The organism is Synechococcus sp. H55.8 (genome assembly GCF_047462375.1).
Classification (GTDB): domain Bacteria; phylum Cyanobacteriota; class Cyanobacteriia; order Thermostichales; family Thermostichaceae; genus Thermostichus.
This window is the reverse complement of sequence record NZ_JANSJC010000021.1, coordinates 1-56,906: the sequence shown is the minus strand read 5'-3', so window position 1 is coordinate 56,906 and position 56,906 is coordinate 1. Positions and strand designations below refer to the sequence as shown.

50 protein-coding genes are annotated in these 56,906 nt (G+C 60.4%); 21 read left to right on the top strand and 29 right to left on the bottom strand.

From position 1 onward, the window contains the following. Window positions 1-77 precede the first annotated feature (77 nt). From NW862_RS09740 to NW862_RS09730, 3 genes are all read right to left on the bottom strand, one after another. Window positions 78-1,367 carry a M16 family metallopeptidase gene (locus tag NW862_RS09740; protein WP_414337136.1) on the bottom strand — a complete coding sequence of 430 codons (1,290 nt, stop codon included), beginning with the start codon at window positions 1,365-1,367 and terminating at the stop codon, window positions 78-80. Window positions 1,368-1,428: 61 nt separating this feature from the next. Next, the gene (locus NW862_RS09735; RefSeq protein ID WP_414427131.1) at window positions 1,429-2,733 is read right to left on the bottom strand and encodes a M16 family metallopeptidase; all 1,305 of its coding nucleotides are present in this window, start codon (window positions 2,731-2,733) and stop codon (window positions 1,429-1,431) included. A gap of 84 nt (window positions 2,734-2,817) precedes the next feature. Further along, on the bottom strand, window positions 2,818-4,032 hold the full coding sequence (locus NW862_RS09730) for a site-2 protease family protein (protein WP_414335773.1): 1,215 nt from the start codon (window positions 4,030-4,032) through the stop codon (window positions 2,818-2,820). Between the two features lie 318 nt (window positions 4,033-4,350). On the opposite strand from NW862_RS09730, the gene nrdJ reads away from it, so the two are divergent. From nrdJ to pheS, 3 genes are all read left to right on the top strand, one after another. After that, on the top strand, window positions 4,351-7,941 hold the full coding sequence (nrdJ, locus tag NW862_RS09725) for a ribonucleoside-triphosphate reductase, adenosylcobalamin-dependent (protein WP_414427130.1): 3,591 nt from the start codon (window positions 4,351-4,353) through the stop codon (window positions 7,939-7,941). 120 nt (window positions 7,942-8,061) lie between these two features. Then, a complete protein-coding gene (locus NW862_RS09720) occupies window positions 8,062-9,345 on the top strand; it encodes an RNA-guided endonuclease InsQ/TnpB family protein (protein ID WP_414427129.1) in 1,284 nt (427 codons plus the stop codon). Window positions 9,346-9,458: 113 nt separating this feature from the next. Next, entirely contained in the window at window positions 9,459-10,460 is a 1,002-nt protein-coding gene (gene pheS / locus NW862_RS09715; RefSeq protein ID WP_414335728.1) for a phenylalanine--tRNA ligase subunit alpha, read from the top strand. Window positions 10,461-10,672: 212 nt separating this feature from the next. Here pheS and NW862_RS09710 read toward each other — a convergent pair whose 3' ends face one another. The 13 genes from NW862_RS09710 to NW862_RS09650 form a co-directional block, all read right to left on the bottom strand. Continuing rightward, the gene (locus tag NW862_RS09710) at window positions 10,673-10,969 is read right to left on the bottom strand and encodes a PipX family protein (protein ID WP_414335729.1); all 297 of its coding nucleotides are present in this window, start codon (window positions 10,967-10,969) and stop codon (window positions 10,673-10,675) included. Window positions 10,970-11,166: 197 nt separating this feature from the next. After that, window positions 11,167-11,742, bottom strand: coding sequence for a TIGR04376 family protein (locus NW862_RS09705; protein WP_414427128.1), 576 nt, complete (start codon window positions 11,740-11,742; stop codon window positions 11,167-11,169). Window positions 11,743-11,824: 82 nt separating this feature from the next. Then, a complete protein-coding gene (locus NW862_RS09700; protein ID WP_414335732.1) occupies window positions 11,825-12,580 on the bottom strand; it encodes an ABC transporter ATP-binding protein in 756 nt (251 codons plus the stop codon). Between the two features lie 65 nt (window positions 12,581-12,645). Next, window positions 12,646-14,421, bottom strand: coding sequence for an MBL fold metallo-hydrolase (locus NW862_RS09695; protein WP_414335734.1), 1,776 nt, complete (start codon window positions 14,419-14,421; stop codon window positions 12,646-12,648). Window positions 14,422-14,648: 227 nt separating this feature from the next. Continuing rightward, entirely contained in the window at window positions 14,649-16,130 is a 1,482-nt protein-coding gene (locus tag NW862_RS09690) for a cellulose synthase (protein ID WP_414427127.1), read from the bottom strand. Window positions 16,131-16,237: 107 nt separating this feature from the next. Then, a complete protein-coding gene (gene rpmA, locus NW862_RS09685; protein WP_414335737.1) occupies window positions 16,238-16,507 on the bottom strand; it encodes a 50S ribosomal protein L27 in 270 nt (89 codons plus the stop codon). A 59-nt stretch (window positions 16,508-16,566) separates the two neighbouring features. After that, complete coding sequence (rplU, locus tag NW862_RS09680; RefSeq protein WP_414335739.1) at window positions 16,567-16,974, bottom strand: 50S ribosomal protein L21; 408 nt, start codon at window positions 16,972-16,974, stop codon at window positions 16,567-16,569. Between the two features lie 251 nt (window positions 16,975-17,225). Further along, window positions 17,226-17,975, bottom strand: a complete 750-nt coding sequence (locus tag NW862_RS09675; RefSeq protein WP_414337143.1) for a photosystem reaction center subunit H — start codon at window positions 17,973-17,975, stop codon at window positions 17,226-17,228. Window positions 17,976-18,046: 71 nt separating this feature from the next. Then, a complete protein-coding gene (locus NW862_RS09670; protein WP_414336116.1) occupies window positions 18,047-18,328 on the bottom strand; it encodes a chaperone modulator CbpM in 282 nt (93 codons plus the stop codon). After that, on the bottom strand, window positions 18,325-19,257 hold the full coding sequence (locus NW862_RS09665) for a DnaJ C-terminal domain-containing protein (protein ID WP_414336118.1): 933 nt from the start codon (window positions 19,255-19,257) through the stop codon (window positions 18,325-18,327). The genes NW862_RS09670 and NW862_RS09665 overlap by 4 nt, the downstream gene beginning before the upstream one ends. A 127-nt stretch (window positions 19,258-19,384) precedes the next feature. Next, the gene (locus tag NW862_RS09660; protein ID WP_414336120.1) at window positions 19,385-20,146 is read right to left on the bottom strand and encodes a ChaB family protein; all 762 of its coding nucleotides are present in this window, start codon (window positions 20,144-20,146) and stop codon (window positions 19,385-19,387) included. Window positions 20,147-20,385: 239 nt separating this feature from the next. Continuing rightward, complete coding sequence (locus tag NW862_RS09655) at window positions 20,386-21,234, bottom strand: M28 family peptidase (protein ID WP_414427126.1); 849 nt, start codon at window positions 21,232-21,234, stop codon at window positions 20,386-20,388. Continuing rightward, the gene (locus tag NW862_RS09650; RefSeq protein ID WP_414347488.1) at window positions 21,231-22,007 is read right to left on the bottom strand and encodes an HAD family hydrolase; all 777 of its coding nucleotides are present in this window, start codon (window positions 22,005-22,007) and stop codon (window positions 21,231-21,233) included. Before NW862_RS09650 ends, NW862_RS09655 begins: the two co-directional genes overlap by 4 nt. 144 nt (window positions 22,008-22,151) lie before the next feature. Here NW862_RS09650 and lpdA point away from each other — a divergent pair, with 144 nt between their 5' ends. The 3 genes from lpdA (at window position 22,152) to NW862_RS09635 (ending at window position 25,651) form a co-directional block, all read left to right on the top strand. Next, window positions 22,152-23,534, top strand: a complete 1,383-nt coding sequence (lpdA, locus tag NW862_RS09645) for a dihydrolipoyl dehydrogenase (RefSeq protein WP_414333768.1) — start codon at window positions 22,152-22,154, stop codon at window positions 23,532-23,534. 99 nt (window positions 23,535-23,633) lie between these two features. Next, a complete protein-coding gene (locus NW862_RS09640; protein ID WP_414333770.1) occupies window positions 23,634-24,941 on the top strand; it encodes a class I SAM-dependent methyltransferase in 1,308 nt (435 codons plus the stop codon). 65 nt (window positions 24,942-25,006) lie between these two features. Then, complete coding sequence (locus NW862_RS09635; protein WP_414333772.1) at window positions 25,007-25,651, top strand: DUF305 domain-containing protein; 645 nt, start codon at window positions 25,007-25,009, stop codon at window positions 25,649-25,651. Between the two features lie 188 nt (window positions 25,652-25,839). Here NW862_RS09635 and NW862_RS09630 read toward each other — a convergent pair whose 3' ends face one another. Then, window positions 25,840-26,040, bottom strand: a complete 201-nt coding sequence (locus NW862_RS09630) for a hypothetical protein (protein WP_414333773.1) — start codon at window positions 26,038-26,040, stop codon at window positions 25,840-25,842. A 458-nt stretch (window positions 26,041-26,498) separates the two neighbouring features. Between NW862_RS09630 and NW862_RS09625 the strand changes: the two genes are divergently transcribed. The 5 genes from NW862_RS09625 to NW862_RS09605 all read left to right on the top strand — a co-directional run bounded on the left by NW862_RS09625 (window position 26,499) and on the right by NW862_RS09605 (window position 32,600). Further along, on the top strand, window positions 26,499-28,268 hold the full coding sequence (locus tag NW862_RS09625; protein WP_414347480.1) for a dipeptide ABC transporter ATP-binding protein: 1,770 nt from the start codon (window positions 26,499-26,501) through the stop codon (window positions 28,266-28,268). Window positions 28,269-28,416: 148 nt separating this feature from the next. Next, on the top strand, window positions 28,417-29,169 hold the full coding sequence (locus NW862_RS09620) for a response regulator transcription factor (RefSeq protein WP_414333777.1): 753 nt from the start codon (window positions 28,417-28,419) through the stop codon (window positions 29,167-29,169). 70 nt (window positions 29,170-29,239) lie between these two features. After that, complete coding sequence (locus NW862_RS09615) at window positions 29,240-31,348, top strand: TIGR00300 family protein (protein ID WP_414333779.1); 2,109 nt, start codon at window positions 29,240-29,242, stop codon at window positions 31,346-31,348. 85 nt (window positions 31,349-31,433) lie between these two features. Further along, complete coding sequence (locus tag NW862_RS09610) at window positions 31,434-31,787, top strand: hypothetical protein (protein ID WP_414333781.1); 354 nt, start codon at window positions 31,434-31,436, stop codon at window positions 31,785-31,787. A gap of 30 nt (window positions 31,788-31,817) precedes the next feature. Continuing rightward, entirely contained in the window at window positions 31,818-32,600 is a 783-nt protein-coding gene (locus tag NW862_RS09605) for an S-adenosyl-l-methionine hydroxide adenosyltransferase family protein (protein ID WP_414333782.1), read from the top strand. A gap of 41 nt (window positions 32,601-32,641) precedes the next feature. Here NW862_RS09605 and NW862_RS09600 read toward each other — a convergent pair whose 3' ends face one another. After that, a complete protein-coding gene (locus tag NW862_RS09600) occupies window positions 32,642-33,088 on the bottom strand; it encodes an Hsp20/alpha crystallin family protein (RefSeq protein WP_414333784.1) in 447 nt (148 codons plus the stop codon). Window positions 33,089-33,389: 301 nt separating this feature from the next. Between NW862_RS09600 and NW862_RS09595 the strand changes: the two genes are divergently transcribed. Together NW862_RS09595 and NW862_RS09590 are read left to right on the top strand one after the other, a co-directional pair. Then, window positions 33,390-33,656: a 2Fe-2S iron-sulfur cluster-binding protein gene (locus NW862_RS09595; protein WP_414333785.1), complete on the top strand. Its 267-nt coding sequence runs from the start codon at window positions 33,390-33,392 to the stop codon at window positions 33,654-33,656. A 203-nt stretch (window positions 33,657-33,859) separates the two neighbouring features. Further along, the gene (locus tag NW862_RS09590; RefSeq protein WP_414347468.1) at window positions 33,860-37,984 is read left to right on the top strand and encodes a hypothetical protein; all 4,125 of its coding nucleotides are present in this window, start codon (window positions 33,860-33,862) and stop codon (window positions 37,982-37,984) included. 13 nt (window positions 37,985-37,997) lie between these two features. On the opposite strand, the gene NW862_RS09585 is transcribed toward NW862_RS09590, so the two are convergent. From NW862_RS09585 to ffh, 3 genes are read right to left on the bottom strand one after another with little or no spacing between them, the layout of a single operon-like run. Then, complete coding sequence (locus NW862_RS09585) at window positions 37,998-39,059, bottom strand: histidinol-phosphate transaminase (RefSeq protein ID WP_414333788.1); 1,062 nt, start codon at window positions 39,057-39,059, stop codon at window positions 37,998-38,000. Window positions 39,060-39,107: 48 nt separating this feature from the next. Beyond that, entirely contained in the window at window positions 39,108-39,566 is a 459-nt protein-coding gene (locus tag NW862_RS09580) for a tRNA (cytidine(34)-2'-O)-methyltransferase (RefSeq protein WP_414333789.1), read from the bottom strand. 8 nt (window positions 39,567-39,574) lie between these two features. Next, complete coding sequence (ffh, locus tag NW862_RS09575) at window positions 39,575-41,032, bottom strand: signal recognition particle protein (RefSeq protein WP_414333791.1); 1,458 nt, start codon at window positions 41,030-41,032, stop codon at window positions 39,575-39,577. A 158-nt stretch (window positions 41,033-41,190) separates the two neighbouring features. Between ffh and NW862_RS09570 the strand changes: the two genes are divergently transcribed. The 3 genes from NW862_RS09570 to NW862_RS09560 all read left to right on the top strand — a co-directional run bounded on the left by NW862_RS09570 (window position 41,191) and on the right by NW862_RS09560 (window position 44,499). Continuing rightward, window positions 41,191-42,651, top strand: a complete 1,461-nt coding sequence (locus NW862_RS09570; protein ID WP_414333793.1) for a carotenoid oxygenase family protein — start codon at window positions 41,191-41,193, stop codon at window positions 42,649-42,651. A 593-nt stretch (window positions 42,652-43,244) separates the two neighbouring features. After that, window positions 43,245-44,123, top strand: coding sequence for a hypothetical protein (locus NW862_RS09565; RefSeq protein WP_414347462.1), 879 nt, complete (start codon window positions 43,245-43,247; stop codon window positions 44,121-44,123). A 91-nt stretch (window positions 44,124-44,214) separates the two neighbouring features. Beyond that, window positions 44,215-44,499, top strand: coding sequence for a hypothetical protein (locus NW862_RS09560; RefSeq protein WP_414333797.1), 285 nt, complete (start codon window positions 44,215-44,217; stop codon window positions 44,497-44,499). Between the two features lie 192 nt (window positions 44,500-44,691). Here NW862_RS09560 and NW862_RS09555 read toward each other — a convergent pair whose 3' ends face one another. The 4 genes from NW862_RS09555 to NW862_RS09540 form a co-directional block, all read right to left on the bottom strand. Further along, complete coding sequence (locus NW862_RS09555) at window positions 44,692-45,486, bottom strand: transporter substrate-binding domain-containing protein (RefSeq protein WP_414427125.1); 795 nt, start codon at window positions 45,484-45,486, stop codon at window positions 44,692-44,694. A gap of 5 nt (window positions 45,487-45,491) precedes the next feature. Continuing rightward, window positions 45,492-45,848, bottom strand: coding sequence for a 50S ribosomal protein L20 (gene rplT, locus NW862_RS09550; protein ID WP_414333801.1), 357 nt, complete (start codon window positions 45,846-45,848; stop codon window positions 45,492-45,494). Window positions 45,849-45,971: 123 nt separating this feature from the next. Further along, entirely contained in the window at window positions 45,972-46,172 is a 201-nt protein-coding gene (rpmI, locus tag NW862_RS09545) for a 50S ribosomal protein L35 (RefSeq protein ID WP_414333811.1), read from the bottom strand. Window positions 46,173-46,289: 117 nt separating this feature from the next. Then, window positions 46,290-47,516 carry a class I SAM-dependent methyltransferase gene (locus tag NW862_RS09540; protein WP_414364593.1) on the bottom strand — a complete coding sequence of 409 codons (1,227 nt, stop codon included), beginning with the start codon at window positions 47,514-47,516 and terminating at the stop codon, window positions 46,290-46,292. Window positions 47,517-47,587: 71 nt separating this feature from the next. Between NW862_RS09540 and glcD the strand changes: the two genes are divergently transcribed. Continuing rightward, the gene (glcD, locus tag NW862_RS09535; RefSeq protein WP_414333805.1) at window positions 47,588-49,078 is read left to right on the top strand and encodes a glycolate oxidase subunit GlcD; all 1,491 of its coding nucleotides are present in this window, start codon (window positions 47,588-47,590) and stop codon (window positions 49,076-49,078) included. Here the strand turns inward: glcD and NW862_RS09530 are convergent. The 3 genes from NW862_RS09530 to NW862_RS09520 form a co-directional block, all read right to left on the bottom strand. Continuing rightward, window positions 49,075-50,946, bottom strand: a complete 1,872-nt coding sequence (locus NW862_RS09530; RefSeq protein ID WP_414427124.1) for an AAA family ATPase — start codon at window positions 50,944-50,946, stop codon at window positions 49,075-49,077. The two genes, glcD and NW862_RS09530, sit on opposite strands and share 4 nt — an antisense overlap. Window positions 50,947-51,068: 122 nt before the next feature. Further along, window positions 51,069-51,758: a hydrogenase nickel incorporation protein HypB gene (gene hypB / locus NW862_RS09525; RefSeq protein ID WP_414333809.1), complete on the bottom strand. Its 690-nt coding sequence runs from the start codon at window positions 51,756-51,758 to the stop codon at window positions 51,069-51,071. Window positions 51,759-51,801: 43 nt separating this feature from the next. Beyond that, complete coding sequence (locus NW862_RS09520) at window positions 51,802-52,374, bottom strand: phycobiliprotein lyase (RefSeq protein ID WP_414347451.1); 573 nt, start codon at window positions 52,372-52,374, stop codon at window positions 51,802-51,804. A gap of 413 nt (window positions 52,375-52,787) precedes the next feature. On the opposite strand from NW862_RS09520, the gene NW862_RS09515 reads away from it, so the two are divergent. Together NW862_RS09515 and NW862_RS09510 are read left to right on the top strand one after the other, a co-directional pair. Next, window positions 52,788-53,069: a hypothetical protein gene (locus NW862_RS09515; RefSeq protein WP_414335973.1), complete on the top strand. Its 282-nt coding sequence runs from the start codon at window positions 52,788-52,790 to the stop codon at window positions 53,067-53,069. A gap of 184 nt (window positions 53,070-53,253) precedes the next feature. Continuing rightward, window positions 53,254-54,384, top strand: a complete 1,131-nt coding sequence (locus tag NW862_RS09510) for a murein hydrolase activator EnvC family protein (protein WP_414347448.1) — start codon at window positions 53,254-53,256, stop codon at window positions 54,382-54,384. Here NW862_RS09510 and NW862_RS09505 read toward each other — a convergent pair. Then, entirely contained in the window at window positions 54,375-55,025 is a 651-nt protein-coding gene (locus NW862_RS09505) for an ABC transporter ATP-binding protein (RefSeq protein WP_414335977.1), read from the bottom strand. The two genes, NW862_RS09510 and NW862_RS09505, sit on opposite strands and share 10 nt — an antisense overlap. 166 nt (window positions 55,026-55,191) lie before the next feature. Between NW862_RS09505 and NW862_RS09500 the strand changes: the two genes are divergently transcribed. Together NW862_RS09500 and NW862_RS09495 are read left to right on the top strand one after the other, a co-directional pair. Then, entirely contained in the window at window positions 55,192-55,392 is a 201-nt protein-coding gene (locus tag NW862_RS09500; protein WP_414335979.1) for a DUF3285 domain-containing protein, read from the top strand. Window positions 55,393-55,580: 188 nt separating this feature from the next. Next, the gene (locus tag NW862_RS09495; protein ID WP_414335981.1) at window positions 55,581-56,714 is read left to right on the top strand and encodes a histidine kinase; all 1,134 of its coding nucleotides are present in this window, start codon (window positions 55,581-55,583) and stop codon (window positions 56,712-56,714) included. Window positions 56,715-56,906: the final 192 nt, after the last annotated feature.

Below are 56,906 nucleotides of genomic sequence, written 5' to 3'. Positions count from 1 at the left end.
GGGCAGAGGAAGAGACAAAAATCTCGCCGTAAAGCGGATGGGGAAACCCCACCCGCCTGCGCGGTGGGGTAGTTCATTCAAAACACCAGCTCAACTTCTGCTAAGGCAGCTTCCGGCCCCACCAGGGCAATGGCCGGGTTGGTCAGATAGGTTTTCGCAGCTTGATGGAGCTGCTCTGGGGTGAGCTGCCTGACCTCTTGCAAGTACTGCTGGTCGAACTCCATGCCCAAGCCCAAAATCTCGTACCAGCCGGCCAGTTGCGCCACTTGGGCATTGGTTTGTTTGCTGAGGGCGTATTGGCCCAATAGCTTGCGCTGGGCCATTTCTATCTCTTCTGGGGGGAGCGGATTGGCCTGCAGACGGTGGATTTCTGCCTGCAGGCGCTCCAGGGCTACCTGGGTGTTCTCCGCCGCAGTGCCCATATAAACCCCAAAAGGAGCGGGATCCCGACGGGTGGCAAAAAAAGCCGAGACCTCATAGGCCAGGCCGCAGCGCTCCCGCAGCTCCACAAACAGGCGGCTGGACAGACCGCTGCCCAGGTAGGTGGCCAGCAATTTCAGGGCTGGATAATCCGCAGAAGCCGCAGGGGATCCGCGAAAGCCGATCAAGAGGGTCGTCTGCTGGGTGGGCTGGGGCAGCTTCAGCAGTTGCGGCTCCCTCAGAGGGGGTAGGGGAAGATCCAGGTCTTTTGGAGAGGGGCCGGGAACAACCCAGTCTCCCAAAGCAGCTTCCACTTGGGCAGCCATCTGCTCCGGCGGCTCTGGGCCGATCACCACCATCACCATTCCATCGGGACGACAGTGGGCCGCATGATAGGCTACCAAATCCTCGCGGGTCAGGGATCCCACCGTCTCCAGCCGTCCCAGCCCCGGTAGGGCGTAGGGGTGATCCCCGTAGAGGGCTTGCCGCACCCGATCAAAAGCCAAGCTGAAGGGCCGTTCCTGTTGGGCGCGAATGGCCTGCAGCATCAAATCCCGCTCCCGCGCCACCTCCGCCTCGGGAAAGCTGGGATCCCGCAGGAGCTCCGCCAGCAACCCCAGCAGCTCAGGAAAATCCGCAGCCACACAGCGCAGGCTGACCTCGAAACAGTCGGCAGAGCTGTCCACCCCCAGCGAGGCTCCCAGCGATTCCACCCAAGCGGCAATGGCCTGAGAGTTGTGCCGATGTGTCCCTTTGGTGAGGACAGCCGCCGTCAAGTGGCTCACCCCCGCCTGCTGCGGTCGCTCTGACCGGCTGCCGCCGCGGAAAAAGCAGTGGGCCGCCAAGATCTCCACCGTTGGGTTCTGGCCCAGCAACAGCGTGAGGCCATTGGCCAAAAGGACGCGCTGTAGACGGCCACGTTGGGTGGCAAACAGGGTAGCGTTCATGCAGGCAAGGGATCCCGGTCCAAAATCCGAAAATCAAGGGTCTGGGGCGTCGAGGTAGCGCTCAACGACAAGCCAGTTGCAGCTCCGAGACTGCCGCCGGATCCAGAGCAGTTGGCTTGAGAAGGGTGACCACATGAGCTTCCGGAGACAAGTATTGCTGGGCCAGTTCCCGGAGCTGAGCCGGGGTAAAAGATTGCAACAACTCCAGGTACTCTTGAATGCGTTGCACCCCACTCAGCGTCTCGTAGTAGCCATAGATACTCGCCAGTTGACTGGGAGACTCGGCGGAGAACAAGAACTCATGGGTGAGCATACGTCGGGTGCGATCCAACTCCGCTTGGCCGATGCCATCCTGCTGTAACTTTTCCATCTCGTGCAGGATGGTCGCCTCCACCCGCGCCACATCCTCCGGCTCCAGTTGGGCACTGATACAAAAAAGCCCTCCCTCCTTCAGCACCAGCGAAGAACAGCCAATGGCCCTCACCCAGCCCCGCTGTTCCCGCAGCAGATGAACCAGCCGCGAAGTACGGCCATCTCCCAGCACAGAAGCCAACATCTCCAAGCCACAGGCCTCTTGCCAATCGTCAATGCCGACGGTGGGCCAGGCCAATTTCAGGCGGGCTTGCTCCAAGCGGACATGGGTGCTCTCCCGGCGCAGGATCCCTTGGGGACGAGGCTGCGGCGGAATGGGGGGGCTGACCGCTGCCGGCCCGGCGGCAGAGCCACCAAACTGCTCCTCCACCAAAGCCAGCGCCTTTTCAGGTTCGAGGCCACCCGTCACCACCACCGTCATGGATTCAGGCCGATACCAGCCGCGGTGGTAGGCGCGCAGCAGCTCAGGGGTCAGTTGCATCAGGCTTTCTGGCGTGCCCAACACCGGTCGTCCATAAGGGTGCTCCCCGTAGGCGGTCTCCATCAGAAGCTGATAGGCGGTGTAGTCGGGGTTGTCGGCGGCGCGGCGAATTTCCTCCAGGACCACCTGCCGCTCCCGCTCAAACTCCTGCTCCGGGATCCCGGCCCGCAAAACCACCTCTGCCAGGTAAGGCAAGGTATCGGCCAGGTCGGCAGCGGCCACCGTAATGTAGTAGTGGGTGTAGTCTTGGCTGGTGGCCGCATTGGTAACTCCCCCCCGTCCTTCAACGGCCCAGTCCAACTCACCGGGGGCCAAACGCTCGCTGCCCTTAAACACCATGTGTTCCAGAAAATGGGAGATGCCCAGGCACTCCGGCAGCTCATGGCGTGCACCTGCCCGTACCCAGACATCAACAGTAACAGAATCGGCAATCGGGATGGGATGAAGGATGACGCCTAGCCCATTGCTCAGTCGGTGGGTGTAGGCGGGCAAAAGACGAGGAGCGCGATTCAAAATTCTTAACTAATAGAGAACACTCTTAATTATAGAGGGAAAAGGTCGCCGCGAAATAGCATTTGAGACTACTTTTCTTGGCATTTAAGGCTCGTTGTGCAGATCTGGGGATCCCTGCCAAGAGAGACTGGGGGATCCCTCGCCGGCCAGATTGTCCTCCACCTGAAATCCAGGGGGCCACTCTTGGCTGTCTCGCACCCGTTGCACCACCTCTTGGGGCAGCAGAACCCCCAACTGCCGGGCAGCCATGGCCACCACATCGCCCCGATCGATCAAGCCGGCAATGGCACCGCTGGGCGTGAAGACCAAAATGCGGCGCGGTTCTGCCTGGCGCATCATCTGAATCACCTGGGGGATGGGGGTCTCCTCTCGTACCCCCTGCAGTTGCTCCATCGGCTTGAGAATGGCCTTGAGGGTGAGGCGATCCCACTGGCTGCGCTCGATGTCGTTGAGCAGTTCTGGCCTGACCAACCCGCGGTAGCGGCCGTCTTCCTCGGCGAAATAAATCTCTGCTGGCTGAGCTGGGGCTTCCGGCTTGAGGGAAGAGGGCACCAGGTAGCGATCCACAAACTCCCGCAGGCTCATGTTGGCATCCAACACCCGAAACTGGCGGGTCATCACATCGGCAGCCTTCAGGCGGGCCAACACCTGCTGGAGCTGGGCATACTGGCTGTAGCGGCGGGCGGTGTTCAAAATAAACAGTCCGATCAGTCCCAGCCAGAGGCCATTCAGGCTGCCAGCAAAGACCGCCAACAACCCTAGCCCCAACAGGCCAAAGCCGACAAATTGTCCGGCCCGAGCCGCCCAGATCATGCCCTGTTGGCGATCCCCTGTCCAACCCCAGATGGCCGCCTTGAGCATTTGCCCTCCATCCAGAGGCAGTCCCGGCAGCAGATTAAACAGGGCAATCGTCAAGTTGATGGCAGCCAAGTTGGTGAGGGTTGAGGCCAGCATCGACTCCGGCACAGCCCAAGCCCGGGCCAGGCTGAAGATGAGGAACAGGCCCAGGCTGAGGAGGGGACCTGCCACCGCCACGCAAAAAGCGCCGAGGGGACGGGGGACTTCCCGCTCAATCGCTGCCATGCCCCCAAAAATAAACAGGGTAATGGAGTTAACCCTTACTCCGTAGGCGCGGGCCACCAGGCTGTGGGCCAGCTCATGGGCCAGCAAGGAGAGAAACAGCCCCAGCGCCGTCACCACGCCGTAGGAGAGCACCAGCAACAGAGCCGCCGGAAACCAGGTGTAGTCGATGAAAAAGGGGATCCCCCACAAGCTACCGATGCGCAGGCGACTGGTCATGGCATCCAACTCCTTCTACAGTTTGCGCCCAGGCGGGCGACTTTTCGAGAGAGCAAGCGACCCTCTTCCCCGGGATCCCTCTTCATCCACTGTAGCCCCTCTGCCTGGCCTTCCGTTCCCTCCGGCAGACACCTCGGGAGAGATAACCGGGCCGGCTCTATCCCTAGGGGATCTTTGGGAGCTCTTGCCAGCACAACACTACCTGCAACACCAGGCTCCTGAAGATTGTGATAACGTGGTTGGGCATCGGGTCGGCGGGGTTGCAAACCGACGCTCAAAGGAGCTTTAGCAGGGGAGCCTTGCAGGAGGGGTGTGGCTATGGTTCAGAGCAAAGAAGTACATTCTCCGGAAATTCAGGGACTTGGTCTCGCCGAGGTGACGGGATCCCTGGGCGAGTTCCCAGCAACAGCTCCGACGGCCGCTCCAGTGTTCTACCGCACCTACAGTCGGCGGCGCCCGGATGGCAGCCGCGAGACTTGGAGCGACGTCTGCGATCGCACCCTGACCGACATTGCCCGCCTAGGACGCTTCACTCCCCAGGAGCGGGAGCTGGTGGAACGTCTGCAGCGGCAGTTGAAGGCGTTGATCTCGGGCCGGGCCCTGTGGGTGATGGGCACCGACTGGATCCAGAAGCCGGAAAACTACTCTGGCGCCTACAACTGCACCAGCACCACCGTGGTGGACTGGCGCTCTTTTGGCCTGATGATGGATCTGGCCATGATGGGCTGCGGCACGGGGGCGGTGCTGGAGCCCCAGTTCATCAACCGCTTGCCCCCCATCCTCAACCGCCTGCAGGTACAGGTGGTGGGATCCCTCGGCGCCACGCCCCGAGAGCAGCGGCAGGAGCACACCCGCATCCAGCGGCAGGGATCCCGGGTGCACATCCAGGTGGGGGATAGCCGGCGGGGCTGGGTGGAGTCCTACCAGGCGCTGCTGGAGCTGGCGGCGGATCCCAGCTTGGGCGGCGAGGTCCAGGTGACGGTGGACTTGAGCGATGTCCGCCCTGCCGGCGAGCGGCTACAGGGGTTTGGGGGTGTGGCCAACCCCATCAAGCTGCCCGGCCTCTACGAGCGCTGTGCCGCCATCCTCAACAAAGCGGTGGGCAGACAACTGAACTCGGTGGAGTGCTGCCTGCTCATCGACGAGGCGGCGGTGACGATTGTGGCGGGGAACATTCGGCGGTGCTTACCTGAAAACGCCTTGGTGCACACCTCACAAGGTCTGGTGCCCATCAAGGATGTGCAGGTAGGCGATTGGGTTCAGACCCCCCTTGGGTTTCGTCGGGTGGTCAACAAGTTTGACCAAGGGATCCAAGAAGTTTACGAAATAGAGACCAATGCCCTTCCTTTCTTTTCAACTTTGAACCACCGCCATGCGGTTTTGGCAGACGCTCGGGGGAACATCGCATGGAAAAGTACCCACGAGTTAGTCGAGGGGGATCGTCTGCTGCACAACACCCAAGTTCTCCCCGGCACCATTACCCACCTCCCTGAGGACTTTACGGCACCTCGTCCAAGACAAAGCCCCACCGCAAAGCCCCTGCACATCCCGCCCCTGACACCAGAGGTGGCCTGGCTCATTGGGTTTACCCAGGGGGATGGGTATGTTGCGCTGGGGCGCGATCTCCACGGCAAGCCCTACGGTCACCTGGAGTGGAGTGCCAATACCCTGGATCCCGAGCTGCTTTCCCGTCTCCAAGCTAAGCTGGAGCAGGCGCTAGCCGCCTTCGGGCTGACAGCTACCTGCAGCTATGGGCCAGGGGAGAACAGGGCAAAGTTTGTGTGTTCCTGCATCCCGCTGGCGGAGTATTTCGAGCGGCACATCAAGAAACCAAAGCAACCCCTGCAAGTTCCCGACTTTATCCTGCGCGGCACCGTTGAGGTACGGTCAGCTTACCTGGCAGGCCTTATCGACAGCGATGGGTCAACCCGTAGTCATCCCCCCCAATTGCTGACAACTGTCCACCGCTCCTTTGCCCTGCAAGTGGGGGCTGTGCTCTCCAGTCTGGGTATTGCAGGCCGACTCAAAATCCTCCCCCCCCAGCAGGAGAACTGGCAGGTTCAATACAGCCTTACCCTACCGGCGTTCAAGGATCGGTACAACGCCTTGGTGGCTCCCTACTCAGCTAAAGGGAAGTTGCCCCAAGGGCTGGAGATGCATGGCTTTACGATTCCGGGTTCCCTGCTGCAGGAAGTATACAGCTACACTGAGATGCGCGGCATGGGCTGCCAAGGAGCTCGGTCGGTCGAAGCCAACTATGAACGATACTTGGCTGAGTCGGGGTTGGATTTGGATATCCCCGTTACAGTTAAGGGCCTAGGCAGCCATGACTGGGTACGAACCTACGACATTGAAGTCGAAGAGGCTCATTGCTTTTACTGCAATGGCTATCTCACCCACAACAGCGCGGGCATGCGCCAATTTGCCGCCGACGACGAGCTGGGATCCAGCGCCAAGGACAACCTCTGGCAGCAGGACGAGCAGGGCAACTGGAGAATTGACCCGGAGCGGGATGCCCTGCGCATGGCCAACCACACGCGCGTGTTCCACCGCAAGCCAACGCGAGAAGAGTGCATTGCGGCGGTGCGCAAGCAGTTTTACTCCGGCGAGGGAGCCATCCAGTGGGCGGGGGAAGCTGTGGCGCGGGCCAATGCCGACCTGCTCGCCACTCCAGAATTGAAACAGACCTTCCTCAACATCTATGCTTCCCAAGGCCCAGAGGAAGCTCGACGCTGGCTAAAACACCACTGGCCAACCCTGCCCGAGGCTGAACTGGAGCACCGGCTGCGGCGGTATGGGTTAAACCCTTGCGGCGAGATCATTGGATGCGACTTCCACTGCAACCTGGCTGAGATCCACCTCAACCGGCTGGATCCCCACAACCGCCAGGAACAAGAGGAGGCCTTCACAGCCGGGGCCCTGACAGCGGCGGCGCTATTGCACCATCGCTTTGTCGAGCCCCGCTTCCAGCGCTCGCGGGAGTGGGATCCCATCGTCGGCGTCTCGTTTACCGGTCTGTTTGACTTTTGCGTCAAAGCCTTTGGGGTAGACTGGCTGCGCTGGTGGCAAGAAGGGAGGCCGGATACGCCCCTGGGGCGGGAGTTCAAGCAGCAGGAGCAGGAATACCTCAGCTTTTGGAAGGAAGTTGTCCACCGCGTGGTCTGGGACTACTGCGACCGCCACGGGTTGCGCCGTCCCAACCGCTGCACCACTGTTCAGCCCGCTGGCACCAAGTCCCTGCTCACCAACGCCTCGCCCGGCTGGCACCCGCCCAAGGCCCAGCGCTACATCCGCCGCATCACCTTTGCCAAAAACGACCCCGTGGCCCTCGCCTGTCTGGACTATGGCTACTCGGTAGTGCCCGCCCAGGCGGACAAGGACGAAAACGGCAACCTGCTCAACGACCCCTTTGATCCCCGCTGTACCGAGTGGCTGGTGGAGCTGCCGGTGGAGGTGGAGTGGGCCAATTTGCCCGGCGCCGAGGAGATTGAGATTGAGCGCTTCTCCGCCCTGGCCCAGTTTGACTTTTACATGCAGGTGCAAAAGTACTACACCACCCACAACACCTCAGCTACCCTTGAGCTGCGCGAGGACGAGATCGAAGCGCTGGGATCCCGCATTTACGAGGCCATCCGCGACGACGAGGGCTACATCAGCGCAGCGCTGTTGGCCCGCTTCGACGCCCCCTTCCCCCGCCTGCCCTTCGAGAAAATCGACAAGGCCACCTACGAGCGGCTGGTGGCCGAGGTCAACACGAGACGAAGGACAGACGACTTCTTCGCGGCCCTGGCCCGCCATGACCACCACCTCGCCCTGGCAGCAGAGGGGCCGGCAGGGTGTGATGCTTTGGGGTGTCTGTTGCCAGATACGGACTCCGCCCCGCTATCCCCAACGGCGCCTCAGAGCTAGGCCCCAATAAGGAGTGGGTAGCTCTTTGCAACACAGCAGAGTAGCTTGGTAGCCCCGTACTAAGGACTCCGTCCCGCTAGCGCGAGTAGTGCGGGGCGGAAAAGCCTTCGATGCTCACCAATGATGCGAGTCGTTAATATAGCTTTGGATCGCCACTCAGCACCAATGGACTACGGCTGTCAACAGGTTCTGATTCAGGACAGGAAGCTAGTAGCCCTACTGGAGTACCTCTGCCAGCAGTCTAACAAGGTCTACAACTGTGCTCTGTACTATGCTCGCCAAGTCTATTTCAAGACCAAGCGACTGGTAAGCTACGCTCAGCTCTGCAGAGAGATGGTGAGAACCAAGAACAAGCACTTTGCGGCGATGTACGCTTCCTCTGCACAGCAAACTTGCAAGTCAGTAGCAGAAGCACTAACTAGCTTTAAGTCGCTTTTGCAAGCGCAGCCGAACGCAAAGCCCAGGTTGCCGCACTACCGTAAGGCTGGACTGTTCCCTGTAGCCTACCCGAAGCAATGGCTGAAATTCCAAGAAGGGCAGGTCAGAGTGCCTCTCGGCAAACAAGTCAAGGCGTGGTTTGGCCTAGACGCTTTCTGGGTGCAGTTCCCTACCCATTTGCGGTGGGAAGACCTCAAGGAACTCAGAATCCTACCCCGACATGGGGTGTTCTACCTAGAGTGGGTGTATGCCAAACCTTCTCAACCACAGCCCCTTGACCCAACAAAAGCGTTGGCAATTGACCACGGAGTTGACAACTGGCTTGCCTGCGTCAGCAATCTAGGGCACAGCTTCATCATCGACGGGCGCAAGGTTAAATCTTTTAACCAGTGGTACAACAAAGAGGTGGCCAGGCTCAGAACTAATAAACCACAAGGCTTTTGGTCTCGCCGCCTCAGTTGTCTCACTGAGAAAAGAAATCGTAGGATGCGGGATGCCGTCAACAAAGCCGCTCGCCTGGTTGTCAACTCCTGTCTGGAGCACTCTATTGGGAAAGTTATCTTTGGCTGGAACAAAGGGCAAAAGCAAGCGTGCAACCTAGGCAAGGTTAACAACCAGAGCTTTGTCTTCATTCCCACCGAGCGGTTGAAGAGGCGCATAGAGGAGCTATGTCAGCAATACGGCATTGAGTTTATCGAGGTTGATGAGGCGTACAGTTCCCAGGCCAGCTTCTTGGATGGGGATGAGCTGCCTAACTATGGTGAAAAACCCGACGGGTGGCAAGCATCTGGGAAGCGAGTAAAGCGGGGACTGTACCAAACGGCAACGGGATGGTTGGTCAATGCGGATGCTAATGCTGCGGCCAACCTGCTGAAAAAAGTAAGCAGAACCTTGGGGCTCTGTCTCAAGGAACTGTCTAGGGGCGTCTTGACAACGCCTTTGCGAGTCCGTCTGTGGACTGCGTAAGAATCCCCCGACTTTAGTCGGTGGGAGTGTCAAGACCGGGCTTCCTCCTGTGATACTTTTGTAGGGACTTATTCAGCCCTTCGGGGATCCCTTCTGCCCTTGGAATTGGCCCCATGCAAGACGCAAAAGACACGCTCCGCCAGCAGCTTCTCACCCTGCAAAGCGAGGCTCTTGCCCAAGTGGAACAAGCCGCCGATCTGGAGGCTCTGGAGCAGCTCCGCATCGACTACCTGGGCAAAAAGGGCAAGCTCTCCAAGATCTTGGGAGGAATGGGGAAGCTGCCCCCAGAAGAACGGCCTGCGATTGGCGCTTTGGCCAACACCTTCAAAGAGTCTCTCCAATCCAGCCTGGAGCAGCGCAAGCAGGCCCTTGGCGAAGCTCAACTGCTGCAGCGCCTAGAAGCAGAGCGGCTGGATGTCACCATGCCGGGGCCGCGTCGGCCTCTGGGGCGGATCCACCCTTTGCAGGCCACCATCGACCGCATGCTGGATATTTTTGTGGGGATGGGCTACACGGTGGTGCACGGCCCGGAGATCGAGACGGAGTACTACAACTTCGAGGCCCTCAACACCCCTGCCGACCACCCGGCGCGGGACATGCAGGATACCCTCTACCTAGAAAAGGGCTATCTGATGCGCACCCAAACCTCTTCGGTGCAGGTGCGCTACATGGAGCAGCACCAGCCGCCGCTGCGCATTGTCCATGCCGGGCGAGTGATGCGCCGCGATACCGTCGATGCCACCCACTCTGCCGTATTTCACCAGATGGAAATTTTGGCGGTGGGCGAGAACCTCACCTTTTGCGACCTGAAGGGTACCCTCAAGGAGTTCGTCACTCGCCTGTTGGGCCAGCGAGAAACCCGCTTTCGCCCCAGCTATTTTCCCTTCACCGAGCCTTCCGCCGAGATGGACGTGCGCTTTGGCTCCAAGTGGCTGGAGATTTTCGGCTGTGGCATGGTGGATCCCAATGTGTTTCAGGCGGTGGGCTATGACCCGGAGCGCTACACCGGGTTTGCGGCAGGGATCGGCATCGAGCGAATGGCCATGCTCCTACACGGCATTCAAGATATCCGGCTGTTCTACAGCAGCGACCTGCGCTTTCTGTCCCAGTTTTAGGTTTTATCGTCATTTCAAGGCTTCGTTTGCGCCAGCGACGCGGGGCGCTATTCTCGACTCCCCTCTCCCTCAGGGAGAGGGGCTGGGGGTGAGGGGAGTGGCGAGGGACGCGTGGGAAGTGTCTTAATCTAGTTTGAAGTGGCCATAAGCGGCTGTCTGGGGGGACGTAACCCTTGCCCTAAGGTCATGCCAGACTCTCAGAAGGAGCCCCGCTAGGAAAAGGTTTGCTTATAGATCAACTGCAGTTGTTCTAGCTCGTCTTGACGAGCGGCGCGGCGCAGCAGGCGCATCTGCTCTTCGATGAGTTGGCGAGCCTCGTTACGGCTAATCGGATCAAAGACCAGCTCCTCCACGGCAGCAGGATCCCCGTTGTTATCCGGCGGCTTGAAGTAAACCCGAAAAAAGAGCCTTTGAGCATAAAGGGTGGTGAAGATGGCCTGACTTTCGTCAACCCGACACAGGCTGTAGAGCAAACCAAATGTGGGGTGATTCAGATACAACTCATTCATGCCCAATAGCGTATCACTCTTGGTGGAGAAGAGGGGCTTTCCTTCTCGTTCGGTGGCGGAGAAAGTCTCCGAAGCGATTTTGCTCCGGCTCTTAAGACCGAGAGCTGAAATTATAGGTTCCACCCAGCTTGATTTTGGTTTGGCTGTTGCAACTGGATTCGAGGTTAACAAAGTTTTTCTGGGCACAGGTCGGGCTGCTACCGCCGCTGCTGTTCCCCCACCTTTTTCTTCATGTCATCCAATTCCTTATCTACCGCCAGCCGCATCTCCAGCCGACGAAATTCTTCCTCCAATTTATCCTCCTCAAACAGCTTTTCCCAGGGGCTAACCCGCTCGGCGGCAGTTTTGGCTTGTGCGGCTTTGACTTCTTGTAGCTTGGTTTGTACCTCTTGGCGGCGCTGGGCAATTTGCGGCAGTAGAGCTTCCAGTTGCCGGATTTTCTCCTCTAGGGATTTCCCTTGGTTGAACAACCGGCTCCCTTGCTGCAGCAGTTCGGCTTCGCGTCTGCGTGCCCCTTCGGCCAGATCGGGGCGGTTGGCCTGCTCAGCTTTTTCGATGCGAAAGTGCCAGGTCTTGATCTCCTCGCCCAGCTTGGCGAGAGCTTCGCTGAGGGCCTGCTTCTGAGCGCGGCTTTCCTGTAACAGGCGTCGAGTATCCTCTTCCTGCTGGCGCAACTGCTCGTCGAGGGCTTGCAACTCGATCTCGGGGTGGGCCCTGAGGAATTCCTCTAGGCGGGTTTCCAAAAATCGGATGATATCTTCGATCAATTTCACGGTCTGATCCTGCCGAGCGCTCAGTTGCGTTTAGGCTAGCGCAAGCCGGCTCGTTCCCGATAGGCCCCCGTTGGATCCCGGCCTAGGCCAGCAAATGCCCATCGGCAACTCGGATGATGCGCTGGGCGACCTGGGCCACTTTCAGGTCATGGGTAACCACGACAAGGGTAATGCCCTGGCGGTGGAGCTCGGCAAAAAGGTTGAGCACTTCCTGACCGGTGTGGCTGTCCAGGGCTCCTGTGGGCTCGTCAGCCAACAACAGTTGCGGTCGGTTGACGACGGCCCGGGCAATGGCCACCCGCTGCTGCTGGCCCCCGGAGAGCTGGGCTGGGCGCTGGTGCAGTTTGCTCCCCAAGCCCACTTGTTCTAAAGCTTGCTTGGCCCGCCGGCGCTGTTCTGGCTCCGGGATCCCGGCATAGGCCAAGGGGAGCATGACGTTTTCCAGTGCTGTCAGAACAGGCAGCAGATGAAACTGCTGGAAGACAAAGCCGATCTTTTGGTTGCGAATCCGGGCCAGCTCCCGATCCGTCAGGGTAGAGACTTCCACGCCGTCCAGCCAGTAGCGCCCTGAGCTGGGCCGATCCAAACAGCCCATGAGGTTCATCAGGGTGGACTTGCCGGAGCCCGAGGGCCCCATGATGGCGCAATACTCTCTCGGCCAGATCGTTAGGTTGATGTCGTAGAGGGCCTGAAAGCTGCCTTCCGGCAGTGAGTAGACCTTGTTCACCCCAGCCATCTGCACCACGGGCGGGCGGGGTGGGATCAAGGCGTCGGCTGATCGCTCCAGGGATCCGACCGGCCCCTGACGGCGAGCTGCCCAGGGTTGTTGCTCAGGCATGGTGGCTACCGCGACTTGTCCCATTCTAGCCTTTGGGCTGCTGTGGCTTCGGGGCTTGTTGGAAGCTAACCGGAAGAGCGGATTTCCAGCGGCTGATGGTAAGGACAGCTTCCTTGCGGATCCACCCGGAGGCGGTAGAGGGGAGAGCGCTCTTGGTCGCAGCGAAAGGCTTGGGCTTGTGAGGTCAAGATCTGGCGGGCAAAGCGGCAGTTCTGGCACTTTCTGCCACCGTTATGGGTGGAGGCAGAAGTCTGTTTTGGACGCGACATGATTCCTGCTGGGGCGGGGGCAGCCTCTGCCGGACGGATCAGCTCCCGTGGAGCAAGGCCGCGCAGCACCAGTTCGGATCCCTGCCAGCGGGCTTCCACCAGGCCGGTATCGGCCCAGGCGGCCCAGCGGGGATCCTGGGCGATCTGGGGCGGCAGACGCACCTGCACTCCGGCCAAGGCGCGGGGCGGGCCCTGTTCCTGCCAAATTTCTTCCACCTCCCCCTCGTAGCGCACCGCGGGATCCCTGACCTCGGCAGGAGCATCTGGGGGCTGGATCGGGGTTTGCAGGCGCCCGTCGGCCAGCTCTAGCCAATGGCCAGACTGGGGGCAGTGGACATGGTAGCGATTGCACAGCTCTGGCAGATCCGCCAGATCCTGCGCTTGCTGGGGGCTGGCGTGCACCAAAACCAGATGTTGGGGGCGAAAGGTGTGGATGATCTGGGTGAGATGCCCGACATCGTTGTGGCTGTGCCAGGTCATCCATTCCACCGCCAGGCGGGAGCGCAGCGGTGCCGGCCAACGCTCAAACGGGGTGGCCAGCTCCACTTCCGGCAGCCGCAGCAGCAGACAGGAGCGCTGCGGTTGGGCCAACAACCTCGACCAAATGGGATCCCAGGCCTTGGGATCAGCATCGGCATCGCACAGCAGCAGGCCTTGGGGCAGAGGATCCGCCTCCGTGAGGGGCTGCACCTGTGGCTGTAGGCGGTCTTCCCAAAACAAGGGCTGGTAGGTGGCGAAGTTGCGCACCGGCTCCGGCAGGTAGGGGAGCAAGCGTTCGTAGAGCTCGCAGCCTGCCGCCAAACCCGGCGCCACCCACACCTTCAGTGCTTGGGGAGATTGGGTAAAGCGGTGGTGGGCCTTGAGGAGAAAGATCAGCTCCTGCCCCAGCCCCAACACCGGCAGCGGCAACAGCACCGTTTGCCCCGCTTCCAGGGCGCTGAGCAACCGCTCCACCAGGCGATTTTCCAGATGACGACGGGGCGGATGGCGGGTGGATCCCAGCGAGGCTTCGATGAGCAGCACGTCCGGCTGCCAGTGGCGCAAAGCGGCGAGATCCAGGCCGGGGGCAAAGCGAGTTGAGGCCAGGGAACAGTCGCCGGTGTACACGCAGGTTTGGGCTGGAGTGGTCTGGGTATTTTGCAGCAGGGTTGCCGCCGCCCCTGGCAGGTGCCCGGCCGCAAAGAAAGTGAGCATCAGGTGGGGCAAGATCTCCCGCGCCCGGCCAAAGGGCAGCGCCCGAAAAGGGGGAAAGCGAATATCCCGGTCGTAGCCTGGCCAAACACCGCGCTCCCACAACCCGCCGGCCAAATGAGCCGTCACCGGGGTGGCGTAGAGGGGCACCTGCGGGTAGCGACGATGAAAGGCGGGCAGCCCCTGCAGATGGTCAAAGTGAGCGTGGCTGCAGATCACCGCGTCTGGGATCCCTGGCAGGGCCTTGAAGAGGGAGGAAGCAGGCAAACCGCAATCGAGGAGCAAGCGGTGGGATCCCATCTCCAGCCAGTAGGCACAGCCTTGCTGCCGGGGATCTGTGCCCAGGGGAAACAGTCGAAGGGGGGGTCTTTCTGACTCCACAGGTGTGCCGTTCTTAAACCCAGAAAACTGCGTTCAATTCTGCAAACATCAGGGGCAACTTGGCCAGGGATCCCGCCTCTCCACCGGTACGCCTCCCCGGAGAGTTGGGGGCAACCTGTGCCGAGTCAATCGTTGTATGTTTCTCACAGCATAGCGTTTGCCCACCAGCCGCTGCGGCAGCCTGCAATTCTATCTCTGCAGCAGCCAATGGATGTTGGCTGGGCAGTTTAGGGGTTGGCGCTCTCTTCCGTCGCCGCACTGCTGCTGGACAGGGCAAAGCCGGCAAAATCGTGATCGTCGGGGCGCACTGTCAGGATCATCAGGTTGTAGAAGGCCCAAACCAAGCCAAAGATCAGCTCCGGCCAGCTCGGATCCCAGTTGCCGGCAAAGCGCAGGGATCCCACCCCCATCGCCAGCAAGGTCAGCACAATAGCCAGCGCCTGCGGGCCGAGGGAAAGCTGGGACGGCTGTTCAGGATAGGGGATCCCGCCTCGCAAGCTCTGCACCAGCGCCTGGATAGACTGGAAGAACTGGCTGCCCGTCTGCCGTTCTGACCGCCACGCGGCCCCCCACAGCGAGGGGGGGAAGGCCAGCAGCCAGGTGATCCGCCCCAGCAGGGCATAGGGCAAAAACCAGGCGAAAAAGACCCTGTCAAAGGCCGGCACCGGCATCCAGCCCGTGCAGAGAAAGAGGATGGGCACCGCCAAATAGGCCAGCTCCGCCACGCCGCCAGCAGCCCAGAGGGCCAGCCACAGGTACTGGAAGCGCTGCTGCTGCGTGGTGGCCTTGCCCCAGAAGGGGTTTTCCCGCAAGGCCGAAAAAATCGCCAGCAAAGCCACGCGACGGTTGCGCAAGGGCAACAAAACGCCGGTGACCTGGGCCTGGCAAGCCAGGTGGGACTGCCAGCCGCGGCAGTGCATCTGACACCCCAACTGCACAGGGCGGCGGATATCGATCTGCGGGATCCCCTCCAGGGCTGCCCGCCGAATGAGACAGCCGGATCCCAACAGGGGCGCCGTCTGGTAGCCCTGGGATCCCACCGCCAAAAGCTGCTGTAGGGGGTGGACGGCCTGGGGCCGGCCCAGGGTGCGCAGCATCGCCTGCACAAAGCCGGTGGCATTGGCGATGGGAGCCCGCTCTGGCGAGTCGTAAAACAGGGGCAACGTCTGCCACAAAAAATCCGGCTCGACAAAATGGCCCGGCTGCAACAGGAGCAGATACTCCCCTTGGATCTGGCCGCATCCCAGCATGTAAGCCAGGGGATCCAGGGTTGGCCTGGGGCAAGGCCAGTACTCGCAGGGGATGGCCCGCGCCACTTTAGCCATCTCCGCATCTTCCACCCGATCCACAACATGGACAAACAGCCGCTCCCAGGGGTAATCCAGGCGCAGGGCCGAGAGCACCGTCTGCCGGGTCGCTTCCACAGAATCCCGCTGGCGCATCACCAGCACATCCACCCGCGGCAGTTGAAAAAACGCCCGCCGCAGCACCTCCGGCGTCGGCACTCCCTTTCGCGGCACCTGGGGATAGCGGCTGAGGATAAAGCCCACCGCCGCCAGCCAAACGTACAGCTCGGCCCCCCAAAACACAAGGGATCCCAGACCGGTCAGCCCGGCTGTGATGCGCCAGTAGAGGTATGCCACCCCGGCAATGAGGTGGAGCAACCCCACGCCACGAAACAAGTACACCCGCACAGCCCCAGATCTCACAGGCGCTCCACACAGAATTGGGCATTGGGCCAAGCTGGGATCCCTCTGTTGGCTTGGGGGGGATGGGACAAATGGGCTGTCCTGGCCAGAACGGGAAAAAAGGCCACCTATTGGGCAGCCGCCTCAGCCGGGTAAACGCTCACCTTCTGCCGCCGTTTGCCGTAGCGCTCAAAGGTGACAATGCCGGTGGCTACCGCAAACAAAGTGTCATCGCCGCCGATGCGCACGTTCACCCCTGGGTGAAACTTGGTGCCCCGCTGTCTCACCAGGATGTAGCCGGGATGCACCAGCTCGCCGCCAAAGCACTTCACCCCCAGCCGCTTGGCATTGGAGTCGCGGCCGTTGCGGGTGCTGCCGGTTCCTTTCTTGTGAGCCATAATGCCTCCTGTGCAAGTGTGTCGTCGCCGAAGATAAGTTGGGATCCTAAGTTTAGGGTCTATTCCTCCGCCTCGGGGATCCCGGCTGCAGCAATTGCCATCTCAGAAGTGGATGGCGAGGCAGCCTGAGCGGCGGCCAGTGGCGCCCCGTTGAGTTCGATGGACTCGATCAGCACACGGGTGAGCGGCTGCCGATGGCCTCTTTTCTTGCGGGTCTTTTTCTTCGGCCGCATCTTGTAGACGATGATTTTGTTGCCGCGGCGGTGCTGCAGAACCCGCGCCCTGACCACGGCCTCGGCAATATAGGGACGGCCTAGGGTCACCTGTCCCTCATGGTTAATCAACAACACCTGGGACAGGGTCAAAGGGCTGTTCTCTTCTGTGCCGGGCAGGCGATCGATGTCGTAAAAGCGCCCCGGCTCTACCCAAAGCTGCTTGCCACTGGTTTCCACAATCGCGTAGGTCATGCCTTTTCCTTGCCGTACAGGTGCCCCTGCGGGTCTTGAAACCTGATCCGAGCATTGACAGCGATTTTTAATGCTAGCGGAAAAACCTGCCCTCTGTCAGCTGGGGCTATTCCCTCACCCCCATCCCCTCTCCCAAAGGGAGTCAGCCCAAGCGCTCCGCGCCGCTCACGCGACCACCCCCGGCCCTTCTCCCAAAGGGAGTCAGCCCTCACCCCCGCCCCCTCTCCCTTTGGGAGAGGGGAGTTGGAGCATCACTCGGTTAGTTTCTCCCAGGCGGCCTGGAGGGCAGCTTGCATGCGCTGGGCGGCGCGGCTGAGGCGCTGCTGCCAGGTTGTCCATTTTTGCTGCAAAAACTCTGCCGCCTCATCCAGCAGGGAGAGGTCGAACTTGCCCCCTTTGGCCAGCTCGTCCCGCACCTGCTTGACCTTGACGCGCACCACCTCCGGCGGATCCTGGGGGCCGACCAGGGCTTTGAGGCGCTCCCCCATGCGCTGGATGAGCTGCTTGACTTGGCGGGATTTTTCGCTCCAAAAGTTCTTTAGGCCCTCAGTCTCCGATTTGAGGCGCTGGGGAGCATCTTCCTTGACCACCACCGCGTCCACGTCGATGGCCTCTACATCCTCAGGTAAGAGGACGGCGCGCCCTCCCCAGGGCTCAGCAATGCTGCCCCCCAGGATGTAAGCAGCAATGGATCCGGTCTCCCAGTCGAAGAGAAAATCCTCAATCCAACCCACTGGCTGATCCCCAATGCGCACCGTTCGCCGGTAGAGGGAGCTGAGGGGCGTTGCCGGGGTGGCGAAAACGGCGGAGTAGGTCAGCAGCGCGTCCGGCCCGATGAGCGAGATCTGCTCCAGGGGAGTGTAGCCCTGCTGGCTGGTGAAGTAGCAGACCCGTCCCTGGGGATCGACCCAGATTTCTTCGACGGTGCCCAGGGCCGTGGCGGTGCTGCCATCCAGGGCCAGCAGGCCCACCACTTGGCTGCGTCGGATGATCTGTTCCATGAGGAGTTCTCCTTAATTAAAGTTGACAAGGAGCAGGGTTCAGTGGGGTTGTCGTAGGGGTTCCGGGATCCTCAAAACCCGCGGTAGTGGTGGAGCTGCGCCCTGAGGCGGGCAATTTCCTGGGCCATGTCCAAAACCATCGCCGCCCCAACCCAGTTGAGGCCCAAGTCGCGATGCAGACGGATCATCTGGAGCAGGCGCCTGAGCTGCTGGGGGGTGAGGTAGCTGCTTTCGGCTTCCACCAAACCGTGGGCCAGCAGCCACTCCAAGAGGTGGGGCGGGATCCCAGCTACTTCGCTGGCCTGCTCAAAGGTATAGAGGCGTTCTTCCAACCGCACAATGGCCAAGCTCATAGCCTCACCTCCTGCAAGTAGGCGCGGGGATCCCAGCTCCGATTTTGCCGCAGTTTCTCGTAAAGATCCCGCTCAGTGGGGGAGAGGGATTTGGGCGTGACAACCTTTAGCCGCACCAGCAGGTCGCCTCGCTGCCCTTGGGGATCCCGCCAGCCTTGGCCGCGCAGCCGCAGGGTTTGGCCGCTATCGACGCCGGCAGGGATCTTCAGTTGCACCCGACCGGTGGGGGTGGGCACTTCCGCCGTGCCGCCCAAAACCGCCTCATCGGGCGTGATGGGCAGCTCGCAGAGCAGGTTGTCGCCGTCAAAGCGGAAGAAGGGGTGGGGAGGCAGCTCCAGGGTGAGGTAGAGATCCCCCCTCGGCCCGCCGAAGGGGCTATATTGGCCTTTGCCCTTGACGCGGATGCGGCTGCCGGGTTTGGCGCCGGCAGGGATACGGATGGTGAGGGTTTCGCCATCCACGCTCAGCCGCTTTTGGGTGCCGTGGAAGGCTTCTGCCCAGGTGAGGCCTAGCGTGGCTTCTACGTCTTGCCCTGGCAGATCCACCGAGACAAACGGCCCAAACCCGGTGGTGAAACCCTGGAAGCCGCCGCGGCGGGATCCCATGCGGCCCAGCAGATCGTTGATGAAGTCCTCAAAGTTGGTGTACTGGGCAAATCCTTCCATGCCCGGCCCTGCCGCCGCACCGCTGCCCACCCGTTGCCAGTACTGGCCAAACTGGTCGTAGCGCCGCCGCTTGTCCGGATCCGAGAGCACCTCGTAGGCTTCGTTGATCTCCTTGAAGCGCTCCTCGGCTGCCTTGTTGCCGGGGTTAACGTCGGGGTGATACTGGCGAGCCAGCTTGCGATAGGCGCGCTTGATCTCCTCTAAAGAAGCATCTCGGCTGACGCCCAGGATCTGGTAGTAGTCCTTGAAATCGCTCGCAGCCATAAGCTCACCCCTACGAAATCAGGTTAAGGCTTTTCAGGATACTTCTCAGAATGTAAGGTGGGTATTGAAGAGACGGAGCCACGGCGGGGCAGTTGGCTCTGCTCCTGCTGTTGAGAAGCTATCTGGGCTAGGGCTTGCGCCTGGAAAAGATCCCCTTGTCGTCCCTTGTGAAAACTTGTTTGACCTTTTCCCAAGCCTTGAGCAGCGCTTGGGCGACGGGGTTGCCCTCTGCCTTGGCCTGGTTATAGGCTTCCACAAAGGTTTGCTGGGCTTCTTCTGAGAGATCGGCGCGGATTTCTGGGGAGATGGTCTCCGGCGTCAGGTTGCCTTCTGGCTCACTGGGCAAGTTCAAGTCGGCAGTGGCCACCTCTTCGCCGCCGGCACTTTGCAACAGCAAGTAGATTTCGCCGGCTTTTTCCTCCGGCACCTGCACCACCAAGAGGAACTCACCTGCTTGCACCCGGGTTTGGTAGATGGCAGCTTTCTCCTGCGGCATGCCCAGGGCAATGAGGGCGGATCCCAGCCCCGCTCCCAGCGCCCCGTAGAGAGCGCCACCGGTTGCCCCCAGCAGCGCCGCTCCCAAGGGCCCGGCGGCCACCACCGCTCCCAAAAAGGGAATAAACAGCACCCCTACCCCTGTAAGTAGCCCCAACAGGGATCCAAACAGGGATCCATAAATGGCGCCGCTGGTCAACCCGTCGAGAACCACATCCTTGCGGGTGATAAAGCCGCTGATTTTGGCTTCCGTTTGAAAATTGCGGCCAATGATGGAGATGCGATCGTTGGGGATGCCGCGGTTGAGCAGGCGCTGGATGCACTCTTGGACTTTGGCTTCTTCTTTAAAAACGGCAGAAACGCACTTTTTGGGGGCTTGGGCGAAGGCACTCATAAAAGCTCCTGGGAAAGTTTTGGCCGAGAAGGCTGAGGGCAGCTTTTGGCAAGCTTTTCCCCTCTTTGCCCATGCCGCCCATTATCTCCCTCTGCCGCCTCAGGGGAAGTCGAGGGATCGCGAAACTCCTGGAGCGATCTCCGTACTGAGGAGGCCTGCCCAAGCGCTCCGCGCCGCTCACGCGACCACCCCCAGCCCCTCTCCCTCAGGGAGAGGGGAGTTGGGAATCGAGGTCGCGGCTAGAGGGATCCAAGACCTTGCCTCAAGCCCTGGCAGACCCCCAGTAAAAAGTCAAGATCTAGGGTCTCAAGGGTGTCGCTGAGCTTGTGGTAGTGGGGGTTGCGCAAGAAGGCGGTGTCGGTCACCATAACCGCGGGGTAGCCTACATCCCAAAAGGGGGAGTGGTCGCTAAGGCGGGTAAGCGGCAGGATCAAACCCCGCTGGCCGGCCGGCAACCAGCAACACGGGATCCCCGCCTGCTGAAAACTGTGCTGTAGCCTCAGCAGATCCCCCAGGGCGGGCCAGTTGCCAATCAGGCCAATGTAATCCCCCCGGTCAGGGTAGAGCCGCTCCAGGCCGGCGGGGTAGCGCTGGGATCCGGGCGTGGGATCGCGGTAGCCCAGCATCTCCAGAGAGAGCATCAGCCGCAGGGGTTGGCGCTGTTGTCTAAGAAAGCGCGCGTAGGCCTTGCTCCCCAGCAGGCCCCGCTCTTCTAGGTCAAAGGCCACTAGCCACAGGGAGGAAAGGGCGGGATGGGTGGCAAAATGGCGGGCCAGCTCCAGCAGCACCGCCACACCGCTGGCGTTGTCGTCGGCTCCAGGGGTGGCCGGGGCAGCGTCAAAATGAGCCCCGACCAGAACGGGCGGTCGGCGGGGATGGGATCCCGGCAATTTCAAGATCCAGTTGCGGTGCTGGCAGCCCCGAGCCTCGAAGGAGAAAGATTCTACAAGCCCATAGCGGGAAAGCTCCTCTTGGATGTAGCGCTCCACCTGGCTGTGGCCCAGGGGCGACCAGTCGGGATCCCGCGGCTGGGCCACTTGCTGCAGGTGATCCCGGAGGCGCTGTTGCAGGTGGGGATCTTGGATCACTTTTCTTGCTCGGCAAGGGCTTGGGCATGAACCTGGCGGGCCAGCTCCAGGGTGAAGTAGCGGTGGGATCCCGCCCTTCCCGCCAGCACCTGAAACGGCAACTCAGGCTCCCCCAGGTGATCCAGCACCAAGGCTGCTCCGGAAAAGTCTTGCTCCCGGGTGTAATCGTTAACCGTCACCACGGCGGGGATGCCCGCCTGCTGGGCCGAGCGCAGCCCGTTCTCAGAGTCCTCAAAGGCCAGGCACTCCTGGGGGCGCAGCCCCATCTGTTCCAGCGTGTAGAAGTAGATGTCGGGGGCGGGCTTTTTGGCGGGGACAATATCGCCGGCAGCGATCACCTCAAACCAGCTCAGGCTCTCCGGCAGGGTGTGCTCCAGAAGGGCCGTCACGTTTTCGGGCGTGGTGGTGGTGGCGATGGCCAGGCGGATCCCGGCGGCTCTGGCCTCCTGCAAGAGGCGCTTGACTCCGGGGCGCAAGGGGATCCCTCCTTGGGCCAGCAGAGCTGTGTAGTGGCGGGTCTTGGCCTGGTGCAGCCGGGCTATTAGGGCCGTCAGGTCTTCCCCGGCAGGCAGCGGCGGCTGACAGGTCTCGACGAAGTGGCGAATGCGCTCTTTGCCGCCCGTAATAGCCAGGAGCTGGCCGTAGAGCTCCACCGACCAGTGCCAGTCCAAGCCTGCCTCGGCAAAGGCGGCGTTAAAGGCCACGCGGTGCCCATCCCGCTCCGTATCCGCCAGCGTGCCATCCACGTCGAAAATCAAAGCTTGCAGTTCCATGCGCACCCCCCGTTCCCACCCCGCCAGCCTCCTGTCAACTGGGCAGGCGACCCTATGCTACCTCATGGTTTGGATGCTCTCAGCCAGGTTCCTGGGAAGGCCAACAAGATGAGAAAATGAGGCACCGGTTATCCAAGTCTCGCCATGAGCTTCGATTTTGACTTGATCATCATTGGTGCCGGCGTCGGCGGCCACGGCGCAGCGCTGCATGCCGTCGAATCCGGCCTCAAAACCGCCATCGTCGAAGGTGCGGAAATGGGCGGCACCTGTATCAACCGCGGCTGCATCCCCTCCAAGGCTCTGCTGGCCGCCTCCGGCCGCCTGCGGGAACTGCAACACAGCGCTGGGCTGGGCATCCAAGTGGGATCCGTCCAGGCTGACCGGGGGGCGATTGCCAATCACGCCACCCAGGTGGTGGAGAAGATCCGCGCCGACATGACTCGCTCCCTGGAGAAGCTGGGGGTAACAATCCTGCGAGGGCGGGGCAGGCTGGCGGGATCCCAAATGGTTGAAGTCCAGGAAGAGAAGGGATCTCGAACCTACACGGCGCGGGATGTGATTCTGGCCACGGGTTCCCGACCCTTTGTGCCGCCGGGGATCCAAGTAGATGGCCGCACGGTCTTTACCAGCGACGAGGCGGTGCGGTTGGAGTGGATCCCGGAGCGGCTGGCCATCATCGGCAGCGGCTACATTGGCCAGGAGTTTGCCGACGTCTACACGGCGCTGGGATCCCAGGTCATTCTCATCGAGGCCCTGGAGACCCTGATGCCGGCCTTTGACCCCGACATTGCCCGCCTGGCCCAGCGGGTGCTGATCAAACCCAGGCAAATCCAGACCTATGTGGGCGTGCTGGCCAAGCAGGTGATCCCTGGCCAGCCGGTGACGATCCACCTCTCTAATGGCGAGACACTGCAGGTGGATGGCTGCCTGGTGGCCGCCGGTCGGATCCCGGTCTCAGAAGGGCTGGGCCTGGCGGAGCTGGGGGTTATCACGGACAAGCGCGGCTTTGTACCCGTAGATAGCCGCATGGCCACCGAATTGCCCCACCTCTGGGCCATTGGTGATGTGACGGGCAAGCTGATGCTGGCCCACGCGGCAGCGGCCCAGGGGCGGGTGGCGGTGGAAAACATCTGTGGCCGCCCTGCTTACATGGATTACCTGAGCATCCCGGCGGCGGTGTTCACCCACCCGGAGATGGGCTTTGTGGGGCTAACCGAGCCGCAGGCCAAAGCCGAGGGCTACAGCGTGGGCACGGTGCGCACCTACTTTGGTGGCAACTCCAAGGCCATCGCCTCTGGCGAGACGGAGGGCATGGTCAAGCTGGTCTTCGATAAGGAGGCAGGGCTTTTGCTGGGATCCCACATTTTTGGGCCGCATGCTGCGGATCTCATCCACGAGGCGGCCCAGGCCATCGCCCGCCGCGCCACGGTGCAAGAGCTGGCCCGCCTGGTGCACGTTCACCCCACCCTGGCAGAGACGCTGGAGGAAGCCTACCGGCGAGCTGCCCACAGTTTGACCGCAGCCTAGCCGTGCCCTGCTGCCGACCGACACGGGCCGACTTGACGGCCAAAACCGGTCTAAAAACCTACAAAGACTCTTAGGATAGGGGGGAAGAGGTGGGAGGACGTGGCTTTGGCCAACGAAGCGGAGATCACCCAGGCGGTGCAGGCCCAGTACGAGGCGTTTCCCTACCCGCCCGTTCCCTACGACCGGCCCTTTGAGGGCTTTTCCAGTCTGGGCAGCTACATTCTGGCCCAATACGCCCGCACCCGCACCTTGCAGAAGCCCAGCGGGGCCAGATTTTTGGTGGCCGGCTGCGGCACCGGCTGGGAGGTGCACGGCATTGCCGCCAGCAACCCCGGCTATGGCGCCGTGGTCGGGATCGACCTCAGCCGCCCGGCCCTGGAGATCGCCCAAAAACGGATCAAGTACCACGGCCTGCGCAACTGCTCAGTGCACTATGGGGATCTGATGGATCCCTCCACTTGGCCGGAGGGGAGCTTCGACATGATCAGCTCCTATGGGGTGATCCACCACACCGCCGATCCGGTCAAGGCTTTGAGAAACTTGGCCTCGCGCCTAGCTCCCGAGGGGGTAATGGCGCTGATGCTCTACAACCGTTCTGGCCGTTGGCACCTCTACCGCATTCGCCGCGCTCTGGAGCTGCTGGGGATTACTCCGCCGGCCACCCCGGAAAAGATCGAATTTGTGCGGCAATTGTTAAAGGCAGCCCATCCCAGTTCCATGCTGGCCCGGCATGCCAAGGCCCACGAGGAATACTACTTACCAGATGAGAACATCGTCGATAACTTCTTCCATGCCAACGACATTCCTTTTGACATCGGCGAGATCCCCGACCTTTTGGCCCAGGCGGGTCTGGAGTTTATCGATGTTGCCCCCTACTTGGACTATTGGAATGCCAAGCCCTTAATTGCCGCCACCCACCCGGAGTTCCACCGCCGCTACGAGGCCCTCGCCCGCATTGATCAACTGCGGGTCATCGAGTACTTGGAGCCCCTCTACCACACGCAAAATCTCTTTTGGTGCTGCCACCAGGGCAAGAAGGTGGCCAACTGGGATCCCTTCACAGCCGAGTTTTTCCGTAGCTCCCGTTGGCAGCTTAACCCCCTCTTTCTCCAGCACGGCCAGGTGCGCTACTGGGATCAAAAGATCCCCCTTTCGGATCTGCTGGGCAAGGTGGATCCGGCCCAGATTGTGACCCAAAAGATGGACATCTTCTGGCCCATTGCTCGGATCCCTGGCAAGATGATCGCCTCCAGCCGCCACCAGGTGGTGGAGCTGCTGCTGCCTCTGGCCAACCAAGCCCGCTCCGGCAGCGAGATTTTGGATCAGCACGCCGAGAGAGCCGAGCACGTCCTTCATCTGTTTCAACAGTGGGAAGCCGACCGCTTAGTTCTCCGAGTTGCTTCCTAACTCCCCAAAGGGAGTAGGGGAGAGGCTGTAGAATACAAGGCCGTTGTCGCCAGGAAGAAATAGCGATGCTCTTCAACAAGACTGCCCGTGGTCTGCTCCTTGCCGGCGCATTTGTCCTCAGCACTCCGTGGGTTGGCGGGGGGGTGAGGACAGAGGCCGCTTCCCACGACACCAATAGGGATCCCTCTGTCCCCATGGCTCACCTGATGAGCCTCGGCCCTGCAGATGAATCCTTTGATCTGCGCTTCCTCGACGCCATGATCCTCCATCATGAGGGAGCTGTGAGCATGGCTGAAGAAGCCCTGCAAAAATCCCGGCGGCGGGAAATTCGTCAATTGGCAGAGGCTATCTTGACGGCCCAAAGCCAAGAAATCGAGCAAATGCGGGCGTGGCGGCTGAGCTGGTACCCACAAGCTCCACAGGATCCCATGATGTGGCACGAGGAAATGGGGCACCTGATGGCCATGACCCCAGAAATGATCTCCCACATGCGCATGGATACAGACCTGGGATCCGCCGACCGAGAGTTTGACCGGCGATTTCTGCAGGCGATGATCCAGCACCACGAGGGGGCTTTGAGCATGGCCGGAGAGGCACTGAAGAAATCCAAGCGCCCCGAGATCCGTCAACTGGCAGAGGCGATTGCGGTTACCCAGCAGACGGAGATCCAGCAGATGCGCGCTTGGCAAAAGCAGTGGTATCCGCAGTAGGGTAGGGCTAGCTACAGGGATCCCTGCCCCATCCGTAGATCTATCCCAGAAGGCTGGACAGGACGGGGGCACCCTCTCAAGGGGTTCAAGCTCGTCACCATGCGGGGGGCGGAGACGGCTCTCTTGAGGGCTCTTCCGCCCCCCACTAAACTACAGGGCAAGTTCTAGACCCGATCTGGGCACTGTCTTCAATCAAGGCCGGGCTTTTTACAAGGATCGGAAGTAGCCTTCACCTCTTGGCGCAGAATGGCTTCAACCAGCTCGTCCAGAGCTTCTAGGTCGGATGGATCATAGCTTCTTTCCCAGAGGATTTGGTTAATGCTGGACTCCTGCTGTGGAGTTAGAATCGAGGATTTTAAAACTTCATCGAGGATCTCGGGAATGCTCATCTTAACCTCGCCATCTGAAGTCAGAATTTATAAACCTAGCCTATAGAATGCCGGAAGTGCCCTTGGATAGCCATCGCGAGGATCACGTATTTTGACGATCAAAATCCGGGGTGATCCATGCAAAGCTTTCGGGGAAATCGCCAATGGTAGTTTTACCGAGTTTGGCTATGGGTGCTGTCTAAATCTACGAGCTTCTCAGGATCTTCTCCGATAAGCGTGTCTAGCGATGAGGGCAGCTTGTGCCTCACAATCTAACCTATATATCTATATCTCTCTATAATCTCTCTATACTATCGACACTTCCTGGACACCTGCTGAAATCTCTCATTTGAGTTCTTAAAAGGCAAGCCTGCTGCAAACCCCAAAGCCCTCAACCTCCCCTTGGGAACTGGAGAGAACTTGGGCAGCCGGGGTCAGTGGTCTATAATCCTGCCAATCCTCCTATTGCCATAGTCGCCATGGCTGATGCTGCTCTTGTTGCCGAGGCTGCCCTGTTGACTGTACAAGGGCTACGGGTTTTCTTGCCCAGCCGCCCGGTTGGTCTTGGCAGGACAGAGGTGGTGGATGGGCTGTCTTTTCGGATAGGGATCGGCCAGACTTTGGGCCTGGTGGGGGAGTCGGGATCCGGCAAAACCATGACTGCCCTGACGCTGATCGATCTGTTGCCCAGCTCGGCCCGGGTGGAAGGCAAAATCCTCTTCAGGGGCCCCAACGGCACGGTGGACTGGCTGCGGTTGGATCCCCAGGAACGGCGGCGCTACCGCGGAGCCCAGATCGCCATGATCTTCCAAGAGCCGAGCACCGCCCTCAACCCCCTCTACACCTGTGGCCAGCAATTGCAGGAAACCCTGCGGGCCAACACCTCCCTAACCCCGACGGAGATCCGCGCCCAAGCCATCCGCCTGTTTGAGGAGGTGCAGCTTTCTCCCCAGATGCTGGAGCGCTACCCCCATCAGCTCTCTGGCGGCCAAATCCAACGGGCGGCTATTGCCTGTGCCATCGCCTCCAACCCCAAACTGTTGATTGCCGATGAGCCGACCACCGCTCTGGATGTAACGGTACAAGCCGAGATCTTGCGCCTGCTCCGGGATCTGCAACAGCAGCGGCAGATGGCGATCCTCTTCATCACCCACGACCTCAATTTGGTGGCGGAATTGGCAGATCAGGTGGTGGTGATGTGCCGCGGCCAAGCTGTGGAACAAGGATCGGTGGAGCAGATCTTTGGCAATCCCCAGCACCCCTACACCCGCGGCCTGCTGGCCTGCCGCCCGGTGTTGGAGCGGCGGTTGCGGCGACTGCCCACCGTCCAGGATTTTCAGGAGAAGGGGGGATCCCTCGAGGAGCGGTGGCAGCAACTGGAGATCCCAGCCGCCGAAGAGGAAGAACGGCTGCGCCGGATAGGCAGCCAGCCCCCTCTGTTGCAGGTGCGGGATCTGCGCACCCACTATGCCGTCCGTCGCGGGCCATTGGGCCGCCAGGTGGGCGAGATCCGGGCTGTGGACGGGATCAGCTTCGACCTGTATCCGGGGGAAACCCTGGGGGTGGTGGGAGAGTCCGGCTGCGGCAAAACCACCCTGGGGCGAACCCTGCTGCGCCTGATCCGCGCCAGCTCCGGCCAGGTAATCTACAACGGGGAGGATTGGCTCCGCCTGCCGCCTCAACGCTTACGCCGCCGCCGCCGCGAGATTCAGCTTATCTTTCAGGATCCGGCGGCTGCCTTGGACCCGCGCATGAGTGTGGGAGCCAGCGTCATGGAGCCGATGGCGCTGCACGGGATTGGGAGAAACGCCGCCGAGCGCCGGGCACGAGCCCAACGCCTGTTTGAACGAGTTGGGTTGGATCCCGAGGCGCTGGATCGGCTGCCCCACCAATTTTCGGGAGGACAGCGGCAGCGGATCTGTATTGCCCGCGCCCTGGCCTCAGAGCCGCGCCTGGTCGTCTGCGATGAGGCGGTGTCTTCCCTGGATGTCTCCGTGCAGGCCCAGGTGCTGAACTTGCTCAAGGATCTGCAGGAGGAACTGGGGCTGACCTACCTGTTCATCTCCCACGACTTGAGTGTGGTCAAGTTCATGAGCGACCGCATCCTGGTCATGAACCGAGGCCGCATCGAAGAAATCGGCCCTGCTTTCCAGATCTACCGGCAGCCGCAGCAGGACTACACCCGCCGCCTTATCGCCGCCATTCCCAAAGGGGATCCGAAAAAGCGTGGTGCCCGCCAAGCCGGATGAAGGGTTTCCCCTGGAGCCGCACCCACGCACCTCCCGGCCAGATTTGCAATGAGGCTAGAATTAAGTAAACTTTGAGTCGTAAAGCTTTGGACTCCTTGTTAGCTGATTTAACAAAACGTTTTATCCGCAGTGTGGGCTGCAACCGGCTATGGCTCGCATACTCATCATTGAGGACGACCCTTCGATTCTGGATATTCTGCGTATCAATCTGGAGTTGGCGGGCTACGAGGTCGTGAAGGCCACCGATGGGGTACGCGGACAAGCACTGGCTCTGCAGGTTCTCCCGGATCTCATCATTCTCGACCTGATGCTGCCCCAGGTGGATGGCCTGACGGTTTGCCAGCGCTTGCGGCGGGAGGAGCGCACCAGCGAGATCCCGATCCTGATGCTCACCGCCCTTGGCCAAACCCAAGATAAGATCGAAGGCTTCAATGCCGGTGCCGACGACTACCTAACCAAGCCTTTTGAGGTGCAGGAGCTGCTGGTGCGGGTGCGGGCCCTGTTGCGTCGCTCGGATCGGATCCCACAGGCGGCCAAGCACGGCGAGATCCTCACCTATGGCCCTCTCACGCTGGTGCCGGAGCGGTTTGAGGCGCTGTGGTTCGGCAAAACCATCAAGCTCACCCACCTGGAGTTTGATCTGCTCCACTGCCTGATGCAGCGACATGGCCAGACGGTTTCCCCCAGCGAAATCCTGCAGGAGGTGTGGGGCTACGAGCCTGACGACGACATCGAGACCATCCGCGTCCATATCCGCCACCTGCGCACCAAGCTGGAGCCGGATCCGCGCCACCCCCAGTACATCAAGACCGTCTATGGGGCGGGCTACTGTCTGGAGCTGCCCAACATCGCCGATCCCGGCCCACCGCAGCCAGAACTGGCGAAAGAGTCCCTCAAGTAATGCTTGAGGATGTTGCTCACACAACTGCTAATCTAGGGGATGCCCTGCTGCGGATTGCGGTCTGAGGTTTATGTCTGGTGCAATTCAGTATCTGATGTGCCCACCCGACCATTACGAGGTGGACTACGTGATCAATCCCTGGATGGTGGGAAATGTCCACCGCTCTTCGCGAGAACGGGCGCTGCAGCAGTGGCAGGCTCTCTATCGGCATCTCTCGCAGCGGGCGGAGGTGAAACTGATCCAGCCGGTGCCAGGATGGCCGGATATGGTCTTTACGGCGAATGCTGGGCTCATCCTCGGATCCACGGTGGTGCTGAGCCGTTTTTATCACCCGGAGCGGCAGGGGGAACAGCCCTATTTCAAGGCCTGGTTTGAGGAACAGGGCTACACCGTCCATGAGCTGCCGCCGGCCCTGGCTTTTGAGGGGGCGGGAGATGCTCTGCTGGATCGGGCAGGGCGCTGGCTGTGGGCGGGCTATGGCTTTCGCTCCATGCTGGAGTCCCATCCTTACCTGGCCAAGTGGCTGGGGATCGAGGTGTTGTCTTTGCGGCTGGTGGACGAGCGGTTTTACCATCTGGACACCTGCTTTTGCCCTCTCTCCGAGGGCTATTTGCTCTACTACCCGCCGGCCTTCGATGCCTATTCCAACCGCCTGATCGAGATGCGGGTGCCCCCCGAAAAGCGGATCCCGGTTCAGGAAGCGGATGCCGTTCACTTTGCCTGCAACGCCGTGGATGTGAACGGCACGATCCTGGTGAACCGGGTCAGCCCAGAGCTGGAAGCCACCCTACAGGAGCGGGGCTTTACGGTGGTGCAGACGGAGCTGACGGAGTTCCTCAAGGCTGGCGGGGCGGCCAAGTGTCTGACGCTGCGCCTGGACGAGACGGTGGCTCCGCAAAGCGAGCCGGTAGCCACGGTGCTCAGCCGGACGGTGACCCTGGAGGGACACTTGGTGGACAGCGACCTGCTCACCCGCGCCGTCGATTGCATTGTGGACAATGGCGGCAGCTTCCAGATCCTCAAGTTTCAGCTTGGGGAAAAGCGGCAGAGCACTTCCAGAGTAGAGCTGGCCGTTTCGGCTCCCACCGAGGAGGCGCTGGATACCATTCTCAGCGCCTTGATCGAGCGGGGGGGGCGCCTGTCGGACGAGACCTTGCAGGATGCCCGCCTGGAACGGGTGGAGAAGGCGGGGGTGGCTCCCGACGATTTTTATGTCACCACCATCTACCCGACACAGGTGCGGGTGGCCGGCCAGTGGATCCCGGTGCAGCGGCAGCGCATGGATGGGGTGATCGTGGTCAAGGGCTCCACAGCCTATTGCACCCTGATTCGCGATCTGCAGGTGGGGGATGCGGTGGTCTGCGGGGTGGAAGGGATCCGCACCGTGCGCCAGGCCAGCAAAGAGCGCTCTTCCCAGGAGTTTACCTTTATGGGATCGGGGGTCTCCAGCGAGCGGCGGGTGGAGCTTCTGGTGGAGCAGATCGCCTGGGAGCTGCGGCAGATCAAAGAGCGGGGCGGCAAAACGGTGGTGGTGGCAGGGCCGGTGGTCATTCACACCGGCGGCGGCTCCCATTTGGCTACCCTCATCCGCGAGGGCTATGTACAGGCCCTGTTGGGGGGCAATGCCATTGCCGTTCACGACCTGGAGCAAAATCTCTACGGCACCTCGCTGGGGGTGGATCTGTCGCGGGGCACCCCGGTCAAGGGCGGCCATAAGCATCACCTCAAAACCATTAACCTCATCCGCAAGTACGGCAGCATTCGGGCCGCCGTGGAAGCGGGCGTGATTACCGGCGGGGTGTTCTACGAGTGCATTCGCGCCCAGGTGCCTTTCTCGCTGGCCGGATCCATCCGCGACGATGGGCCGCTGCCGGATACGGAGATGGATCTGATCAAGGCCCAAGAGGATTACGCACGGCTGCTACAGGGGGCCGACATGGTGCTGATGCTCTCCAGCATGTTGCACTCGATCGGGGCCGGGAACATGACGCCTGCCGGGGTCAAGTTGATCTGTGTGGACATCAACCCGGCGGTGGTGACCAAGCTGGCGGATCGGGGATCCCTGGAGTCGGTGGGGATCGTCACCGATGTTGGCCTGTTCTTGAGCCTGCTGGTGCAGCAGTTGGCCCGTCTGGGACAGGTGTACAAGCGACCAGAACCCGCCCTTGCCGCCCGCTAGCCACCCCATCCCCAATGGCTGCTACCCTGTAGGTGTCTTTGCCGAAGTTTCAATTGGCCTTGGTTAATTTCAATGAGGAGACCCTATGCCGCTGCCTCCGGATGCTGGAGCTTGGTGGTGGGTATTGTTGGCCTCTGTAGCGGCTTGTATTCCTCTATTCTTTCCGGGGTTTTGGCTGACCAACTTTTATTCCAACCTGTTCAAAGCCTGGTTTGGACACGCCTTTGCCGAGGGGTTGGGACTGGGGGGCCTGTTTCTCACGATAGTGCTGAGTGTTCTCTATCCTCTGGGATTCTTTTGGGGATACTTGGCGATGTTGCCGCTGCGTTCTTTGGGATCCTGGGTGTGGGGAGTGGGGATCCTGGTGGCCGGCCTGTGGACGCTGTTGGTGTTTGCTCTGTTGTACTTTGACGCTCTGGATCAGGCGCGTCGATTGTAGGAAGAGGTCAGCGCTCGAGATCTTTAAAGTATGCCTTTCGTTAGCCTGCTGACGGATTTTGGCCTGCAGGATCCCTATGTGGGCATCCTGAAAGGGGTGATCTGGGGGATCGCTCCCCAAGCCCAACTGATCGACCTCAGCCACGGGATCCCGCCCCAGGATGTGGCGGCAGCCCGCTTTGCCCTGATGACCGCCTATCCCCATTTGCCTTCTGGAACCATTCACCTGGCGGTGGTGGATCCGGGGGTGGGGAGCCATCGCCGGGCGGTGGCCATCCAAACCCAAGAGGGCTATTTGGTCGGCCCCGACAACGGCCTCTTCAGCGGCGTTTTGGAGCAATCTCCACCTCTGGCTGCTGTGGAACTCAACCGGCCCCGCTATTGGCGCACCCTTTCCCCCAGCCGCACCTTTCACGGGCGGGATATTTTTGCCCCCGTGGCCGCCCACCTGGCCAACGGGATCCCGCTTCTGGAGCTGGGAGATCCCTTCGATGTGGCGGAGCTAACTCCCTGGAATTGGCCCCAGCCTCAGGAGGAGCCCAACGGCTGGCGCGGCCTCATCCAAGCCATCGACCACTTCGGCAACGGCATCACCAACCTGCCCGGCCACTGGGTGGAAGGTCGAAGCTGGAGCGCCTGGATCAAAGGGATCCCTGTCCGCTCCGCGGCCACCTTCGCCGAGGGAAGGCAAGGGGAGCTGCTGGCCCTGGTGGGCAGCTCCGGCTGGGTGGAGATCGTGCAAAATGGGGGCAACGCCAGCCGCAGCCTCGATTTCAAAGTAGGGGATGAGGTGCGCCTGCAGTGGAATGGCTAGCTCCCTCACCCCCGACCCCTCTCCCAGAGGGAGAGGGGAGACTAGGCAGGTTGGCTTTCCACCGTCACCGCTTCCGAGGGGGTTGAAGTGCCCACTTGAACTTTGACCACCCGCGCGGCATCGGCCTTGGGCAGGGTGAGGGTGAGAATGCCGTCGCGGTAGGTAGCCGAGACTTTTTCCGGCTGAATAGTTTTGCTCAGTTTGAGGGTGCGTTGAAAAGGTTGCGCTTCTACCTCTTGATAGAGCAATTCGGCACCTTCAGGGCCATGAACCTGGAGCTCGCCGCTGATGGAAAGCTGCTGGGCTGTGGCCTCAATGTGGAAACGCTCTCGATCGGCGCCGGGCGCCCACAACTGGACGGTGTAGGCCTCGCCGCTCTCCCAAACCTGCAGCGGTGTAGGGAAGACTGGGCGAGGTCGCTCTCTCGAGCTCTGCTGCCTTGGTTGCAGCCGCACGTCGAGCACCGGTGCAAAGTAAACCAATGCCATAGCCCCTCCTTGCGTAACAGGGTAAATAGATAGACAACCCAACAGGAACAGCGCTTCGGATCCCGCCGCTCGACGAACCCCCCACCTGGAAAAGCCGCCATCCAATGGGATCCAAAGCCAATCCTGCTCCAATCATCCAAGAAAGCCATTTGAACGAGGGCGGGCAAACCGATCTGCGAGAGACAGGATCCCCTCACCTCATGGAAAAGCGGCATGAGAAGCAACGGAACCATCCATTGTCCATGTAAAACATCTTGGTCAAAACAGATGAGGTAGAGGTGAGTCAAAAAAGAGGACCGTCATGGATCCTGCTCCCATCCCCATCCGATTTCAGTGCGGCTTTTGCACGCCCGGGGTGATCCTGACTGCCCGCTGGCTTTGGGAGCAAGGGATCCCTGCTGGCTCCGCAACGCTGACACCCAAGGAGGCAGAATTGTGGGATCAATTGCGGGGCAACCTTTGCCGCTGCACGGGCTATCAAGCGATTTTGGAGAGCATTCAAGGGATCCAATCCAGCATTTGCTTAAGCGTTGCGGAGCAATATGGCACCTCAGCCCGTTCGCGCTAGCGGCGCGGAGCGCCAACCTAGCTCCTAGTTCAATCAGAATTGCAAATAGTTTCACAAAAACTTAAATCAAGATAACCTGATTGATTCATAGATTTTTATGGGCGATAAGCGGAGCGCAAAAAAATTAAGACTTTTGGCATACGGATCATTCCCAATGCTTGACCGGCACTAGGATAGTTATCAGGTATACCTGGCGAGATCCCATGTACGTCTACTGCACAAGAGAAGTTCTGGAAGAGGGCGCTCAATATGATCTGAAGGTATTGATAGAACGGCTGGAGCAGGGGGATCGCACGCTTTTGAGCCAGTTGTTCGACGTTCGTTATCCTTACTGGAAGCGCAACCTGCGCGACAACATTCGCTTGGTGGGCGAGCTGCGCCATCTGGGAGAGGAGTCGGTTTTGGTCTTGTTTGGCCTCTGGCCAAGAGGTAGCCATGAGTACCAGGAATTTTTAGATCGGCGGGAGGCTCGCGACTATCAAGAGCGGGTGAGAAACTGGGCTCCTGACGGCCAGTTGCAGGATTGGCTGGCAGAAAGGCGGTGTAAAAAATTACAAGAGGAAAATGGACAAAACCGGCTTCCTCCTTTGCCCGATGAGCTGTATGAATGGACACAGTTTTTGAATGCTCCCAATCGGCAGGAGCGGCTGGTCTTGGAAAGTGGGGAATGGGTGTGGCAAGTGCAAGCCCTTTCTCCAGAGCAGCGGCGCCAGGTTTATCGGGCGGTGGCCGAGTTTGTTGCCAATGAGACAGGCGAGATCTACCGCCAGCTCCCCAGCTTTTATCCAGGGGCAGAGGTCAAATGCTGGCAAGAGGGATCCCTGCATCTGGTCCTCAGCCTGGTGCGGCTGTGCGAGCAGCAAGGGGTCTTCTTTCCATTTCTCGTCGGGGTTTACGACCATAGCCCAGAGCAAAAAGAACGGTTTGAGCTGGGAGGTCGAACCTGCCTCTTTGGGATGGGGGCCAAGCAGCCGGATATTCTCCAGCACCCACAACCGTTGGAGGTATGGAAGCGGTACGCCCGTCGCGCCTACCCGGACTACATCGTGGCGGATGAGACCCTTTGGCTGGAAATGCAGGAGAGCACAGAGGGAAACCTGGCTTTGTCCATGGAGGAGGAAGAAATCCTGCAAAGCACATCTATGCCCCTGCTGATCAACGGGCGAGCCGGCAGCGGCAAGTCTTTGATGTTGTACTATCGCTTTGCCGACTATTGTAGCCACTACCTCAAAACTTCAAGGCAGGGAACTTCTCCCTACCACCCTCTCTTTTTGACCTATAGCGCCAGTTTGGTGCAGCAAGCTCGCGACAGGGTGAGCACAATTTTGCGCATTAGCCATCGCTATCGTGAGGAGGGCTATAGCTTTTCAGCCGAAGAAATTCGGCAGTGTCGAGCTTTTTTTAGGACTTTTCAGGATTACCTGTTGGGCTGTCTTCCCCCTGAGCGACAGGAACGCTACCAGCCGGATCAGTATATCAATTTTTATCGATTTCAGAACTGGTATCGCTGTCGCCATGATGTGGATCTAGAGTTGGCTTGGCACACCATTCGCACCCTGATCAAAGGCTATGAGGTAAGCGATTACTTGGATCCCGATGGCTATCGGGAAGTGCCCGAGGCCGACCGCAGTGTGGATGAAAGATCCTTTGAGCAGATTTACAAAGGGATTTGGCCAAGCTATCGGGAACGCATCACTCGCGAGGGCTACTGGGATGATCAAGACTTAGCTAGAGATGTGTTGCAAAATGGCACGCTTAACCCAATCCATCCGGTCATCTTTTGCGATGAGGTTCAGGACTTTACCCAACTTGAGCTGAATATTATTTTCTGTTTATCCCCTTGGGGGAAATACAAGTTAGATTGGGCCGTTGAGCGCCTGCCCTACGCCTTTGCCGGGGATCCCTTACAAACCATTAACCCAACAGGATTTCGTTGGGCTGCCCTGAAAAAATATCTCTACGAGCATATCCGCGCCTACCTATTGCCAACCCATCCCTTTAAGATCGAGGATCCCCAAGAGCTGAAAAATAACTATCGTAGCAACCCCCAAATTACTCGTTTTAGCAATGTGGTCAATCTATGGCGGCGGGTCCTCAGCGGCAATCGAGAAATCTATCCCCAGCAGCCCTGGCGTTCTCAAGAGCAAGGTATACCAGTTCAACAATTTGTGCTGGATGGCCAGGAAAAAAATTTAATTGAAAGTGAATTGAGAAATATGCTTAGCGACCTCACAGGAACAGTTTGTGTCTTACCCTGTTCTACAGGGGATGAGCTAAACTATGTGAGGCGGGATCCCGAACTTCAAAAAGTCTATGCCGAGGAGTTAGAGCAGAATCTCAAACCACCTCTTCTACAAACTGTTACAGCCGTCAAGGGAATGGAGTTCAAAAAAGTTATTCTCTACAAATTTGGAGACTACTACCGGCAGAAATTCGATCAAAACCTTAAACATTACACCCGGAGAGGCAGAGGAGAACTGGGCTTACAGTACTTTCTCAACCAATTGTATGTTGGTATTACCCGCCCCACTCAGGCTTTGGCTATTGTGGACACTTCTGCTGGTTGGCGGGAATTCTGGAACCCGAGCTTAGAACTTAACTTTTGGCTCGATCATCCTTCTCTGGAAGAGGATTGGTCAAAATGGAACACTGATCCGCCACTGCTGGGCTGCCCCGTCAAAGCCATGAATATCCAATACTGGACAAATACCAGCCTGAAAGATTTGCTGGAGTCGGCTCTTGAGCTACTTGGGCGCGGCGTAGAAGAAGGTAACCTTTCGCTGCTTGAGGATGTTCAAACTCTGGTGCAGAAAGCAGATAACCCGCAATTAGAGCAAGAATGTCGGGCTTGGATCTTCAAGCTCCGGAAGGAATATCTTTCAGCAGGACAACAGTTCCTGAGCTTGGAGAAGTCGGCTCTGCCCGGTAAAAATCTCAAACGAGAAGCCTGGGAGTGCTTCTGGAGAGCAAGGGCTTGGTCGGAGCTGCAGCAGCACACTGCCACCCACTTTGCCGGGTGCCCTGGGATCCCAGACTACAGTCCTCTGGTGGATTGGATGGTGGTGACTCAAAAAACCTCTGCCAAGCCTGTGGAGCGCTTCCGACAACTGGTGCGGGTGCGAGATTGGCTGAGCACTGAAGTCATCCCCAAGAACAACGACTCCGTCCCGCTTACGCGAACAGATCCCACTTGGAAAGCCTGTGTGGAGAAGTTTTTGGCGGAACTCCAAGAAGTCCTGGACAATTTGCAAACGTTTTGTCCTGAGGTGGAGGCCCGCAGCCGGTTTTTGCAAGAGACGCTCGCGGCTTTGGGGGGAAACTTGGCCTTTCTCGGCCAGCGGCAGCCGTCTGCGGATCGGTATTACCGGATTTGGGGCACCTGTCATTTTCAGCAAGGGCAATTTAAAGAGGCAGTTGCCATTTGGGATCAAGGTGGCCAAACGGAGCATTCCCGCTACTACCGGGCCAAGATCCAACTGGAACCTTTTCCCGGCAAGGTGAGGTGGCTATCCAAAGACCGGCAGGACGCAGCAGTGGTGAGCAAATGGCAGGAGGCGGGACGTCCCCTCGCGGGCGAGTGGGAGGAGTACATCGACGATGTCATCCTCAGCCTGGAACGCTTGAAAGAGTGGCCGCTGCTGCTGCGAGTCCTGATCCGGCGCCGTCAGTGGGAGAAGCTCTGGAAAGCGGTACAGGCCCACCCGCAGGCGTGGCAGCGGGGACACGATTACGAGCTGGTGGCCTGTATGGCTCGAGATCTCCAGACCAACTGGGAAGAGCTGAGGCGGAAATCCCCTGGGCTGCGAGATTTTCTTCAGGAAGTGGTAAGCAGTGTGCGCGGGGAGCACGCTTGGTGGCTGCAGCCGCTGGAGGTGGGCCTGGCCTACGAGCGACTGGGCCGCTACCGAGACGCGCTCAGGTTTTATGAGCGCTTCACCGAAGGCAGAATCGGTAGAATCCCAAGATGGCAACGCTCTCAGATTCGGCAGCGCTGGCTTCTGGTTCACAAGAAGTATCGAGATTCTCTGCAGGCGGAGGGGCGACCGACCGATCTTTTGGCGGAGGAGTTTAGCCGCGCTCAAGAGCGCTGGCGTGAGCAACTGCCCCAGGCAGAGCCTGAGCTGGAGGAACGGGATCCCTGGGCCTATGACTTTCTTGAGTACCCCAGCCCTGTTCAAAGTTGGCTGCTGCAGCAGGCTCAAACCGACGCCCAGAGACGACTCAGAGCGGAAATTGCCCAAGCGCTGGAGCAACTGGACGAACGACAATTGCAGCAGGTGCAAAGCTGGATCCAGCGCTTCTTGTCCATAGATCCACCCCGGCTCTAGAGGCAGGTTAGAGCTATGGCAAGAGCTGCCGCAGGCGCTCCAGGGCGCGTCGGTTTTCTGCGGGGGTGCCCACCGTCAGGCGCAGCCCGCCGCCGGTACAGCGCACGCAAGTTCCCAGCTCTTGCCAGGCCCGTTGTAAATCTTGGGGATCCCATCCTGCCACCCGGAAGTAGAGAAAATTGGCCTGGCTAGGCCACACCCGCACTCCCGGCAGCTCCTGCAGGGCTTGGTAGAGGGCTTCCCGCTCCTGACGGATAAGGGGTAGGTCGGCCAAAAACTCCTCGGCATGTTCCAGGGCGATCTGAACGGCCCACTGGGAGATGGCCGAGAGATTGTAGGGCAGGCGGATGGCATCCAGCACCCGGACGAGCTGCGGGTGGCCGATGGCATAGCCCACCCGGTGGGCCGCCAGGCGAAAGGCTTTGGAGAAGGTGCGCAAGATAACCCAGTTGGGGTGCTCCGCCAGCTTGGGCAGGGCCGTGTGTTGGCTGAACTCGAAATAGGCCTCATCGAGGATCACCAAAATCTCGGCGGGCAACCCTTCCACCCAGGCCCACTCGGCAGTGCTCAGGCCGTTGCCGGTGGGCGAATTGGGATCCACCAAACACACCACCCGCACCCGCTGCTCCACTACGGCCTGTTGACACCGCTCCAGATCCAGGGCAAAGGTCTCGGCATGGCGCGGCACCCGCACCACCGGGATCCCCAGGCTCTGGGCCAGGATGGCGTACATGGAGAAGGTGGGCTCGGCAACCAAAATGCCGCCCCGCCCGCCCACACAGGTGGCGATGAGCAGCGAACGGATCAGTTCATCTGACCCATTGCCCAGGCTGATTTGGTCAGGATCGGCCCCGGCATAGGCGGCAATGGCCTGCTTGAGGCCCCGGTGCTGGGCATCGGGGTAGCGGTTGCTCGGGATCCCTTTTTCCCAGAGCAGCGAGAGCTTTTGCTTGAACCCTTCCGGCCAATCGAGGGGAAACTCATTGGCGTCCAGCTTGTCGGCAGCCGGGGTGGGCACGGCGTCGTAGGGCTTGAGATGAAGCAAATCGGGACGCAGATACTGCAAAGCACACATCTTCCTGACGGAGAGAAGCTCTGATCATAACAGGATCGGCCCGACCCCTCATGCCTTTGTCAGGGATCCCTGTTGACGTAATGCCTCAAAAAGGGCAATGGCCACGGCATTGCTGAGGTTGAGGCTGCGCACCGGCCCCCGCAGCGGGATGCGCACGCTGGGATAGGTTTCCAAGAACACGGGATCCAACCCCCGGCTTTCGCTGCCGAACACCAGCCAATCTCCCGGCTGATAGGACACCTCGGTGTAGAGGGCCTGGCCGCGCACGCTAAAGCACCAGAAACGAGCCTCAGGATGGGCCTGCAGCAAAGCCGACCAGGAGGGGTAGCGATAGAGCTGGACGTGCTGCCAGTAGTCCAGCCCCGCCCGCTTGAGATAGCGATCCGAGAGGCGAAACCCCAAAGGATCTACCAGATGGAGAGGGGTATCGGTGGCTGCACAGGTGCGGGCGATGTTTCCCGTGTTGGCCGGGATCTCTGGGGCAACCAAAACAACGTGGAAGGGCATGTCTTATTTTACTTGCCCCCAAAGCCGCGGTTACTGCCCCCTTTTTTGCCTCCACCTTTGCCCGGTTTGCGGCTGGGCTGTGGCCGGGCAGGAGGGGCTGTCGAACGTCCGCGCCAACTGGGATCCCCGCCGGGAAGAGGGGTGCGCCCGCCCCCCCACCCGGGAAAACCACCGCCCATGCCCATGTTGCGCATCATGTCGCGCATGCGCTGGAAATCGCTCACCAGTCGGCTGACATCCTCCAGCTTATGGCCAGATCCACGGGCCACCCGTCGTTTGCGGCTGACACTGCGGGCCAACAGGTCGGGATTGCGGCGCTCTTCGGGCGTCATGGAGTTGATCATGGCCTCGGCGCGGGCCAGTTGGTCTTGCCCCTTTTGCAATTGTTCCTCGCTGATTTTGCCCATCCCCGGCATCAGCCGCAACAGCCCCGCCAGGGATCCCATGCGTTTGATCAGGCGCATCTGCTTGAGGAAATCGGTGAAATCAAACTGGGCGGTCATCATCTTCTCCGCCATGCTGGCGGCATCGCCCAGGTCGATCTCTTCTTGGGCTTTTTCCACCAAGCTGAGGATATCCCCCATACCCAAAATGCGCGAGGCCATGCGATCTGGGTAAAAGGGATCCAGCGCTTCCACTTTTTCGCCGACACCGACGAACTTGATCGGCTGGCCGGAAACTTGGCGAATGGAGAGGGCCGCCCCGCCACGAGTATCCCCATCCAGCTTGGTGAGGATGGCGCCGGTGATGCCCAGGCGCTCATGGAAGGCTTGGGTAAGGCTGGCCGCCTCTTGGCCGATCATGGCGTCCACCACCAGCAAGATCTCGTGCGGCTGCACCGCCGCCTTAATCCGCTCCAGCTCGGCCATCATCTCCAGGTCGATCTGCAGACGACCGGCAGTATCTAAAATTACATAGTCGTAGCCCTGTTCCCGCGCGGCTGCTACCCCCTGCCGGGCGATCTCCACGGGATCCGTCTTGCCCAGATCGAAAACGGGGATCTGAATTTGCTGGCCCAGAGTTTTGAGCTGGTCGATAGCCGCCGGACGGTAGATATCCCCGGCCACCAGGAGGGACTTTTTGCCCTGCTTGCGCAAATACAAAGCCAGCTTGGCGCAGGTGGTGGTTTTGCCGGATCCCTGCAGGCCGGCCATGAGCACAATGGTGGGGGGCTGCTCCGCTTGGGCGATGGGCACGTTGGCCTCTCCCATCACCTTGACCAGCTCGTCATGGACGATCTTGATGAACTGCTGATCCGGCGTCACCCCCAGGATCACCTCGGAGCCCAGGGCAGCTTCCCGCACATCCTCGATAAACTGCTTCACCACCTGCAGATTGACATCCGCATCCAGAAGGGCGCGCCGCACCTCCCGCAGAGCTTCCTGAATGTTGGTTTCGGTGATTTTGTCCTGGCCGCGCAGCTTTCTCCAGGCCAATTCCAACTTCTCGGAGAGGGCATCAAACATGGGTGCTGTTTATCCTGTCAGGCGCTTCTGGGGCATTTCCTACCATAGTCCAGTTGGGGCAACTTCAGCTTGGGGATCCCAAGCGAGGCTGACCCAGAAAAACTGGTAACTTTACAAAAGTTTAAGCAACAATAGAAGGCGTTGCTTGCCGATCTCCCATGGTCAGTATCGCTTCTCTCTCCTACAGCAGCACCGACTGGCAGTTGGGCTATCGCTCTTTGCGCCAGGAGTACGACTATTGGATTACGGAGATCGAGGGGCGGATCCCGGAGCGGCTGCGGGGAACCCTATTTCGCAATGGCCCCGGCAAGCTGGAGGCGGGATCCCAGCGCTACGGCCATCCTTTTGACGGCGACGGCATGATCTGTGCCATCACCTTTGTGGCGGGGAAGGTTCATTTTCGCAACCGGTTTGTGCGCACCCCTGAGTTTGAGGCAGAGGAGAAGGCGGGCCGGGTGCTCTACCGCGGCGTGTTTGGCACCCAGAAGCCGGGAGGCTGGTGGGCCAATTTTTTGGATCTGAAATGGAAGAACCCCGCCAACACCAACGTCCTCTGCCTGGGCGACAAGCTGCTGGCGCTGTGGGAGGCCAGCGCCCCCTACCGCCTGAACCCGGCCACCTTGGCCACGGAGGGGATCGAAACATTTGCCGGCGGGATCTCCGCCAGCCAGCCTTTTACCGCCCATCCCCGGCGGGATCCCCACACGGGAGATCTCATCGCCTTCGGGGTGCGAGCTGCCCTCAACTCCACCTTGTTGCTGTACCGTCTGGATGCGCGCGGGCGCTTGCTGGAACAGCGGGACTACCGCCTGCCGGGCTTTGCCTTCCTGCACGATTTTGTCTGGACACCCCGCTACCGCATCTTTTTCCAAAATCCGGTGGTCTTCAACCCCCTGCCGTTTGTGTTGGGCTGGCAGCCGGCGGGCACCTGTCTGACCTTGAAGCCCGGAGAACCGACCCGCATCTGGCTCTTTCCCCAAGAGGGCGAGCCCCTGCAACTGGAAACAGAGCCGGGGTTTGTGTTCCATTTTGTCAACGGCTACGAAGTCGGGGAGCAGGTGGTGGTGGATGCCGTCCTCTATGAGAACTATCCTGCCCTGGAGCCAGATGCCGACTACCTGCAGATCGACTTTGCCCAGGTGCCAGCCGGCAAGCTGTGGCGGTTTGAGCTGGATCCCAAGGCGGGCAGTGTGAGGCGGGAACTGCTGCTGGATCGCTCGGTGGAGTTTCCGGCCATCCACCCAGCTCAAATGGGGGGATCCCACCGCTACATCTACATTGGAGCCACCCATGCGCCTGGCCCCAATGCTCCCCTACAGGCCATTCTCAAGTTGGATACCGCCACAGGCCGCACGCAGCAGTACAGCTTTGCCCCGCGCGGCTTTGTGGGAGAGCCGGTGTTCATCCCGGATCCGGAGAACCCAGCAGAAGAGGCGGGGTGGATCGTGACGGTGGTTTTTGATGCGGCCAGCCAGCGCTCTCAGGTGGTGATCCTGGATGCCTCAGACCTGGCTGCCGGCCCGGTGGCGCGGATCCCGTTGCGGCACCACATTCCCTATGGCCTACATGGCAGTTTTACTCCCCAGGTGTGGGTAGATGCCGATCCGAACAAAGGATAGGGGAGCGATCTGGGGATGGTTAAATCGATTTCTCTGGCTAAGTAGGGCACTGGGCGAGGCCAGGCAAGAGCTCTGCTCAGCAGATAGAGTTATGGCAAACAGCCATGGAACAGCTTGCTGGTTGAGCTCTAGCTCCCCTCTCCCACAAGGGGAGAGGGGGCGAAGCGTCTTAATTTTGCTTGCAACGACTATATTGCTTTTCCTTTTCCTGGAGCAGTTGCTATTATCTTCAGCTACGCTGGTGACAACAACAGCCGTTCTTTTGGCCGACAGACGCCTCCGACGCGAGGGAATGTGGGTTGGCCGACTGAGACGAACCAGGAAAAGCGTTGTTAGGCTGGGTGGTGTGTTGGGCAGGTCTTGGGTCGAGGGCAGAAGTAGGGCCTGTTTTTGCAACAGCAAATGTCTTGCGCTGCCAGACGAGCATCACTGCCCCTTCTTGAGCACTTGAGTTAACCTTCTGGATCGATTGCAACGGAACCGTCACAATGTCCTCAGAGCTAAGACCTCCCTTTCGATCTGTGCGGCCCCCCAGACCCAGCTCAACTGGCGAGGCCAGGGCCTCCTCCCTGCCGGGAAAAGCTGAGGATTCGGTGTCAACCGCTGGCTCTGCTCGCGGTAGCGGGACGGAGTCTTTGCAGCCTGTTGTCGGTACCACTGCTACTTTGGCGACGACGAAAGCGGCGGAAAGAGAGCGAGTCTGTTTGGAACCCATCCCGCCGCCTGGGGAGAAGATGCAATACCGGGCGATTGGCCTCATCGAGGGACAGTACATTCCTTCCCCTGGGCACTTTACCCGCGGGGTCTTACGTACCTCAGATGGCTTGGAGCTGAATGCCGTATTGCTGGGCCGGGTGATGAGTCTGGTACGTAAGCACCTACAGCCAGACCGCAACTACCTGTGGGTGGTCTATCCTCGCACCCGCGACAAGAGCGAAGATCTGCACGTGCAGCTGATGGGGGTGTGGGCCCCCGAAGAAATGGGGCAGACGCTCCCTGAGGGCTCCCGTCCGGCGGTGGTGCCGGATTGGTTTTCCATTCGGGGCGAGGTTGTTTTTCAGTCCCAGGAGAAAGGGTTTATCATCGTCAAAATCCGCCAATCGGGCAAAAAAACCTCTGCCAGCCCTTCTTCTCAGCGGAGCAAGGATCCCGTCCCGCCTACCCGAATAGCTCCCAAGCCCCAAGCCTTCAAATTGCGCCTGATCGGCTCCCTGCCGGGCAAGGAGGTAGGCAATTTCTGGGATCTACAGGTGCGTCGCCGCGGATCCCTGCTCTACGTGGAGGCGGGAACTCCCATCGGCCCTGTGCTCAAAGCGCCGCCGCGCCCCCGCCTGAAGCACTCAACGCCCCGCCCCAAAGTCAAGAAGGGCTCTCTTCCCTCGTCTTCAGGTCAGCAGTCTATTTCAGATCAACTTTATCCGCCGCGGGATCCGGCCAAAGTTCCCAAACCGGTCAAGAAAAAGCGTCCATAATCTCTTCTATAGATTCTTCTCTGGATTAGAGCTCAGTAGAGTTCTCCTCCCAATCTTCCGGTTTTAATAGCCCTTTTATCTTGGTTGTGCCGTGACAGAGTCAAACCTACCCCCCAACAAAGATGAGTTTATTTCGCCTCGCTATCCCTACTGGGGCGAGGTGAGACCCCAGAATTTGGTTTTCGATGCCAATTTACAAGAATTCAGCAACAGGGTGTCTTTGATCTGTGGCCTGGAAACGGGGGGCAAGATCACCCCGGAGGAAGCCTATCGGCAGATCAAACAGCTCTGGAAACAGCTCAAAGAAACCAAGAAAGCCATCTTGGACGACCCGCAGTGGCAGGAGCCTCCCCCCGAATTGCCGGAGGAAGAGTAGCCGGCTGGATCCCTTGGCTCGCAACCCCTGCTGGCTAACTGCAAACGGCGTCTGGTGGGCGCGGAGCCCTTGCCATTGCCAACAAGACAACGCTCAAGCGCTCTGTGCCGCTGAGACCATCACTTTCAGCTTCTCTCCCAAAAGGAGGGGAGAGTTGGAAGCCCAGGGCTGTGAAGGGTGTCTGTAACTGGCCTAGGGCAGGCCCCAAGCTCTCGCCTGCTCCGCCAGCCAGCCCTCGGCGCGCAGGTTCTCCAGTTCTCGGCGCACCCGCAGCCGCAATTCAGCATGCTCCAGCCCCTTGGGCAGGGCAATGGCCAGCCCCACCGTCGCCAACGGGGATCCCAGAAACTGAAACTGGGGGTGCTCCGCCAGCCACCCCGCCAGCACCGAGCGATCCGCTGCCCAGGCCTGCACCGCCCCTTTTAGGAGCAATTCTGCCCCTTCCTGGTAGGAATCCACCGCCACCAACTCAACCCCTGGGAGGTAGCGCTGGAGGTGGGGAATGGCGGCCGATCCGCGCAGGACGGCAATCCGCGCGCCGCGCAGCTCTGACCAGCTCGTCCAGTTTTGGGAACGGGCCACAACCAGGCTGGGGCCATCCGGGTAGTAGGCCGAGGTGAACTCCACCTGGCGCGCCCGATCCGGTGTGATGCCGATCTGAGCGATGGCCAGATCCACTTCCCCCGCAGTCAGCACCTGTAGCCGCTCCACATTGGCCACTGGCACCAGCTCCACCGCCGCCGGGGATCCCAGCAGCCGGGATCCCAGCTCGCGGGCTAGGTCAATCTCAAACCCCTGCAGCTTGCCTTCGGCATCGCGAAACCCCAACGGCCTGAGGTTGTCTTTGACTGCAACTCGCAACTGACCCGAACGAACAATCTCTGACCAGGGACGGGCAGCGGCAGGGATCCCTAGGCAAACTAAGGCCAGGCTGGCCGCCCAGCAAGACCTCTGGATCGCCGAGGCCAACGGAGACCGAGATCCCATCCCCTTCAGGCGGTGCGGGACTGGCGGGCCGCAGCCACCACTTGGGTGAAGGCTTCGGGATCCAGGAAAGCCAAGCGGGCCAACATTTTGCGATTGAGCTGGATATTGGCTTTTTTGAGGCCGTCGATGAACTCGCTGTAGCGCAGGCCCTGGGCGCGGGTGGCGGCATTGATGCGGGCAATCCAGAGGCGGCGAAAATCCCGCTTCTTGCGGCGGCGATCCCGGTAGGCACTGCGCAGGGCCTTCATCACCTGCTGGTTGGCGGTGCGGAACAGCTTAGAGCCGGCTCCGCGAAAGCCTTTGGCCAGCTTGAGGATCTTCTTGCGACGCTTGCGGGCAACATTGCCCCGTTTGACTCTCATGGCGGTAACTCAATACAGACAGATGGATACAAGGGCGAACAAGCCTTGAGACTTTTGGCCTGCCGTGGCGATCGGCTCACCCTAGGCTGAGGGAGTGGAGGAAGCGGCGCAACGGGATCCCACCTAGTGGGTGTTGGGCAGCATCAGGCGCACGTTGGCCAGATCCCGTTCATCCACCAGGGCCACGCCGGCCAATTTGCGTTTGCGGTTGGTGGTTTTGTGCTCAAGCAAGTGGTTGTGCCCGGCCCGGCGACGCATGAACTTGCCGCTGCCGGTGAGGCGAAAGCGCTTGGCGGCTGCCTTGCGAGTTTTGATTTTGGGCATGGCAATAACCCCAGAAATGGCCAGGGGAAAGGTCACAGTCTTCTAGCATAAGCTAGGGAAGACCAAGAAAGCAAATGCCGCAATGGCCTCTTCCTGTCTCAAAGCCGCCAAGAGCCCTCAAAAACTGTTCTCTTGCGGCTCCAAAAGCAACACTTGCCAGCGCAGCAACTGCTGCAACTGCGGCCAGCTCAGGGGAGAGTCTAGGCTTTCTTGAAGGGCTTGGACGGTGCGGATCCCGTCCACCTGCTGCAGGAAGGCGAAGGCTTCCTCGCTGAGGGAGATGGCCTCATAGGCGTAGTTGAAGAGGCTCCGCCCCGGCCACAGGCCCAGGCAGGGGCTGAGGTGGGCAACTGCCGCGGCCACATCCTCTGGATGGGTCCATTCCCAGCGGCGAATAGGGGGCTTGCCGAGAAAGAGCTCGTAGTGGGCCACCACCGGATCCAACAGCTCGATTAGGCGGTAGCGCTCCGGCTCCGGCAGTTGGGCTGCCTGGGCCAGTAGGGTTTCATCTTTGCCCAACACCCGCTCCAGCCGCCAGAACTCTGGGTTGGAAAAGCGCAAAAACTGCAGCCCTGAAGCCTGAATTAGCTCAAACAGCGTCTCGATGGTGTAGTCCACTTCCTGCGGGTGCAGGTACATATCGGCAAAGCATTCGTCGTCCACGTTTTCGATGGCCCAGCGGGCGCGTTCCTGCTGCTGGATGCGGTTGCTGTCTGGCAAAATCTGGAAAAGGCGGCGGCCCACCTGGAGCCCTTGCTGTAGGTGTTCTGCGGAAGCTAGCGGCTGATGCTCTGAGCCAGTGACCAAGAGGCGGATGGCCTTCTGCATCAGGCGGATCTCGTGGCGGCCCAGCTCGCCGTACACAAATAGGTGCAGGATCCCGCCGGGAGCCAGCTTGTTTGCCAGAGCCTGCAGCCCCGCCACCGGATCCGGGAGGTGGTGGAGCATGCCTACGCAGTTGATGAAGTCGAACTGCCCCGGCAGTTGGTCGATGTCGTAAACGTTGAGCTGGCGAAAGTGCACCGGTGGTGCCTGGGAAGCCCGGCAGCGGGCCTCGGCAATCTCCAGGGCGCGGCTGCTCAGGTCAAAAGCCCAGATTTCGGCGTTGGGGTTTTGGTGGGCGATATACTCCGTCCCCACCCCAGAGCCGCAGCCGGCGTCCAGGATGCGCACTGGGCGGCGGCCTGGATGAGCACCTGTGCAAAAGGCATAGGCCTGGGGCCAGCTCCAGCGCCAGTTCCACCCCGGCGGGGGAACGGTGCCGATGGGCTGTGGCGGGAAGGGGTAGAGGTCGTAGAGCTGCCGCACTTGTTTGAGAATCTGTTCGGCGCTGCGGGACTGCATAGGCTCTCCAGCCAGACTATCCAGACTATAGTGACGATATCTCCCCTAAGCACATTTCTCGCCAACGCTCTATGGTTGTCCGCGCTTCCCATCCTCTGCAAGCTGGCCTCACCTTCGACTGGATCAAGCTGACGGCTGAGCTCAAAAAAATTCTCGATCCCCGGCGAGTGATCAGCAAGCCGGAGGAGCTGTTGGTTTACGAGTGTGACGGGCTGACCAGCTACCGGCAAAGGCCGGCTTTGGTGGTGTTGCCGCGCACCACAGAAGAGGTGGCGCAGGTGGTGAAGCTGTGCAGCCGCTACCAGGTGCCCTTTGTGGCGCGGGGATCCGGCACTGGCCTTTCGGGAGGGGCGCTACCCCTGGAAAATAGCGTCGTCATTGCCACCACCCTGATGAAACAGATCCTGGAGATTGACCTAGACAACCGCTGCATGGTGGTGCAGCCGGGGGTGATCAACGCCTGGATTACCCAAGCGGTGGCCGACCAGGGCTATTTTTATGCGCCGGATCCCTCTAGCCAGTCGGTTTGCTCCATCGGCGGCAATGTGGCGGAAAACTCCGGCGGCGTCCACTGCCTCAAGTACGGGGTAACAGCCAACCACATCCTCGGCTTGACGGTGGTGCTGCCGGATGGGGAAGTGGTGCGCTGGGGGGGCAAGATCCCGGAGATGCCCGGCTACGACTGGGTAGGTCTGTTTGTCGGTTCCGAGGGCACCCTGGGCATCGCTACCGAGATTACCCTGCGCCTGCTGAAAACCCCGGCCCAGGTTCAGGTTTTGCTGGCGGACTTCGACAGTGTAGAAGCAGCGGGATCCGCCGTCTCTGACATTATCGCTGCCGGGATCATCCCCGCCGGCCTGGAGATCATGGACAACTTCAGCATCAACGCCGTCGAGGATGTGGTGCAGTTGGGCTGCTACCCGCGGGATGCGGCGGCCATCTTGCTGGTGGAGGTGGACGGGCTGGAGCTGGAGGTGGAGGAAGCCGGCCAACAGGTGAGGGCGCTGTGCCTCAAAAACGGGGCCCGCCAGGTGCAAGTGGCAGCCGGCCCAGAAGAGCGGGCGCGGCTATGGAAGGGGCGCAAGGCGGCCTTTGCTGCAATGGGCAAGCTCAGCCCCAACTACTACGTCCAGGATGGGGTGATCCCCCGCAGCCAGCTAGCCTATGTCCTCAAAGAAATCGAGCGCCTCAGCCGCGAATACGGCTACCCGGTGGCCAATGTGTTCCATGCCGGCGACGGCAATCTCCATCCGCTGATCCTCTACGACGAGTCGGTGCCGGGATCCCTGGAGCAGGTGGAGAAACTGGGGGGCGAGATTCTCAAACTCTGTGTGCGCCTGGGGGGTAGCCTTTCTGGCGAGCACGGCATCGGGGCGGAGAAACGCTGCTACATGTCGGAGATGTTTACGCCCACGGATTTGGAGAGCATGCAGTGGGTGCGGCAGGTATTTGACCCGCAGCACATCGCCAACCCCGACAAGATCTTTCCCACTCCCCGCACCTGCGGCGAGGCGGCCCACGCCCACCGGCGGCCGGAATGGCAAGCGATCCCTGTCTTCTAGCTGGCCTGCCGCTGCTGCTGCAGCTCGGCAAAGGCCTGGGCAAAGTCTTCCTGGCAGATGACCAGGGTTTTGGCATCCACCGTCTCGGCAGTGGCGCGGTGGCGGCGGATGGCGGCAATGGCGGCACGGTTGCTCAATAGAGCCAGATCGGCACCGCTCCAACCTTGGGTCTGCTCGGCCCACCCCTGTAAATCCACATCCGGCCCCAGGGGACGCTTGCGGTTATGTACAGATAAGATTTCCCACCGCCCGGCGCGATCCGGCAGCTCCACACTCAGGTGCAGCTCCAGCCGTCCGGCACGGGTGAGGGCGGGATCCAAACTGGCTTTGCGATTGGTGGCCGCCACCACCAGCACCCCCTGGCTGGGGCGGATCCCGTCCAGTTCGGCCAGGAGTTGCCCCAGGACACGGTCGCTGACGCCACTATCGCCGGAGTAGCTGCCTCGCGCGGGAGCGAGGGTGTCGATCTCATCGATGAAGATGACGCAAGGGGCACACTGGCGGGCGCGGGCAAAGAGTTCCCGCACCGCCTGCTCGGAGGATCCCACCCATTTGCTGAGCAGCTCCGGGCCGGAGACGGCGATGAAATTGGCCTTGGCCTGGGAGGCGATGGCCTTGGCCAGCAGCGTCTTGCCGGTGCCGGGGGGCCCGCTGAGGAGGATCCCTTTGGGGGCCTGGGCCTGGGCCTGCTCGTACAGCTCCGGGTGCAGCAGGGATCCCTCGATGGCCTCCTGCAAAATCTGCTTGGCGTGCTCCAGGCCGCCGATCTGATCCCAGCTCACCTGGGGCGACTCAATTTCCACCGAGCGCAACACCGCCGGCTTTACCTGTTGCAGAGCCTGCTGAAAGTCCGCTGCTGTGACTTTTAGGGATTCGGGAATGGGGGATTCCAAATCCGGCACCTGGCGCCGCAAAGCTGCATAGGCTGCCGCCTGGCACAGGCCGCGCAGATCCGCCCCCACAAAGCCCAGCGTCTGATCCGCCAGGCTGTCCAAATCCACATCCTCCGCCAGCGGCATGCCGCGGGTGTGAATGGCCAGGATCTCCCGCCGCCCCTCCCGATCCGGCACCTTAAAGATGATCTCCCGGTCAAAGCGCCCCGGTCGCCGCAGGGCCGGATCCAGGGCCTCAGGCCGGTTGGTGGCCGCCAGCACCACAACACCTTTTTGAGCCGCAAACCCGTCCATCAGCCCCAGCATTTGAGCCACCAGGCGTTTTTCTACCTCCCCCTCGACGGTGGCGCGGTTGGGGACAAGAGCATCGATTTCGTCGATGAACACCAGACAGGGGGCAGACTTAGCCGCCTTCTCAAATAGCTGCCGCAGGCGCGCCTCCGCCTCCCCGTAATACTTGCCGATCAGTTCCGGGCCGACAACGGCAATGTAGTTCACCCCCAGGCTCTCGGCCAGGGCGCGGGCAGTCAGAGTCTTGCCGGTGCCTGGGGCTCCCACCAACAGCACGCCACGGGGCGGATCCAGTCCCAGCTTGGCCAGCAGATCGGGCCGCTTGAGGGGAAGTTCTACCATCTCCCGCAGAATTTGGAGTTCTTCTTTCAGACCTCCCACGTCCTTGAGCGCGAGGCCCTTGGCGCTGCGGAGCGAGTCCGTTGCAGCGGCTCTGCTCTGCTCACATGGGCCCGCTGCAGGTCTAACCTGCGGCTCGCTGCTCCAAGAGGATTGCCCCGTGGCGGTTTGAACGCCGCTGGGACGAGGGGGAATAGAGCCGGAACGGGGAATAGAACTGCCCAGAGGCCGGGCCTGGACGCGAACTTCAGTTCGTAGTTCCCCACTTTGTTTTTTCTCATCCAGCTTCTGAGCCAGCTCGATTAACTGCTCAATACCCTGGATAAAGTCGCTTAAATTGGCCATAGCCGGGATTTTCCATCACACAGTCGTCTGCAAATTGACCCCGCCAGAGGTTCCAGCTCATCCCCTGCCTGGCCGGTTCAGGTGAGGAGAGTTCCACGGCCAGATGCTCAGTATGATACCCTTCACTTCGACTGCCGTCCTTGCTGGGTGAGGAAAATCTGCTCTCGGATCCAGCCCAGCCAGGGATCCAGCCCGGCACCCGTCTTCGCAGAAAGACAAAAAATGGGCACAGAAGGGTTGATCTCACGGATGTTGGCTTGCATCCGATCCAAATCCACCTCCAAAACAGGCACCAGATCCACTTTGGTGATCAGCAGACAATCCGCCTCTCGAAACATAATCGGGTACTTGAGAGGCTTATCCTCCCCTTCGGCAACGCTGAGCAGCGCTACCTTGGCGTGTTCTCCCACCTCAAACTCCGCCGGGCAGACCAGGTTGCCGACATTTTCCACCAGCAGCAAATCCAGTTGTTGCGGATCCAGCAGGGCTTCCAACTGCTGTAAACCCCCGGCCACCATGGCCGCGTCCAGATGACAGGCCCGACCCGTGTTGATGGCAATCACCGGGATTCCGTAGCAGCGCAACCGCTCTGCATCCAGTTGGGTTGTCATGTCTCCCTCGATCACCGCCAGGCGCAGCGAGCCGGCAAGAGCGGCCACGGTTTTCTCCAGCAAAGAGGTCTTCCCGGCTCCGGGAGCGCTCATGAGGTTCAGACAGGTCACTCCCCAGGCATCGAAGTGCTCCCGGTTGTGGTCGGCCTGGTGTTGGTTGGCGTGGAGCAGGTTAATCCCCAGATCCAAGACTTGATGCATGGCACAAGCTGTATGTGGGTTGCGGTTGAGAAGAGAAAAAACTCTAGCCTCCGAACGAGCGGAACTCGCTCATGGCCGGGGCAGGGGAAGGGCTGGCCGAAAGTTTGCGCACCTCAGAGCAGAAAGAAGCCATGCTAAAGCCACCAAAGCGCTTGACGGTGCTGGCCCGCAGGCGCAGGTTCGGGCTGGCAAACCAGATGCGCTCCTCTGACTCGGTCATCTCATATTCGGTGTAGAGGGTGAGGGCGCCGTCGGATCCCATCACATAGGTACCGGCCACCGGTATTTTTTCGGCATAGCCCTGATCCCGCAGCAATTGCCCGCGCATGGGATCGACCTCATCGGGGATGGGAACCAGCACCACATCGCCTTTGTACTCTTCGTTGTCCCACTCCTGCTCGCCATCCCACCGCACCCGCGCTGCTCCCACAGCTCGCTGCGGATCCACCTTGAACAGCTCACAAACCCGGATGACGGCTGGATCGGTTGGCGCAAGCGTGGCAATCTGGACTTTCGACCTCCCTCCCTCAGAGCGGCGAAAAGCCAAGTGATGGCTGGTGCGCTGGCACATCCACTCCCCAGCACTGAGGGCGAAAAACTCCATTACGGTCATCATGGCCGACGCGGATCCTCTATCGATAGACAGGATTTGCCGATCTTAGCTTGCGTGGCAACTCACCCTTAACTCTCAATTTAGCTTTTAAGGGGTTCGGGGAGCTCTCAGTCCCGCGCTCTGGCATTCCCCATGGCACGCTACGCCAACCGTGGGGTTGGGCCAGACCAATCCACCTCATGTTGCTGACGCCCGCAGCGACTTCCATTGCCAAACCGCACCTAAACTTTGCCCTCAGGCCCAGACCACGAAACCCAACAGGGATGTGGGGCAGCCGGCGTCGTACCGCTGGCGGTCGGTGAGGGGAGAATGGCGCTTAGAATCCAGAAATAACAAAACCGGCTTGTCGGCAAAACAAGAATAAATTGTAACCAAGAATAAATTGTAAAAATTCCCTTTTGGGAGAAGGTTAACAGATGAACAGAGAACGGGCAAAGCTGGTGTTTATGGGAGCAACTGTTTGTGCGTTTACAGCACTGGTTGGAGCGTTTGCTTTTCCCATTCTTTCGTGGCGTCGCTGGTTCCTCCTTTTATCAGCCATCTGTGGCCTTGTTGTCTCTCTAGCCAATATTGAACTGGGCAGAGAGGAGGAAGAAGCCCCCCAGACTCGCAAGTGGCGCATGGTGTCCCGTTTGTATGAGATGGCTCTTGGGTCGATTTTTGTCATTCTCGTATTATTTTTACTATTTTTAGCCTGAAGTTTTGCCGATAGGCGGGCGGCCAGCCCATCGCCATTTGGAGTAGCGAGACCGGGGGGCAACAATCCAGTTGGGCTCGGTCAGATCCTGGCAAATCTTTGTATCCTTAGGGTCGGTAGGTCTGTTGCAGAGGGTGTGGGGAGTGACAAGTCTGAGTCGTGTGGCACACAGGCTGAAAGGGTGGATGGTGTTCGGATTGCTCGCCCTCTGTCTGCTGCTGTGGGAAATGGCCCCGTCTCAGGCGCAGAATGTTAACCAACTGCAGCAGCGCCAGCAGCAGATCCAGCAACAAATCCAGAGCACTCAGCGCCGCCTCGGAGAAGTGCGCCAGGCCGAAGAAGAGGCCCGCCGCCGCATGGGATCCCTGCGCCAAAACATTCGCCAAACCGAAGCCAGCCTGCGCGACAACCAATATCGTCTGGAACAGGCCCAGAAGGCCCTAGAGCAAGCGCAGCAAGAGCTCCAGGAGCTGCAAGACCGCCTGAGGCGGCAGCAGCAGGGCACGGCCGCCCGCTTGCGCTACATGCAGCGGCAGGGGGCAGAACATTGGTGGGCTTTGCTGCTCACCAGCCGCGACCTGAACGAGTTTTTCGATCGCCGCCACCAGTTGCAATTGCTGATCGAGGCCGACCGGCAGTTGATCCGGGAGCTGCAGGCGATGGCTGAGGAGGTGGAGCAGCAGCGCGTTGCTCTGGAGATGCAGCGCAACGAGATTTCTTTGATTTTGCAGGAGCTGGCCGCCCAGAAAAACCAACTGCAGCAGCAGGCTGCCGCCCAAGAGCAACTGGTGGGCCGCCTGGCCAACGAGCGCGCTGCCTATGAAGCAGCCCAACGGCGTTTGGAAGCCGATTCTCAACAGTTGACCGTCCTCATCCAGCAACTGATCGCCCAGCAGGCTCAGCAGCGAGGGGGTGGGGATCCGGTTCAGGGGACGGGCCGGTTGATCCCACCGGTGGGCGGGCCGATCACCAGTGGCTTTGGCTGGCGGGTTCACCCCCTCTATCGCAGCCGCCGCTTTCATGCGGGGATCGACTTCGGTGTGCCCACCGGCACGCCAGTTCGGGCATCAGACCGGGGCACGGTCATCTACGCCGGTTGGTACGGCGGCTACGGCTACACGGTGATTGTGAACCACGGCGGCGGCATCACCACCCTCTATGCCCACAACAGCCGCGTCGCCGTCGGGGTGGGCCAGCAGGTACAGCGGGGGCAGGCCATTGCCGCTTCTGGCTCCACCGGCCTCTCCACCGGGCCTCATGTTCACTTTGAAGTGCGGGTCAACGGCCAACCGGTGGATCCGCGCCGCTACTTGTGAAGCAGCGCCTCTGCCGGCACCGGCTGTAGGGATCCCGCCTGCAACGTCCACTGCACATCGGCAATAGAGGACAGCTCCTCCGGGTCGTGGGAAACCACCAACACCGTCCAGGTGGATTTCAGCCGGGCCAACAGCTCGATCAACTGCCGCCGCACGGACCAATCCAGCCCCGCCGTCGGCTCGTCCAGCAGCAGCAGAAACGGGCCGCGAATGAGCTGCACCGCCAGGGCCAAGCGCCGCTGTTGCCCGCCGCTGAGGTGGTTGGGGAAGGTGTGCAGAGGGATCCCTGCCAATCCCACCTGCTGGAGGACATTCTCGATCTCCTTTTGCTGCAGTTCCGGGTGGCCGAAGCGCATTTCCTCCAGCACCGTCAAGCCACAAAAGTGCCGCTCCGGGAACTGAAACACCAACCCCGCCAGGCTGCGCAACTGGTTGAGGGAGAGCTCCGTCCCGCCCCAGGCAATCCGTCCCTGGGTGGGCCGCGCCAAGCCGGCCAAGATTTCCAGCAGGGTGCTCTTGCCGGCCCCACTTTTGCCCACGATCAGCCCCAACTGGTTCGGGCCCAGCTCAAAGGAGAGATCCTTGAGAATCGGCTGGGAAACGGCTGCCGGATGGTAGGAAAGATGCTGAACCTGCAACATAAGCGCCAAGGAGGGGGATGCTGTCGTTATTTTGGCACCGGAAGATCCCCGCCCAACAGCCATCGCTTCGCTGCAATCGGCAGGTTACCCCAAAACGATGCCGATGTCTGGCAGGCAGATTGAGCTAGCCTGGAGACAGGGTTAAGTTATTGCTCTGGTCATTCGGATGGCGCAGCCTTCTTCTGCAGATTCTTCTTCGACCGGCATTCGCGCAAGCGTTGCGGAGCAGCAGGGATCCCCCCCGAGCTATACCCGCCTGGCCATGCGCAACATGGTGCGCAAAGGCAGGACCTCTCTGCTTCACTTCACCCTGACAGCGGTGGGGTTGGTGGCCCTGCTGGTGGGGTTGGCCTACCTGTTTCACTGAGTTCCACGGTTGTCAGTTGGGCGGAAAAGGTGCACTCTGGGGGTCTCTCGCTACGTTCGCTGTTCCTTTTCAGCTTTTCCCCAAGGTTAAGTGTTAGGAAAGAACAAGCAGCAGTGGATCCCACAGCTCGAGCAGATGGCAATCCCGGCTGCTGAAACGCCAACCTCTGGCCTTTTGGATTTCGGCCTATGCAGACTTCGCCAGATCTCACCTCCGCTCGTTCTGTCATTCGCCTGCTGTTGTTTGCCAAGAGTCGAGCCGTCGTTGCTGAACTTGAGAAGCATCTGCTTCAGCACATCCAGGGGTTACCCGGCCAATACCCTGCCCAACTAAAAGTGGTGCTGCTGGAGGAGCACCCCTACCTGGCGGAGCATTACAAGTTGGTGGCGACTCCAGCTCTGGTCAAGGCCGAACCTCTGCCCGCTCAGGTCTTGGCGGGGGCCGACTTGGCAACACAGTTGGAAGTGTGGTGGCCCCGTTGGCAGGGCCAGGCGGCCTTGGCCTCCCAACAAGAAGGTGCAGGACAGGATCCCACCCCTCCCCCGACCACCGAGGCGCTGTTGCAAATGTCGGAAGAGGTGTTTTTGCTGCGGCAGGAACGGGCCCAATTGCAGGAGCAGTTGGACTTCAAAGACCGCGTTCTGGCCATGTTGGTACACGATTTGCGCAGCCCCCTGACGGCCACGGCTCTGGCGGTCGAAACCCTCCAGCAGGGGCGCGAGGGATCCCTGGACAAAGCGCTGGAGCGGCAGTTGTTCGACCACGCCCGCCAGCAACTGCGCAAGATGGACAGCATGATCACCGATATTCTCGAGTCAGCCCGGGGCGCCGCCTCGGAGCTGAGGATTCGAGCCGTAGAAACCCAGTTGCCCAGCCTGTGTCAGCCGGTGATCGAAGAGCTACAGCCGCGCATGCAAGCCAAGCGGCTGCAGTTTCAAGCGGATATTCCCGTCGATCTGCCTTCTGTTCATGTGGATCCCGACAAGATCCGCCAAGTTCTGTTCAACCTGCTGGATAACGCCATCAAGTACACCCCTGCCGAGGGATCCATCCGCCTCGATGTCCTCCATCGCACCAGCCAAAAGGTGCAGGTGACCGTCAGCGATACCGGCCCCGGGATCCCGGAAGCCGACCAGGAGAGCATCTTCTCCGATTCCGTTCGTCTGTCCCGGGATCAACAGCAGGAGGGCTATGGCATCGGCCTTTCCCTCTGCCGGCGGATTGTGCGCGCCCACTATGGCCAGATTTGGGTGGAATCTGTCCTGGGCAAAGGCAGCAGCTTTCATTTCACCTTGCCGGTATACCGGCTCTGCAAGCGCTAGCCAAAGGCCCCGGCAGGCAAGCAGATATCTGGCAACAAGGACTCCGTCTCTGCCGGGGTTGAGGCCGCAACGGTTTGATTGATGTCTGGGTCGGGTCAGGTTGGCCAATTTGTGTGTTTAACGTAAGGTGCGGAATTCCCCACCGTCTATACGGTGGGGATGGATAGCACCCTCTGACTGATTCTGGATGTA

Excerpts from the sequence above, each read along its gene's own strand:
- NW862_RS09740 (WP_414337136.1), bottom strand. The coding sequence starts at position 1,367 with ATGAACGCTACCCTGTTTGCCACCCAACGTGGCCGTCTACAGCGCGTC.
- NW862_RS09730 (WP_414335773.1), bottom strand. The coding sequence starts at position 4,032 with ATGACCAGTCGCCTGCGCATCGGTAGCTTGTGGGGGATCCCCTTTTTC.
- nrdJ (WP_414427130.1), top strand. The coding sequence starts at position 4,351 with ATGGTTCAGAGCAAAGAAGTACATTCTCCGGAAATTCAGGGACTTGGT.
- NW862_RS09720 (WP_414427129.1), top strand. The coding sequence starts at position 8,062 with ATGATGCGAGTCGTTAATATAGCTTTGGATCGCCACTCAGCACCAATG.
- pheS (WP_414335728.1), top strand. The coding sequence starts at position 9,459 with ATGCAAGACGCAAAAGACACGCTCCGCCAGCAGCTTCTCACCCTGCAA.
- NW862_RS09710 (WP_414335729.1), bottom strand. The coding sequence starts at position 10,969 with ATGAATGAGTTGTATCTGAATCACCCCACATTTGGTTTGCTCTACAGC.
- NW862_RS09700 (WP_414335732.1), bottom strand. The coding sequence starts at position 12,580 with ATGCCTGAGCAACAACCCTGGGCAGCTCGCCGTCAGGGGCCGGTCGGA.
- rpmA (WP_414335737.1), bottom strand. The coding sequence starts at position 16,507 with ATGGCTCACAAGAAAGGAACCGGCAGCACCCGCAACGGCCGCGACTCC.
- rplU (WP_414335739.1), bottom strand. The coding sequence starts at position 16,974 with ATGACCTACGCGATTGTGGAAACCAGTGGCAAGCAGCTTTGGGTAGAG.
- NW862_RS09675 (WP_414337143.1), bottom strand. The coding sequence starts at position 17,975 with ATGGAACAGATCATCCGACGCAGCCAAGTGGTGGGCCTGCTGGCCCTG.
- NW862_RS09670 (WP_414336116.1), bottom strand. The coding sequence starts at position 18,328 with ATGAGCTTGGCCATTGTGCGGTTGGAAGAACGCCTCTATACCTTTGAG.
- NW862_RS09665 (WP_414336118.1), bottom strand. The coding sequence starts at position 19,257 with ATGGCTGCGAGCGATTTCAAGGACTACTACCAGATCCTGGGCGTCAGC.
- NW862_RS09660 (WP_414336120.1), bottom strand. The coding sequence starts at position 20,146 with ATGAGTGCCTTCGCCCAAGCCCCCAAAAAGTGCGTTTCTGCCGTTTTT.
- NW862_RS09650 (WP_414347488.1), bottom strand. The coding sequence starts at position 22,007 with ATGGAACTGCAAGCTTTGATTTTCGACGTGGATGGCACGCTGGCGGAT.
- lpdA (WP_414333768.1), top strand. The coding sequence starts at position 22,152 with ATGAGCTTCGATTTTGACTTGATCATCATTGGTGCCGGCGTCGGCGGC.
- NW862_RS09635 (WP_414333772.1), top strand. The coding sequence starts at position 25,007 with ATGCTCTTCAACAAGACTGCCCGTGGTCTGCTCCTTGCCGGCGCATTT.
- NW862_RS09630 (WP_414333773.1), bottom strand. The coding sequence starts at position 26,040 with ATGAGCATTCCCGAGATCCTCGATGAAGTTTTAAAATCCTCGATTCTA.
- NW862_RS09625 (WP_414347480.1), top strand. The coding sequence starts at position 26,499 with ATGGCTGATGCTGCTCTTGTTGCCGAGGCTGCCCTGTTGACTGTACAA.
- NW862_RS09620 (WP_414333777.1), top strand. The coding sequence starts at position 28,417 with ATGGCTCGCATACTCATCATTGAGGACGACCCTTCGATTCTGGATATT.
- NW862_RS09615 (WP_414333779.1), top strand. The coding sequence starts at position 29,240 with ATGTCTGGTGCAATTCAGTATCTGATGTGCCCACCCGACCATTACGAG.
- NW862_RS09610 (WP_414333781.1), top strand. The coding sequence starts at position 31,434 with ATGCCGCTGCCTCCGGATGCTGGAGCTTGGTGGTGGGTATTGTTGGCC.
- NW862_RS09605 (WP_414333782.1), top strand. The coding sequence starts at position 31,818 with ATGCCTTTCGTTAGCCTGCTGACGGATTTTGGCCTGCAGGATCCCTAT.
- NW862_RS09600 (WP_414333784.1), bottom strand. The coding sequence starts at position 33,088 with ATGGCATTGGTTTACTTTGCACCGGTGCTCGACGTGCGGCTGCAACCA.
- NW862_RS09595 (WP_414333785.1), top strand. The coding sequence starts at position 33,390 with ATGGATCCTGCTCCCATCCCCATCCGATTTCAGTGCGGCTTTTGCACG.
- NW862_RS09590 (WP_414347468.1), top strand. The coding sequence starts at position 33,860 with ATGTACGTCTACTGCACAAGAGAAGTTCTGGAAGAGGGCGCTCAATAT.
- NW862_RS09585 (WP_414333788.1), bottom strand. The coding sequence starts at position 39,059 with ATGTGTGCTTTGCAGTATCTGCGTCCCGATTTGCTTCATCTCAAGCCC.
- NW862_RS09580 (WP_414333789.1), bottom strand. The coding sequence starts at position 39,566 with ATGCCCTTCCACGTTGTTTTGGTTGCCCCAGAGATCCCGGCCAACACG.
- ffh (WP_414333791.1), bottom strand. The coding sequence starts at position 41,032 with ATGTTTGATGCCCTCTCCGAGAAGTTGGAATTGGCCTGGAGAAAGCTG.
- NW862_RS09570 (WP_414333793.1), top strand. The coding sequence starts at position 41,191 with ATGGTCAGTATCGCTTCTCTCTCCTACAGCAGCACCGACTGGCAGTTG.
- NW862_RS09555 (WP_414427125.1), bottom strand. The coding sequence starts at position 45,486 with ATGGGATCTCGGTCTCCGTTGGCCTCGGCGATCCAGAGGTCTTGCTGG.
- rplT (WP_414333801.1), bottom strand. The coding sequence starts at position 45,848 with ATGAGAGTCAAACGGGGCAATGTTGCCCGCAAGCGTCGCAAGAAGATC.
- rpmI (WP_414333811.1), bottom strand. The coding sequence starts at position 46,172 with ATGCCCAAAATCAAAACTCGCAAGGCAGCCGCCAAGCGCTTTCGCCTC.
- NW862_RS09540 (WP_414364593.1), bottom strand. The coding sequence starts at position 47,516 with ATGCAGTCCCGCAGCGCCGAACAGATTCTCAAACAAGTGCGGCAGCTC.
- glcD (WP_414333805.1), top strand. The coding sequence starts at position 47,588 with ATGGTTGTCCGCGCTTCCCATCCTCTGCAAGCTGGCCTCACCTTCGAC.
- NW862_RS09530 (WP_414427124.1), bottom strand. The coding sequence starts at position 50,946 with ATGGCCAATTTAAGCGACTTTATCCAGGGTATTGAGCAGTTAATCGAG.
- hypB (WP_414333809.1), bottom strand. The coding sequence starts at position 51,758 with ATGCATCAAGTCTTGGATCTGGGGATTAACCTGCTCCACGCCAACCAA.
- NW862_RS09520 (WP_414347451.1), bottom strand. The coding sequence starts at position 52,374 with ATGATGACCGTAATGGAGTTTTTCGCCCTCAGTGCTGGGGAGTGGATG.
- NW862_RS09515 (WP_414335973.1), top strand. The coding sequence starts at position 52,788 with ATGAACAGAGAACGGGCAAAGCTGGTGTTTATGGGAGCAACTGTTTGT.
- NW862_RS09510 (WP_414347448.1), top strand. The coding sequence starts at position 53,254 with ATGGTGTTCGGATTGCTCGCCCTCTGTCTGCTGCTGTGGGAAATGGCC.
- NW862_RS09505 (WP_414335977.1), bottom strand. The coding sequence starts at position 55,025 with ATGTTGCAGGTTCAGCATCTTTCCTACCATCCGGCAGCCGTTTCCCAG.
- NW862_RS09500 (WP_414335979.1), top strand. The coding sequence starts at position 55,192 with ATGGCGCAGCCTTCTTCTGCAGATTCTTCTTCGACCGGCATTCGCGCA.
- NW862_RS09495 (WP_414335981.1), top strand. The coding sequence starts at position 55,581 with ATGCAGACTTCGCCAGATCTCACCTCCGCTCGTTCTGTCATTCGCCTG.